This is a genomic window from Streptomyces sp. URMC 123 (assembly GCF_051386515.1).
Classification (GTDB): domain Bacteria; phylum Actinomycetota; class Actinomycetes; order Streptomycetales; family Streptomycetaceae; genus Streptomyces.
The window spans coordinates 1-54,081 of sequence record NZ_JBPQTV010000008.1 but is presented as its reverse complement, the minus strand read 5'-3'; the positions used below and the strand labels follow the sequence as shown (position 1 = coordinate 54,081).

52 protein-coding genes, 2 tRNA genes and 2 pseudogenes are annotated in these 54,081 nt (G+C 73.5%); 43 read left to right on the top strand and 13 right to left on the bottom strand.

What is annotated here, in order from left to right; translation table 11 throughout:
* The 4 genes from ACSNOD_RS02590 to ACSNOD_RS02575 form a co-directional block, all read left to right on the top strand.
* On the top strand, positions 1–2,230 hold a 2,230-nt coding region (locus tag ACSNOD_RS02590; RefSeq protein WP_436765047.1), incomplete at its 5' end, for an ATP-binding cassette domain-containing protein.
* A gap of 134 nt (positions 2,231–2,364) precedes the next feature.
* Entirely contained in the window at positions 2,365–3,165 is an 801-nt protein-coding gene (locus ACSNOD_RS02585) for an ABC transporter permease (protein WP_436765050.1), read from the top strand.
* A 495-nt stretch (positions 3,166–3,660) separates the two neighbouring features.
* The gene (locus ACSNOD_RS02580) at positions 3,661–4,152 is read left to right on the top strand and encodes an ATP-binding protein (RefSeq protein ID WP_436765046.1); all 492 of its coding nucleotides are present in this window, start codon (positions 3,661–3,663) and stop codon (positions 4,150–4,152) included.
* 162 nt (positions 4,153–4,314) lie between these two features.
* A complete protein-coding gene (locus ACSNOD_RS02575) occupies positions 4,315–4,854 on the top strand; it encodes a nuclear transport factor 2 family protein (RefSeq protein WP_436765045.1) in 540 nt (179 codons plus the stop codon).
* 75 nt (positions 4,855–4,929) lie between these two features.
* Here ACSNOD_RS02575 and ACSNOD_RS02570 read toward each other — a convergent pair whose 3' ends face one another.
* The 4 genes from ACSNOD_RS02570 to ACSNOD_RS02555 form a co-directional block, all read right to left on the bottom strand.
* The gene (locus ACSNOD_RS02570; RefSeq protein ID WP_436765044.1) at positions 4,930–5,079 is read right to left on the bottom strand and encodes a hypothetical protein; all 150 of its coding nucleotides are present in this window, start codon (positions 5,077–5,079) and stop codon (positions 4,930–4,932) included.
* 27 nt (positions 5,080–5,106) lie between these two features.
* Complete coding sequence (locus tag ACSNOD_RS02565; protein WP_436765043.1) at positions 5,107–6,060, bottom strand: MBL fold metallo-hydrolase; 954 nt, start codon at positions 6,058–6,060, stop codon at positions 5,107–5,109.
* A gap of 63 nt (positions 6,061–6,123) precedes the next feature.
* Positions 6,124–6,642 (bottom strand): flavin reductase family protein, encoded by a 519-nt coding sequence (locus ACSNOD_RS02560; RefSeq protein ID WP_436765042.1) that lies wholly within the window; start codon positions 6,640–6,642, stop codon positions 6,124–6,126.
* A gap of 20 nt (positions 6,643–6,662) precedes the next feature.
* Complete coding sequence (locus tag ACSNOD_RS02555) at positions 6,663–7,448, bottom strand: SDR family NAD(P)-dependent oxidoreductase (protein ID WP_436765041.1); 786 nt, start codon at positions 7,446–7,448, stop codon at positions 6,663–6,665.
* A 203-nt stretch (positions 7,449–7,651) separates the two neighbouring features.
* Here ACSNOD_RS02555 and ACSNOD_RS02550 point away from each other — a divergent pair, with 203 nt between their 5' ends.
* Positions 7,652–8,119 carry an SRPBCC family protein gene (locus ACSNOD_RS02550; protein ID WP_436765040.1) on the top strand — a complete coding sequence of 156 codons (468 nt, stop codon included), beginning with the start codon at positions 7,652–7,654 and terminating at the stop codon, positions 8,117–8,119.
* Positions 8,119–9,276 (top strand): hydrolase, encoded by a 1,158-nt coding sequence (locus tag ACSNOD_RS02545; protein WP_436765039.1) that lies wholly within the window; start codon positions 8,119–8,121, stop codon positions 9,274–9,276. Before ACSNOD_RS02550 ends, ACSNOD_RS02545 begins: the two co-directional genes overlap by 1 nt.
* Before the next feature lie 58 nt (positions 9,277–9,334).
* On the opposite strand, the gene ACSNOD_RS02540 is transcribed toward ACSNOD_RS02545, so the two are convergent.
* Positions 9,335–10,810: an alpha/beta fold hydrolase gene (locus ACSNOD_RS02540; RefSeq protein WP_436765038.1), complete on the bottom strand. Its 1,476-nt coding sequence runs from the start codon at positions 10,808–10,810 to the stop codon at positions 9,335–9,337.
* Positions 10,811–11,045: 235 nt separating this feature from the next.
* Here ACSNOD_RS02540 and ACSNOD_RS02535 point away from each other — a divergent pair, with 235 nt between their 5' ends.
* From ACSNOD_RS02535 to ACSNOD_RS02500, 8 genes and pseudogenes are all read left to right on the top strand, one after another.
* Complete coding sequence (locus ACSNOD_RS02535; RefSeq protein ID WP_436765037.1) at positions 11,046–12,077, top strand: ketoacyl-ACP synthase III family protein; 1,032 nt, start codon at positions 11,046–11,048, stop codon at positions 12,075–12,077.
* A gap of 85 nt (positions 12,078–12,162) precedes the next feature.
* Positions 12,163–13,191 (top strand): aromatase/cyclase, encoded by a 1,029-nt coding sequence (locus ACSNOD_RS02530; protein ID WP_436765036.1) that lies wholly within the window; start codon positions 12,163–12,165, stop codon positions 13,189–13,191.
* 47 nt (positions 13,192–13,238) lie between these two features.
* A complete protein-coding gene (locus tag ACSNOD_RS02525) occupies positions 13,239–13,892 on the top strand; it encodes an antibiotic biosynthesis monooxygenase family protein (RefSeq protein ID WP_436765035.1) in 654 nt (217 codons plus the stop codon).
* A gap of 111 nt (positions 13,893–14,003) precedes the next feature.
* Positions 14,004–14,198, top strand: coding sequence for an acyl-CoA carboxylase subunit epsilon (locus ACSNOD_RS02520; protein WP_436765034.1), 195 nt, complete (start codon positions 14,004–14,006; stop codon positions 14,196–14,198).
* A gap of 37 nt (positions 14,199–14,235) precedes the next feature.
* Complete coding sequence (locus ACSNOD_RS02515) at positions 14,236–15,984, top strand: fatty acyl-AMP ligase (protein WP_436765033.1); 1,749 nt, start codon at positions 14,236–14,238, stop codon at positions 15,982–15,984.
* Complete coding sequence (locus ACSNOD_RS02510) at positions 15,984–17,702, top strand: acyl-CoA dehydrogenase (RefSeq protein ID WP_436765032.1); 1,719 nt, start codon at positions 15,984–15,986, stop codon at positions 17,700–17,702. The genes ACSNOD_RS02515 and ACSNOD_RS02510 overlap by 1 nt, the downstream gene beginning before the upstream one ends.
* 49 nt (positions 17,703–17,751) lie before the next feature.
* Complete coding sequence (locus tag ACSNOD_RS02505; protein WP_436765031.1) at positions 17,752–18,993, top strand: acyltransferase domain-containing protein; 1,242 nt, start codon at positions 17,752–17,754, stop codon at positions 18,991–18,993.
* A 1-nt stretch (position 18,994) separates the two neighbouring features.
* Positions 18,995–19,702, top strand: a pseudogene (locus ACSNOD_RS02500) (4'-phosphopantetheinyl transferase family protein); the annotation flags it as partial.
* 108 nt (positions 19,703–19,810) lie between these two features.
* On the opposite strand, the gene ACSNOD_RS02495 reads toward ACSNOD_RS02500, so the two are convergent.
* The 4 genes from ACSNOD_RS02495 to ACSNOD_RS02480 all read right to left on the bottom strand — a co-directional run bounded on the left by ACSNOD_RS02495 (position 19,811) and on the right by ACSNOD_RS02480 (position 24,807).
* On the bottom strand, positions 19,811–20,425 hold the full coding sequence (locus ACSNOD_RS02495) for a response regulator transcription factor (RefSeq protein WP_436765030.1): 615 nt from the start codon (positions 20,423–20,425) through the stop codon (positions 19,811–19,813).
* 51 nt (positions 20,426–20,476) lie between these two features.
* On the bottom strand, positions 20,477–21,766 hold the full coding sequence (locus ACSNOD_RS02490; RefSeq protein ID WP_436765029.1) for a sensor histidine kinase: 1,290 nt from the start codon (positions 21,764–21,766) through the stop codon (positions 20,477–20,479).
* A 102-nt stretch (positions 21,767–21,868) separates the two neighbouring features.
* Positions 21,869–24,436: a TOMM precursor leader peptide-binding protein gene (locus tag ACSNOD_RS02485; RefSeq protein ID WP_436765028.1), complete on the bottom strand. Its 2,568-nt coding sequence runs from the start codon at positions 24,434–24,436 to the stop codon at positions 21,869–21,871.
* On the bottom strand, positions 24,433–24,807 hold the full coding sequence (locus ACSNOD_RS02480) for a hypothetical protein (RefSeq protein ID WP_436765027.1): 375 nt from the start codon (positions 24,805–24,807) through the stop codon (positions 24,433–24,435). The genes ACSNOD_RS02485 and ACSNOD_RS02480 overlap by 4 nt, the downstream gene beginning before the upstream one ends.
* Before the next feature lie 250 nt (positions 24,808–25,057).
* Between ACSNOD_RS02480 and ACSNOD_RS02475 the strand changes: the two genes are divergently transcribed.
* The 7 genes from ACSNOD_RS02475 (at position 25,058) to ACSNOD_RS02445 (ending at position 33,823) form a co-directional block, all read left to right on the top strand.
* A complete protein-coding gene (locus tag ACSNOD_RS02475; protein ID WP_436765026.1) occupies positions 25,058–25,852 on the top strand; it encodes an AfsR/SARP family transcriptional regulator in 795 nt (264 codons plus the stop codon).
* 142 nt (positions 25,853–25,994) lie between these two features.
* A complete protein-coding gene (locus ACSNOD_RS02470; protein WP_436765025.1) occupies positions 25,995–27,584 on the top strand; it encodes an acyl-CoA carboxylase subunit beta in 1,590 nt (529 codons plus the stop codon).
* 196 nt (positions 27,585–27,780) lie between these two features.
* Positions 27,781–29,061 (top strand): beta-ketoacyl-[acyl-carrier-protein] synthase family protein, encoded by a 1,281-nt coding sequence (locus ACSNOD_RS02465; RefSeq protein WP_436765024.1) that lies wholly within the window; start codon positions 27,781–27,783, stop codon positions 29,059–29,061.
* The gene (locus ACSNOD_RS02460) at positions 29,058–30,458 is read left to right on the top strand and encodes a ketosynthase chain-length factor (protein WP_436765023.1); all 1,401 of its coding nucleotides are present in this window, start codon (positions 29,058–29,060) and stop codon (positions 30,456–30,458) included. Before ACSNOD_RS02465 ends, ACSNOD_RS02460 begins: the two co-directional genes overlap by 4 nt.
* Before the next feature lie 193 nt (positions 30,459–30,651).
* Entirely contained in the window at positions 30,652–30,924 is a 273-nt protein-coding gene (locus ACSNOD_RS02455) for an acyl carrier protein (RefSeq protein ID WP_436765022.1), read from the top strand.
* A 139-nt stretch (positions 30,925–31,063) separates the two neighbouring features.
* Positions 31,064–32,221: an acyltransferase domain-containing protein gene (locus ACSNOD_RS02450; protein WP_436765021.1), complete on the top strand. Its 1,158-nt coding sequence runs from the start codon at positions 31,064–31,066 to the stop codon at positions 32,219–32,221.
* 270 nt (positions 32,222–32,491) lie between these two features.
* On the top strand, positions 32,492–33,823 hold the full coding sequence (locus ACSNOD_RS02445; RefSeq protein WP_436765020.1) for an NAD(P)/FAD-dependent oxidoreductase: 1,332 nt from the start codon (positions 32,492–32,494) through the stop codon (positions 33,821–33,823).
* Between the two features lie 11 nt (positions 33,824–33,834).
* Here the strand turns inward: ACSNOD_RS02445 and ACSNOD_RS02440 are convergent.
* Positions 33,835–33,918 (bottom strand) — tRNA-Arg (locus tag ACSNOD_RS02440).
* Between the two features lie 209 nt (positions 33,919–34,127).
* On the opposite strand from ACSNOD_RS02440, the gene ACSNOD_RS02435 reads away from it, so the two are divergent.
* Positions 34,128–34,574, top strand: coding sequence for a GntR family transcriptional regulator (locus tag ACSNOD_RS02435; protein WP_436765019.1), 447 nt, complete (start codon positions 34,128–34,130; stop codon positions 34,572–34,574).
* 11 nt (positions 34,575–34,585) lie between these two features.
* Positions 34,586–35,155: an HD domain-containing protein gene (locus ACSNOD_RS02430; protein WP_436765018.1), complete on the top strand. Its 570-nt coding sequence runs from the start codon at positions 34,586–34,588 to the stop codon at positions 35,153–35,155.
* Here ACSNOD_RS02430 and ACSNOD_RS02425 read toward each other — a convergent pair.
* Both ACSNOD_RS02425 and ACSNOD_RS02420 read right to left on the bottom strand, forming a co-directional pair.
* Complete coding sequence (locus ACSNOD_RS02425; protein ID WP_436765017.1) at positions 35,143–35,616, bottom strand: NUDIX domain-containing protein; 474 nt, start codon at positions 35,614–35,616, stop codon at positions 35,143–35,145. The genes ACSNOD_RS02430 and ACSNOD_RS02425 overlap by 13 nt on opposite strands.
* A complete protein-coding gene (locus ACSNOD_RS02420) occupies positions 35,613–36,383 on the bottom strand; it encodes a helix-turn-helix domain-containing protein (protein ID WP_436765016.1) in 771 nt (256 codons plus the stop codon). Before ACSNOD_RS02420 ends, ACSNOD_RS02425 begins: the two co-directional genes overlap by 4 nt.
* A 619-nt stretch (positions 36,384–37,002) precedes the next feature.
* On the opposite strand from ACSNOD_RS02420, the gene ACSNOD_RS02415 reads away from it, so the two are divergent.
* The 18 genes from ACSNOD_RS02415 (at position 37,003) to ACSNOD_RS02330 (ending at position 51,142) form a co-directional block, all read left to right on the top strand.
* Complete coding sequence (locus ACSNOD_RS02415; protein ID WP_436765049.1) at positions 37,003–37,308, top strand: hypothetical protein; 306 nt, start codon at positions 37,003–37,005, stop codon at positions 37,306–37,308.
* Entirely contained in the window at positions 37,305–37,955 is a 651-nt protein-coding gene (locus tag ACSNOD_RS02410; RefSeq protein ID WP_436765015.1) for a GGDEF domain-containing protein, read from the top strand. Before ACSNOD_RS02415 ends, ACSNOD_RS02410 begins: the two co-directional genes overlap by 4 nt.
* Entirely contained in the window at positions 37,952–38,152 is a 201-nt protein-coding gene (locus ACSNOD_RS02405; protein ID WP_436765014.1) for a hypothetical protein, read from the top strand. Before ACSNOD_RS02410 ends, ACSNOD_RS02405 begins: the two co-directional genes overlap by 4 nt.
* Positions 38,149–39,060, top strand: a complete 912-nt coding sequence (locus ACSNOD_RS02400) for a hypothetical protein (protein ID WP_436765013.1) — start codon at positions 38,149–38,151, stop codon at positions 39,058–39,060. The genes ACSNOD_RS02405 and ACSNOD_RS02400 overlap by 4 nt, the downstream gene beginning before the upstream one ends.
* Complete coding sequence (locus ACSNOD_RS02395; RefSeq protein ID WP_436765012.1) at positions 39,057–39,479, top strand: RRQRL motif-containing zinc-binding protein; 423 nt, start codon at positions 39,057–39,059, stop codon at positions 39,477–39,479. Before ACSNOD_RS02400 ends, ACSNOD_RS02395 begins: the two co-directional genes overlap by 4 nt.
* On the top strand, positions 39,476–39,799 hold the full coding sequence (locus tag ACSNOD_RS02390) for a hypothetical protein (protein WP_436765011.1): 324 nt from the start codon (positions 39,476–39,478) through the stop codon (positions 39,797–39,799). Before ACSNOD_RS02395 ends, ACSNOD_RS02390 begins: the two co-directional genes overlap by 4 nt.
* Positions 39,800–39,862: 63 nt before the next feature.
* Entirely contained in the window at positions 39,863–40,114 is a 252-nt protein-coding gene (locus tag ACSNOD_RS02385; protein WP_436765010.1) for a hypothetical protein, read from the top strand.
* Between the two features lie 903 nt (positions 40,115–41,017).
* Positions 41,018–41,839, top strand: coding sequence for a hypothetical protein (locus ACSNOD_RS02380; RefSeq protein WP_436765009.1), 822 nt, complete (start codon positions 41,018–41,020; stop codon positions 41,837–41,839).
* Positions 41,839–43,989: a hypothetical protein gene (locus ACSNOD_RS02375; protein WP_436765008.1), complete on the top strand. Its 2,151-nt coding sequence runs from the start codon at positions 41,839–41,841 to the stop codon at positions 43,987–43,989. Before ACSNOD_RS02380 ends, ACSNOD_RS02375 begins: the two co-directional genes overlap by 1 nt.
* Before the next feature lie 244 nt (positions 43,990–44,233).
* Complete coding sequence (locus tag ACSNOD_RS02370; RefSeq protein ID WP_436765007.1) at positions 44,234–44,425, top strand: hypothetical protein; 192 nt, start codon at positions 44,234–44,236, stop codon at positions 44,423–44,425.
* A 14-nt stretch (positions 44,426–44,439) separates the two neighbouring features.
* Complete coding sequence (locus tag ACSNOD_RS02365) at positions 44,440–44,766, top strand: hypothetical protein (RefSeq protein WP_436765006.1); 327 nt, start codon at positions 44,440–44,442, stop codon at positions 44,764–44,766.
* A gap of 14 nt (positions 44,767–44,780) precedes the next feature.
* A complete protein-coding gene (gene ssb, locus ACSNOD_RS02360; protein ID WP_436765005.1) occupies positions 44,781–45,224 on the top strand; it encodes a single-stranded DNA-binding protein in 444 nt (147 codons plus the stop codon).
* A 111-nt stretch (positions 45,225–45,335) separates the two neighbouring features.
* Positions 45,336–46,751, top strand: a complete 1,416-nt coding sequence (locus ACSNOD_RS02355; RefSeq protein WP_436765004.1) for a DNA cytosine methyltransferase — start codon at positions 45,336–45,338, stop codon at positions 46,749–46,751.
* An 85-nt stretch (positions 46,752–46,836) separates the two neighbouring features.
* Positions 46,837–47,754 carry a bifunctional DNA primase/polymerase gene (locus tag ACSNOD_RS02350; RefSeq protein ID WP_436765003.1) on the top strand — a complete coding sequence of 306 codons (918 nt, stop codon included), beginning with the start codon at positions 46,837–46,839 and terminating at the stop codon, positions 47,752–47,754.
* On the top strand, positions 47,751–48,176 hold the full coding sequence (locus tag ACSNOD_RS02345; RefSeq protein WP_436765002.1) for a hypothetical protein: 426 nt from the start codon (positions 47,751–47,753) through the stop codon (positions 48,174–48,176). Before ACSNOD_RS02350 ends, ACSNOD_RS02345 begins: the two co-directional genes overlap by 4 nt.
* The gene (locus tag ACSNOD_RS02340; RefSeq protein ID WP_436765001.1) at positions 48,173–49,327 is read left to right on the top strand and encodes a DUF3631 domain-containing protein; all 1,155 of its coding nucleotides are present in this window, start codon (positions 48,173–48,175) and stop codon (positions 49,325–49,327) included. Before ACSNOD_RS02345 ends, ACSNOD_RS02340 begins: the two co-directional genes overlap by 4 nt.
* 250 nt (positions 49,328–49,577) lie before the next feature.
* Positions 49,578–49,781 carry a helix-turn-helix transcriptional regulator gene (locus ACSNOD_RS02335; protein ID WP_436765000.1) on the top strand — a complete coding sequence of 68 codons (204 nt, stop codon included), beginning with the start codon at positions 49,578–49,580 and terminating at the stop codon, positions 49,779–49,781.
* The gene (locus tag ACSNOD_RS02330) at positions 49,781–51,142 is read left to right on the top strand and encodes a tyrosine-type recombinase/integrase (protein ID WP_436764999.1); all 1,362 of its coding nucleotides are present in this window, start codon (positions 49,781–49,783) and stop codon (positions 51,140–51,142) included. Before ACSNOD_RS02335 ends, ACSNOD_RS02330 begins: the two co-directional genes overlap by 1 nt.
* A gap of 176 nt (positions 51,143–51,318) precedes the next feature.
* Here the strand turns inward: ACSNOD_RS02330 and ACSNOD_RS02325 are convergent.
* Positions 51,319–51,391, bottom strand: a tRNA-Arg gene (locus ACSNOD_RS02325).
* Between the two features lie 312 nt (positions 51,392–51,703).
* Here ACSNOD_RS02325 and ACSNOD_RS02320 point away from each other — a divergent pair.
* Complete coding sequence (locus ACSNOD_RS02320) at positions 51,704–53,635, top strand: dynamin family protein (RefSeq protein ID WP_436765048.1); 1,932 nt, start codon at positions 51,704–51,706, stop codon at positions 53,633–53,635.
* Between the two features lie 5 nt (positions 53,636–53,640).
* A pseudogene (locus ACSNOD_RS02315) lies at positions 53,641–54,081 on the top strand (hypothetical protein); the annotation flags it as partial.

The following is a 54,081-nucleotide window of genomic DNA, read 5'->3' as shown; positions in this document are numbered from 1 at the left end:
CGCCCGTCCGGACGCCCCGGGCGCCGGCGCCCCGCCCAACGCCGACACGCCGCCCGCGGACACCCCGTCCACCGACACCCCGTCCACCGACGCCCCGGCCGCCGGTCCACAGAACGCACAGAGTCCCCCCAACGCACAGACCCCGCGGAACCGTTGCGGCCGCTTCGAACCCGCCCTCTGCGAGATGTACGAGCGCGTCGCCGTCGCGGGCAAGCCCGACGCCGAGGCCCGCCGGCTGCTGGAGGCCCGCAGCCCCTCCGCCGTGGCCGACCGCATCACCGTGCCGACCCTGATCCTCCAGGGCCAGACCGACTCCCTCTTCCCGCTCGGCCACGCCGACGCCATGGCGAAGGCGCTCGCCGCCAACCGGGCCCCGTACGCCGTGGACTGGATCGCCGGCGGCCACGACGGCGGCGACCAGGAGGGCGATCGCGTCGAGCGGCGCGTCGCCGCCTGGTTCGACCACTACCTCAAGGCCCCAGGCCCCCGGGCGAACGCGGGCACCGACACCGGCGCGGGCACCGGCGCTGGCACCGGCGCAGCCACAGGCACCGACACCACCGGCCCCGCGTTCCGCGTCAGCCGCACCGGCGGCATCGACACCACCGACGGCCGCGCCCCGCTGCGCGGCGCCACCGCCGACCGCTACCCCGGCCTCGGCGGCACCGACACCCGTACCGTGCCGCTGACCGGCCGGCCCCAGCGGATCGCCAACCCGCCGGGCGGCGCTCCGCCCGCGATCTCCACCGTCCCGGGCGCCGGGAACGTCTCCCAGCTCGCCACCTTCGGCGTCGGCGTCTCCCTCGACTTCCCCGGCCAGCACGCGCGTTTCGAGTCGGCCCCGCTCGCCTCGGCGCTCCGGGTGACCGGCACCCCGACCGCGCGGATCACCGTGAAGGCCCCGGGCGACGCCGTGCTCTTCGCCAAGCTCTACGACGTCGGCCCGGACGGCAACCGCGTGCTGCCCAGCCAGCTCGTGGCCCCCGTGCGGGTCACCGGCGCGGCGGAGGGCAAGGAGGTCGAGCTCGCCCTGCCCGCCGTCGACCACAATCTGCGCGCCGGCCACCGGCTGCGGCTGGTGATCGCCACCACCGACCTCGGCTACGCCTCCCCGGCCGAGCCCGCCGACTACGAGATCTCCCTCGCCGGCGGCGGCGTGACCGTCCCCGTCGCCCCGGACGTGCGCACGGCCGACCCCGCGCTGCCCGCCTGGACCTGGGGCCTGCCGCTCGCCGGCGCCGTACTGGCCGCCGCGCTGCTGCTGACCGGCCGCCGCCGGACGAGCACCCCGCCGCCCGACCCGGCCCTCGCCGACGTACCGCTCACGATCACCGGGCTGAGCAAGCGGTACGCCGGTGCCACCGACCGCTACGCCGTGCGGGACCTGGGCTTCCGGGTGGAGCGCGGCCAGGTGCTGGGCCTGCTCGGCCCCAACGGCGCCGGCAAGACCACCACCCTGCGGATGCTGATGGGCCTGATCCGCCCGGACGCCGGGGAGATCCGGGTGTTCGGCCACGCCGTCCGCCCCGGCGCGCCCGTGCTGTCGCGGGTGGGCGCCTTCGTGGAGGGCGCCGGCTTCCTGCCGCACCTCTCCGGCCGCGCCAACCTGGAGCTGTACTGGCGGGCCACCGGCCGCCCGGCCGAGGACGCGCACCTCGACGAGGCGCTGGAGATCGCCGGCCTGGGGGCCGCGCTGGAGCGGGCCGTGCGCACCTACAGCCAGGGCATGCGGCAGCGGCTCGCCATCGCCCAGGCCATGCTCGGCCTGCCGGACCTGCTGATCCTGGACGAGCCGACCAACGGCCTGGACCCGCCGCAGATCCGCGAGATGCGGGAGGTGATGATCCGGTACGCGGCCACCGGGCGGACCGTCATCGTCTCCAGCCATCTGCTCGCCGAGGTCGAGCAGAGCTGTACGCATCTGGTGGTGATGGACCGCGGCCGGCTGGTGGCCGCGGGCCCGGTCGGCGAGATCACCGGATCGGGGGACACCCTGCTGGTGGGCATCGCCGGCGAGCCGCCCACCGAGGCGCTGGCGGAGAAGGTCGCCGCGCTGCCGGGCGTCGGCTCCGCCGAGGTCACCGAGGAGGGCCTGCTGGTGTGGCTGGCCGGCATCACCGCGGCCGAACTGCTGGTGGAGCTGGTGCGGCTGGGCCTGCCGGTGGAGCGCGTGGGCGCCCACCGCCGGCTGGAGGACGCGTTTCTCACGCTGATCGGAGGTGCCGCGTGAGCGCGGTGACACAGGGCCCGGCGCCGGGCGGCGAACACAGGCCGGGCGGCGAACACGGCCCCGGTGGCGAACACGGGCCGGACGGCGCCCCCGCCGCGGCGGCGCCGGGCTACCGCCCCGGCCGCACCCTCCCGCTGTGGGTCGAGGCGCAGCGCCAGGCGCGCCGCCGCCGCACGCTGGTGATCGGCGCGATCCTGGCGGCGCTGCCGCTGGTGCTGGTCGCCGCCTTCGCGCTCGGCGGCGACCCGGGCCGGGAGGGCGGCCGGGTGACGCTCATGGACACCGCCACGGCCTCGGCCGTGAACTACGCGGCCACCTGCCTGTTCGTCTCGGCCGGCTTCGTGCTGGTGGTGCCGGTCGCGCTGTTCTGCGGCGACACGGTCGCCTCCGAGGCGAGCTGGTCGTCCCTGCGCTATCTGCTGGCCTCGCCCGTGCCCCGGGCGCGGCTGCTGGCGAGCAAGCTGGCGGTGGCGCTGGCCTTCAGCGCGGCGGCGATGGTGCTGCTGCCGGTGGTCGCGCTGGCGGTGGGCGCGGCGGCCTACGGCTGGGGCGATCTGGAGATCCCCACGGGCGGCTCGCTGCCCGCCGGCACCGCGTTGGTACGGCTCGCGATCGTGGTGGCGTACGTGTTCGTGGGCCAACTGGTCACGGCGGCCCTGGCCTTCTGGCTCTCCACGGTCACGGACGCGCCGCTGGGCGCGGTGGGCGGCGCGGTGGGGCTCACCATCGTCGGCAATGTGCTGGACGCGGTCACGGCGCTCGGCTCCTGGCGGGACTTCCTGCCCGCCCACTGGCAGTACGCGTGGGCCGACGCGCTCCAGCCGCAGCCGGAGTGGACCGGCATGGTCAAGGGCTCCGCGGTCTCGGTCGCGTACGCCCTGGTCCTCTTCGCGCTGGCGTTCCGGCACTTCCGGAGCAAGGACGTGGTCTCCTGAGGCCGGGGCCCGGCGGGGCCGGGCACACGTGATCGGTATGTCAGATACTCGAACATGCCGGTCCGCTTTCGTGCCTTGCCGATCATGAAGGGGCCGAGAAGCGGTACGGCGGCGACGGGCGGCACCGGCCCGTCGCCGCCGCGTTCATGACGCGGTGTCAGTGAATGTCCACGGACGACTGTTTCGGCGCCGGCTTCTGTCGAGCCAATCCGAACAGGCTCGCTCGTCGATCACCGTTCCGGGCAGCGATGGACACACCCGATCGACATCCGGCCGGTGCGGTCACAGTCCGCATCTGTTCGCACAATTGCAGTGACGCGTGGTTCCCCGTCATGACACCGCGTAACGTCATCCGCGCATCGCGATTCCTTTCTTGCGCGGCTCAGGCACCAAGGGGGTGGCGGCACATGCCCGCTGTGACGGTTGCGATCGCCCACACCATCCCCGGGAAACGGATGCGCTCGGGCGACGGGCCGAGGTGGAGGTGGCGGAGCCATGAGTGCTGACCGGGACCGGCGGCCCGACCGCCCGCCGCGGAGCGGGCCGGGCGGAGCGCGCGTGCGGCCGTGCGAGCGGCGCCGGGGGGAGGGCGCGGAGCGGGAACGGCTGCTGGAGCTGCTCTTCGCCGCGGACGACGTGCCCAAGCTGAGGCTGCGGATCGCCGAGTGCGCGGCGCTCGCGGGGCTGCGGGAGCCGCGCCGCAGCGACTTCGTACTCGCCGTGCACGAGGTGGCGTGCAACGCCATCGAGCACGGCGGGGGAGAGGGGCGGCTGGTCCTCTACTGCCACGCGGGGACGCTGCACTGCCGGGTCACGGACAACGGGCCCGGCTTCACGGAGGACGTCATTCCGCCGGACCCGCCGGGGATGCTGTCCGGCGAGGGCGGCCGGGGGCTGTGGCTGACCCGGCAGCTCACGGACCGGCTGGAGATCGCGGCGGGGGCGGCGGTCGGGGCGGTGGTCACCCTCGCGGTGGGCCTGCGCTGAGCTCGCGCCGTCCGGCGCCGGAGCCGCGCGGGGCCGGAGCCGTGCGGGCGGCGCGGGCGCGGGTACGAGAGCCGCTCCAGCGGTGATGGAGGCCGTTGGCGCAGCCTGGGACGCGCCCCGCGCGCCACCCCCGGCGGCGGGCCGTCGTCGGAGGGAGTCGCCGTGTCCCACGCGGTCCAGGAGCCCGGCCCGGCCGAGCAGGCCGGCGGACAGGCCGGGAGCCAGTCCGGCAAGCAGGCCGGCAGTCAGGCCGGCAGTCAGGTCACCGGAGACCTCCACGCGGAGGTGAGCACCTTCTACGCGCGGCAGATGCGCCGCGTGGACGCGCTGGACATCGAGGGGTTCGCGGACACCTTCACCGAGGACGGCGAGGTCGTGCACTCCACCGGGGAGACCCAGCGGGGCCGCGCGGCCATGGTGGCGGGCATGCGGGCCAATCTGCCGCGCTACCGCGATGTGGCCGTGCGGCACTGGTTCGGGCATCTGCTGATCGAGCCGGACGCGGCGGACCCGGACACCGTACGGGTCTCGTACTACACCCTGGTCACGCTGACGGACCGGGCGGGCGCGGTCTCCTTCCAGCCCACGTTCACCGTGGACGACGTGCTCGTCCGCCGCGACGGCCGGCTGCTGACCGCCTCGCGGGTGATCCACCGCGACACCCCGGCCCCGGCCCCGGCCCCGGCCCCGGACCCTGCCTGAAACCGCCGTACGGGTGACACGGCGGGCGAACGTGGCGGGGGCCCCGGGGAGGGGCCCCTGCCACGTGAAAGGGGATCAGTCGATGCCGCGGCAGATGTGCGACTCGCTGCCGTCGTCGTCCTCGTCCCCCGCGAGCCGGAGCGCCGGCCGGATCACCGGTCGGCCCACCGGTCCGACCGGCGGCTCCTCCTCGGTCAACTCGCCGTCCATCACAGCAGTGGCCATTGTCAAACTCCTCACCTCGATGCCGGATCACGCGTGGCAGTCCGGCGGACCTCCGTGGAACTCGACCATCTCCCTGAAGGAGCCGAGCACGTCCAGTCGTGCGCCGAGCGGGAGTTCGCCCCGCAGCTCGGCGTAGGCCCGGTGCAGATTGCCGACCAGGCGCTCGGAGTCGAGCAGTTCGCCGAATGCGCCGAGGTCGGCCTGGTGGGCCGCTTCGAGCGGGGAGAGCCCGGCGCGGGTGCCCTCCTCGGCCAGTCGCTGGATGCAGCGAAGATAGGACTCAGTGTGATCGAACAGCTCTGGCCCCGCCACCGGGCCGTGCCCGGGAACCACCGTACGGGCTCCGAGCGCGCGCAGGCGGTCCAACGCCGCGAGTGAGCCGGTGATCGAGCCCATCAGCACGAACGGGGTGACCCCGGACCACACCACGTCCCCGGTGAACAGCACCCGGCGCTCCGGCACCCAGGCCACCACGTCGTGGGCGGTGTGGGCCGGGCCGACGTGCAGGAGTTCGACGCGCGGGCCGCCGGTGTACAGGGTGAGCTCGTCCCGGAAGGTCAGCGTCGGGAGCGTCACGGGCGTCTCACCCCAGTTCACGTCCGGCCAGAGGCCGCGCAGCCCGAGGCCGGCCTCGGCCGCCTCACTGCGGGTACCCTCATGCGCCACGATGATGCCTCGGGGCACGAATTGTCCATTGCCGAAGACGTGATCCCCGTGGAAGTGGGTGTTGACCACGAAGTCGGGGCCACCGGGTGAGACGCGCTCCAGCGCCGCCCGCAGCCGCCGGGTGCGCTCCTCGGTCGCCGCCGTGTCGATCAGTACGGTGGAGTCCGCCCCGACCACGGCGCCGGCGTTGTTCAGGCACCACCCGCCGGGCGGCTGCACATAGGCGTGCACATCCGCCGCGACCTCCTCCAGCACGCCGTACGCGGCGGCTTCGCGAACGGGCGTGGGTTCGGGGGCGCTCGGGGGCGTGGTCATGCCGTCTCCATCACGTCGAGGCGGGTCCGCCGCAGTGTCGAACGGCGGACCGGGCGCCGGGGTTCAGGCGAGGGTCGCGTACCGGCCGCGGTGGACGAGCAGCGGCCGCCGCTCCGGGCCGGCGTGGCGCAGGGCCAGCACCCGGCCCACGAACATCACGTGGTCGCCGCCCTCGTACCGGGCGTGCAGCCGGCACTCGAAGCAGGCGACGGCGGAGGGGACCACCGCGTTCCCCGTGATCCCCTCCACCGCGCCCAACTGCCGCATGGCCGCTCGTCCCACCGGCCGGTCGGACCGGGCGAACAGCATGGACAGGTCCTGCTGCGTCTCGTCGAGGACGTTGACCGCGAAGCTCCCGGCACGGGTGACCAGGGGCGCCATCCGGCCGTCGGCCTTGACGCAGACGAGGAGCAGCAGGGGGTCGAGCGACACCGACGTCAGGCTGTTCACGGTGATCACGGCCGTCGTGCGGTCGCTGCCCCGGGTGAGGAGGGCGACCCCGGTCGGAAAGCACCCCATGGCCGTGCGGAAGTCCGCGGCGCGGTCCGCGGCGGCCGGGGTGGCGCTGTCGCTCGTCGTCATGGGTCCGTCGCTCCCCCGGGTCAGTGGCTGCCGAGGCCGCCGCAGACGTTGAGCGCCTGCGCGGTGACGGGGGCCGCCTCGTCCGAGACGAGATAGCCGACGAGCCCGGCGACCTCCTCGGGCGTCACATAGCGGCCCAGCGGGATCTTGGCCTCGAAGCGTTCGAGGACCTCCGACTCGCCGATGCCCCAGTGGTCGGCGTAGCCCTGGCGCACCCGCTGGGCCATCGGCGTCTCCACATAGCCGGGGCAGACGGCGTTGACGGTGATGCCGGTCTTCGCCAGCTCCTTGCCCACGGCCTTGGTGAAGCCGATGACCCCGCTCTTGGCGGCCGAGTACGGGGCGGCGAGCTCGACGCCCTGTTTGCCGCCCGTGGAGGCGATGTTGACGATCCGCCCCCAGCCGGCCTCGCGCATCCCGCCGGCGGCGAGCACCTCGCGGGTGACCCGGAAGGTGCCGTTGAGATTGGTGTCGATCACGGCCAGCCAGAGCGCGTCGTCGATGCGATGGGTCTCCCCGCCGCCGCCCCGGCCCGCGTTGTTGACCAGGATGTCGATCCGCCCGTACGCCTCGACGGCCGCGGCGACCGCGGCCCGCACCTGCTCCGGGTCCGAGACGTCGCAGGTGGTGCCGCGGACCTCCAGGCCCTCGCCGCGCAGCCGCTTGACGGTGGCCGCCACGTTCTCGGCGCTCCGCGCGCAGCCGAACACCGCGATGCCCCGCCGCGCCAGGAGCTCCGTCACGGCCAGGCCGATGCCGCTGGTCGCCCCGGTGACGAAGGCCACCCGCCGTCCCGCGTCTGTCATGGTGCTCTCCCGAAAGGTCGAGGGCGTGGACCGCACGACGGTGGCAACGGCACCTCGCACGGGTCTCGACCCCGCCTCGAACCCGGCCGCGCAGGGGGCGGGGCGCGCTGTTCGAGCGGGTCTCGACACCAGGCCGAGCGTTCCGCGCCAGCGTGGGCCCACCCCCGTACCCCGGGAACAGCCGGCGACCCTGGAGGAGACCCGTGCCCGATCAGACGATCCCGGACGTCCGGAAGTCGGTGACCGTGGCGGCGACGCCCGAGCACTGCTTCGCGGTCTTCACCGAGCGGCCCATGGACTGGTGGCCGCCCTCCCATGTGCTGCTGACCGAGGAGCGCGCCGGGCTCGCCTTCGAACCGGGCGTCGGCGGCCGCTGCTACGAGTGGGACGTGTCGGGCCACGAGATCGCCTGGGGGCGCGTCCTGGAGTGGGAGCCGCCGCGCCGGCTCGCCATGACCTGGCGGATCGACGGCAACTGGCGGCCGATCGACGACGACGAGCGGGCCAGCGTCATCGAGGTGACGTTCACCCCCGCCGGCCCGTACTCCACCCGCGTCGAGCTCGCCCATGTGCAGCTGCACCGGCACGGCGCCGATGCCGAGCGGATCTTCCGGGCGCTGGACGGGCCCAGCCCCGGCGAGACCCTCGCGCTCTTCGCGAAGGCCGTCTGATGGGCGCGACCGACCTCGCGGGCGCCACCGGCCCCGTGGACGCCACCGGCCCCGTGGCCGCCACCGGTCTCGCCGAGAGCGCGGAGAAGCTCAGGGCGCTGGCCGCCGAGCACGCGGCGGAGGCCGACCGCCGCCGCGCGCTGGCGCCCCAGGTCGTCGCCGCCGTGCGCGAGGCCGGGTTCCCCCGGCACTTCGCGGCCGCCGCCCGGGGCGGCGCCGAGGGCACGTTCACCGAGCTCACCCGGGCCGTGATCACCGTGGCCGAGGGCTGCCCGGCGACCGCCTGGTACGCCTCGCTCAGCGCCTGCTCCACCCGCTTCGCCGCGCACCTGCCCGAGGAGGGGCGGCGCGCGCTCTGGGAGAGCGGGCCCGACACCGTCGTCGCCACCGCGCTGGCCCCCTCCGGCCGGGCCGTGCCCGACGCCACCGGCGGCTGGCACCTGACGGGCACCTGGCGCTACGTCAGCGGTGTCGAGCACGCCGACTGGGTGCTGGTCTGCGCCCCCGCGGGCGCCGAGGGCGCGCCGCCCGAGCTGCGCTTCTTCGCGCTGCCCCGGGCCGCCTGCGCCGTGCGCGCGTCCTGGGACGCCATCGGCATGCGGGCGACCGGCAGCCACACCCTGGTCGTGTCCGGGGCCACGGTTCCCGGCGCGCGCTCCTTCCCCCGGGCCGACCTGCTGACCGGCCACAACGCTGGCTCGGCCGTGCCCGCCCACCGGGTGCCGCTGCAGGCCGTCGGCGCGCTCGCCTTCGTCGCGCCCGTGGTGGGCGCGGGGGCGGGCGCGCTGCGCGCCTGCGCGGCCGGCACGGTCGGCGGCCGGCGCACCCCGGCGGCCGAGACGGCCCTGGTGCGGGCCTCGGGCCGGCTCGACGCGGCCCGCCACCTCGTCGAGGAGAGCGCCGCCACCGCCGACGGCCGGCACTTCACCCCCGAGCCGCTCGCCCGCAACGAGCGCAACGCCACCGTCGCGGCCGAACTCGTCGCCGACGCGGTGGACATCCTCGTACGGGCGGCGGGCACGGGCGGGCTGAGCGAGTCCCACCCGTTGCAGCGCTACTGGCGCGACGTCACCACGGCCACCAGCCATGTCGCGCTCCAGTACGACACCTCGGCCCGCCGCTCCTGGGCCGCGGTCCTCCTCGGCCCGGCCGCCTGACGGTCCTCGGCCCGGCGGACCCGGTCGCCTGACCGCCCCCGGCCCGGGCGGCCTCCCGTCACGAGAGCCGGTCGGCCGGCGCCGGGTCGCCGCGGCGGACGTCCGCCGGGATCGCCGGGCGCGGCTCGCCCGCGCACTCCACGGGCCCCTCCGGCAGCAGCCCCTCCAGCAGATAGCGGTTGACGTGCTCGTCGACCGCCCGGTTGCCCGCGAACCCGTAGAGCGCGTGGCCGCCGCAGTCCACCACGGTGATCAGCCGGTGCCCCAGCAGGTCCGCCATGGCCGCCGCGCCCTCGTGGTGGTCCAGGGGGTCGCCGTCGGCCTGCACGACCAGCCCCACCGGATAGCCCTCCCGCCGGATGCGGGTGGGGCCCTCGGGCGGCGCGAAGCCACGGAACGTCCCCACCCAGGGCATCGCGCGCAGCACCCCGTAGCCGTACGGGAAGCGCTCCCGGAAGCGCCGCATGTCCCGGTAGTAGACCTCCAGGTCGTCCGGCCAGGGCGTCTCGCAGGTCACCGCCTCCAGCACGGCGGTGCGCAGGCCCGCCCCCGACTCGGCCGGCAGCCAGGCGACGCGCTCGGCGAGCAGCGCCCCGGCCCGCGCGGTGTCCTTCTCCTCGGCGGCCGCGCGCAGCCGCGCCACCAGCCGGGCCAGCGCCTCCCACCGCGGCCGCTCCGGGGCCAGCTGCCCCACGACCCCGTCGAAGGAGGTGCGCAGTTCGGCGTCGGCGCTCTGCTCCGCCAGCAGCGCGGCGGTCCGCTCCACGGTGGCCAGCACCTGTGCGGCGCCGACGCCGAGCCCGAAGTGGCCGTCGCGCCGCCCGGCCCACTCGGCCCAGTGGTCGACGCTCTCCCGGACGGCGACGGCCTGCGCCATGAACTGCTGCCGCCAGGTCCAGCCCGGGTGCACCGAGGAGTCCAGCACGCTGCGGTCGAGCCGGCCGGGGAAGAGGGTGCCGTAGACGGCGCCGACCAGGGTTCCGTAGGCGTAGCCGAGGAAGGACAGCCGCTCCTCGCCGAGCACCGCGCGGACGATGTCCAGGTCGCGGGCCGTGTTGCGGGTGCTGATGTGCTGCCGCAGCCGGCCGCCGGCCTGCCGGCAGCCCTCCTCCCGGGCCCGCATGTCGGCGGTGAGCGCGGCGAAGGCGGAGTCGGGCGGCCGGGAGTCGAAGACGGCCCGCGCCGGGGTGGGGGCGGCCGGCAGCCGGGTGGAGTCGCCGGTGCCGCGCGGGTCGAGGCCGATGAGGTCGTAGGCCCGGCGCAGCGGGGTGCGCCGGGCGAGCTCCGCCGGCAGCGCGCGGCCGAGGCCGGCCTCGCCGCCGGGGCCGCCGTGCACGCACAGCAGGATGCCGCGCCGGCGCGCCGGATCGGCCGCGCGCCGGCGGCTGATCGCGAGGGAGATGCGTTCGCCGTCCGGGTGGGCGTGGTCCAGCGGCACCTCGATCGTGGCGAGCTCCAGGCCCTCCTCGGTGTCGCTCGCCGTCCATCGGGGCCGCTGGTCGTGGAAGGGGTACGACGCCTGGGGGACGGCCATGGGACCTCCTGCTCGGATTCGTTGCCGGCCGAGTCTTCCGCGCGGGGGCTCGAGCCGTACTCGACCGGTGCGGGTCCGTGACCGGCGCGGATACGTGTGCGGGCCGGCGCGGGCTCGTGCGGCGCGTCCCCGGGCCGTGCCCGCCGTGCGGAACCAGCACCGCTCCGGGCGCCCTCGAGCCACCGCCCCCACCGTGGCCGGACGGAACGCCGGACCGACCCCGAGGGAGCCGCTCGTGCGCGTGGAGGACGTCTACATCCGGGCGACCGGCGTCCGGTTCCCCTCGTCGCTGGCGATCGCCGACGCCGTCGCCGACGGCTCCTGCCCGCCGCGGGTCGCGGCCGCCACCGGCATGGTGTCGGTCGCCCACTCCCCGGCCGAGTCCGCCGCCGAGATGGCCGTCCACGCGGCCCGCGGCGCCCTGGGCCGGGCCGGCAGCGGGCCGGCGGACATCGAGCTGATCCTGCACGCCGGCACCTACCACCAGGGCCACGACATGTGGCCGGTCGCCTCGTACATCCAGCGCGAGACCGTGGCGAACAGCTGCCCGGCCGTGGAGATCCGGCAGATGTCCAACGGCGGGATGGCGGCCCTGGAGCTCGCCGCCGCCCACCTCGCGGCCGGCTCCGGCCGCGGCGACGCGCTGCTGACCACCGCCGACCGGTTCTGCCCGCCCGGCATCGACCGCTGGCTCACCGACCCGGGCACCCCGTACGCCGACGGCGGCACCGCCCTCGTGCTCTCCCGCCGGGGCGGCTTCGCCCGGCTGCGCTCGCTGGCGCTCCTCGCCGACCCCGCCCTGGAGCCGCTGCACCGCGGCGACGAGCCGTTCACCCCGGCCCCGTTCGCCGGCGGCGGCCCGGTGGACTTCGAGCGGGCCAAGAAGGCGTTCGTCGGCCGGGTCGGCATGTCCTTCGCGATCGGCCGCGCCAACGCCGGCCAGCGCACCGTCCTCAAACGGGCGCTGCCCGAGGCCGGGATGGAGCTCGCGGACGCCTCCTGGATCGTCCTGCCGCACTTCGGGCAGCGCCGGCTCCAGTCGATCTACTACCAGCAGTACGGCATCGAACCCGAGCGCACCACCTGGGAGTTCGCCCGCACGATCGGCCACCTGGGCGCGGGCGACCAGTTCGCGAGCCTGGACCACCTCGTCGCCTCCGGCCGGGCCGCGCCGGGCGACCGCGGGCTGCTGATCGGCGTCGGCGCGGGCTACAGCTGGGGCTGCGCGGTGGTGGAGATTCTCGACCGGCCCGCGTGGGCCCGCTGACCGTTGCTCGAGCGGGCCTCAAGTATCTGCTGCCAAGGTGGTCCCGCCGCCGTGCGAACGGCGCGACTCGAAGGGAAGGTTCGCCGTGGCGCCGAACGCTACGACCGATGCACCCGGATCGACAGCGCCGCCCGACGCGGCCGGCACCGCCGACGGCTCCACCGCCCCCGCGCGCACCACCGAGCACAGCGTGACGGTGGCCGCGCCTCCGGAGGCCGTCTTCCGACTGGTCGCGGACGTCGCCGACTGGCCCCAGGTGTTCGGCCCCACGGTGCACGTGGAGGTCCTGGAGGACAGCGGCACCGATCAACTGCTGCGGATCTGGGCGCTCGCCGGCGGCGACACCGTGCGCTGCTGGACCTCCCGCCGGACCCTGGACCCGGCCGCCTCGCGCATCGCCTTCCGCCAGGTCGTCCCCGCCGATCCGGTCGCCGCCATGGGCGGCGAGTGGCGGATCGAGCCGGCCCGGGGCGGCGGCAGCCGCGTCGTCCTGCTGCACGACTACCGCGCCGTCGGCGACGACCCGTCCGCCGTCGAGCTCATCGAGCGGGCCGTGGACCGCAACAGCACCGCCGAACTGGAAGCCCTGCGCGCCACCGCCGAACTCGGCGAGCGGCGCGACGAGCTCCGCTTCACCTTCCACGACTCGCTGTTCATCGCCGGCGCGGCCGAGGACGTCCACGCGTTCCTGGACCGCGCCGACCTGTGGCCGGAGCGGCTGCCGCACGTCGCCCGGCTGGACTTCGTACGGGGCGACGACGGCGTCCAGTACATGGACATGGACACCCGGAGCCCGGACGGCTCCACGCACACCACCACCTCGGTCCGGGTCGCCTTCCCCGACCGCAAGGCGATCGTCTACAAGCAGCTCCGGACGCCGGTCGCGATGAGCGGGCACACCGGCCGCTGGGAAGTCGAACCCGTGACCTCGCCCGAAGGCATCGGCGTACGGGCCACTTCCTGGCACACTGTGACCCTGAGCCCCGAGGGAGTACGGCAGGCCCTCGGGCCCCGCGCCACCCTTGCCGAGGCCCGCGCCGCGGTCCGTACGGCACTGGGCACGAACAGCTCGACCACCTTGCGGTACGCCAAGGAGTACGCGGAATCCCGCTGAGGCATCAGGCCGGGTGCACCACCGCGACTCCCCCAACGGAGGCTCCCATGCTGGCCCCCCAACAGGAACGCAGCCGAAACCTCGCCCGTCCCCTCACCGTGGTCAACCGCTTCACGGTCAAGGGCGACGTCCCCACCTTCGAGCGCGAGTTCAGGGCGCACTCCCAGCACCTGCGTCACCAGGCGGGGTTCGACTTCCTGGTGACCGTGCAGCTGGTGGAGCGCCCCGACGTCTATGTGCACCTCGGGCACTGGCGCAGCCTCGCCGGCTTCCTCAAGGTGGTGCACGACGAGACGTTCCTCGCCCATGTGCAGCGGCTGGGGGCCATGGTGGAGACGGAGGCCGATCAGGCCGTCAGCGTCCGGCGGGTGACCGTCGGCGGCGGCGCGGGCGTCGGCGTGCCCGCCATCGTGCTCACCCACGGCCAGGTCACGGTCGACTGCCGCGCCTTCGAGGAGCGCTTCGCCGATCTGACGCACCACTGCGCCGGCCTCGGCGGCTTCGGCGGCAGCGATCTGCTGCGCTCCACCCTGCGCCCGCTGTCGTACCTGGGGGTCTCCTGGTGGGAGAGCGCCGAGGCGTGCGACCGGGCGCTGCGCGACGAGGGCTACCTCGCCCAGCGGGAGCGGCTGGCCCAGGCCGGCCGGATCGCCACCGAACGCACCCGCCACATCGCCTACGAACGGGTCATCGCCGGCTGACCTGCGGCGCGGCACCGCTCCACCGACGGCGGAGCCGGGGACAACACGTCCTCGGCTCCGCCGCGTTGTGCGCGCAAGCCCCCTTCGAGCACCCGGGTGCATCCTGCAGCCATGGCGACCGAGATGCGTGTCGACGTGGTACGGGGGCGGCCCGACGCGGTGGAGCTCGCCGCCGTCATGGCCGTGCTCCTCGCTCTGCTGCGCGCGGGAGCCGGGCGGCCGGTGGACGCGACCGAGCCCGTACGGGCCCCCTGGCGTCCGGCCGGGGCGCGCTACCGCCCGCCCGTCACCTGGTCCGGTCGCTGACCGGCGCCGCCGCATCGACCGCACGCAAGGGGGAGCGTTGACCAGCCACCGGAACTTCACCGAACACCTACTGGCCACGGCCGAGCGCACGCCCGACCGGGAGGCCCTCGTCGTGGTGGGCGAGCGGGGCGGCCACCAGGACCCGGAGACGGTCAGCTACGCCCGGCTCGACGCCGCCGCCCGCGATCTGGCCGGCTGGCTGCAGAGCCAGGGCGCGCGCGGGGAGCGGGTCCTGATCCAGCAGTCCTCCCGGCGGCTGTTCGCCGTCAGCTTCCTCGCCTGCCTGTACGCGGGCGCCATCGCCGTGCCCGCCCCGCCGCCCGGCGGCCGCGGCCACCACGAGGACCGGGTCGCCTCCATCGTCAAGGACGCGGCCGTGACCATCGCGCTCACCGACACCGCCGATGTCACCGCCGTCTCCCAGCTGCTCGCCAGGACCGGCTACGGCGCCATCTCCTGCCTGCCGGTGGACGCGGTGCCGGCCGGCGCGCTCCCGCGCTGGAGCCCGCCCGAGCTCGACGGCGACTCCATCGCGTTCCTCCAGTACACCTCCGGCTCCACCCGGGAGCCGCGCGGTGTGGTGGTCACCCACCGCAACATCCTCGCCAACCAGGAGGCGATCAGCGCCGCCCTCGCCACCCGGCCGGGCAGCAGGATCGGCGGCTGGCTCCCCTTCCACCACGACCTGGGCCTGGTCGGCCAGCTGCTGCACCCGCTGTGGCTGGGCGGCACCGCCGTACTGCTCAGCCCCACCGCCTTCGTCACCCGGCCGGTCCGCTGGCTGCAGGCCATCGACCGCCACGACATCAGCGTCAGCGGCGCCCCCGACTTCGCCTACGACCTGTGCGTGCGCCGGATCACCGACGAGCAGCTCGCCGGCCTCGACCTGTCCCGCTGGGAGACCGCCGTCAGCGGCGGCGAGCCGATCCGCGCCGAGACCCGGCGCGCCTTCACCGAGCGGTTCGCCGCCGCCGGGCTGCGGCCCGAGGCCTTCACGCCCGCCTACGGGCTCGCCGAGTCGACCCTGATGGTGTCCGGCGCCGTCACCGCCGAGCGCACCGAGCCGCGCCCGGTGGACGCCGCGGCCCTGGAGCGCCACCAGCTGCGCCCGCCCCGCCCCGGCCGCCCCCGGCGGACGCTGGTCGCCTGCGGCCCGCCGGCCGCCGGCACCGAACTGCTCGTCGTCGACCCCGACAGCCACGAGGTGCTGCCCGAGGGCCGCGTCGGCGAGATCTGGCTGCGCGGCGACAGCGTCGCCCCCGGCTACTGGGGCAGGCCCGCGGAGAGCGCCGAGACCTTCCACAACACCACGGCCGACGGCCGCGCCGGCTGTCTGCGCACCGGCGACATGGGCACCGTCGAGGACGGGCAGCTCTATGTGACCGGCCGCCTCAAGGACGTGATCGTGGTGGCCGGACGGAACCTGTACCCCCAGGACCTGGAGCGGACCGTGCAGTCGGTGAGCGCGCTGTTCGGCGCCGGCACGGCCTTCGCCGTGCCCGGCGAGCGGGAGCGCGTGGTCGTGGTCCAGGAGCTGCGCGCCAGGAGCCGCTACGACGTGGATCTGGCCGAGCTGACCGCCGCCGTGGAGCGGTGCCTCGTCGAGGAGTTCGAGGTGCAGGCGGGCGGGGTACTGCTCGTACGGCCTGGCACGGTCCGCAGGACCACCAGCGGCAAGGTGGAACGCGCCGCCATGCGCGGATTGTTCCTACGCGGGGAACTGAAACCGCTGCACCAGGAGGTCGAACCCGAGATCCAGCGATTGCTGATAACAGGGAGCCGGTGATGGCGGCAGAGGACCGCATTGATGCTCTGGAGCGTGCGTTCGGGGCCCTGGAGGACCCACGCAACCCACTCGGCCGGGACGCCCTGCTGGCGGCCGACGCCAGGGGGGAGGTCCTCGCCGAGGCCGAGCGGGTGCTGGACGACCACGGGCTGAACGAGGAGTTCGTGCCGCGGCCGCTGGGCGGCAGGCTGACCAGGATGGACGAGCTGGGCCGCGTGCTGCGCCCGGTCTTCCGCCGGGACGCCTCGCTCGGCTTCGGCTACGGCCTCAACTGCTTCTTCGCCGCGGCCCCGGTGTGGACCGGCGGCGACCACGACCAGCGCACGCGCGCCGCGCGCCTGCTGCTGGACGGCGACCGGATCGCGGTGGTCCGGCACGAGGTGGCGCACGGCAACGACTTCGTCCGCGAGGAGTTCTCCGCCGAGCCGAGCGGCGGCGGCTTCCGCCTCAACGGCAGCAAGGCGGTGATCGCCAACGCCTCGCGCGCCGCCGGGCTCGTCGTCTTCGCCCGGACCGGCGAGGCGGCCGGCGGGCGCAGCCACTCGGTGCTCTTCGTGGACCGCAGGGAGCTGCCCGCGGACCGGATCGAGGACCTGGCCCGGCGGACCACCAACGGCATGCGCAGCGCCGAGTTCGGCGGGCTGCGGGTCACCGACTGCCCCGTGCCGGCGGAGGCGCTGGTGGGCAAGCTCGGCGACGGCTACGAGCTCAGCCTGCGCTCGTCCCTGGTCATCCGCGGGCTGATCCCCTCCATCGTGCTCGCCGGGGCGGACACCGCGCTGCGCACGGTGGCCCGGTTCGCGGTGCGCCGCCGCCCCGACGGCCACTCCTCCCTCGACGTCCAGCACGTCCGCGACGTGCTCACCGGCGCCTTCCTCGACCTGCTGCTCAGCGACTGCCTCGCCCTGGTCGCCACCCGCGGGCTGCATCTGCTGCCGAACCAGATGAGCGCGTACGCCGCCGCGGCCGCCTATCTGGCGCCCCGGCTGATCTCCGAGTCCATGGACGAGATGTCGGCGGTGCTGGGCGAGGAGTCCTTCGCCGAGGACGGCACCTACGGCATGTTCCAGAAGCAGCTGCGGGACCTGCCCGTCACCTCCCTCGGGCACGCGGGCAGCGCCGGCCGCCAGGTCAGCATCCTGCCGCAGCTGCCGTTCTTCGCCCGGCACTCCTGGTTCTCCGACCCCGAGCCGCCGCCGGCCCTGTTCGACCTGCGCGGCCCGCTGCCGGAGCTGGACCTCGGCGCGCCCGCGCTGCTGGGGGACAGCGACCCGCTCGCCGCCGCCCTGATCACCGTGACGGACCTGCTGGAGTCGGGCGCCTCCCCGGGGGCCGGCGCCGACGGCGAGGCCCAGCTGCGGTTCCTCGCCCGCGGTCTGACCTCGGAGCTCGACGAGCTGCGCAAGGTCTTCGCCGAGATCGCCCCGGGCGACCGCAAGGCGCTCATCAGCCCGCACAGCTTCGGGCTCGCCGACCGCTACGCCCTGGTGCTCGCGGCCGCGGCGTGCCTGGGCGTGTGGCGGGCCCAGCGGGACGGCGCGGACGCCTTCCTCGCCGACCCGGCCTGGCCGACCGCCGCCCTCTACCGCCTCTGCCGCCGGCTCGGGCTGCCGCTGCCCGACCGCCCGGCGGCCAGCGAGCAGCGCGTCCTCGCGGAGGTGCTGGGCCGGCTGCACGGCCGCCGCAGCTACGACCTCTACGGCACCGCGCTGGCCTGACGGCCCGCCGGCCCGGCGAGCCGAGCCACGACGTAAGAAGGAGCGAGTCATGTCAGCACACAAGCGCGGCCCGCACGAACTGGCGTACGCCGACTGGCTGGTGGAGCGGCTGGGCAGCTATCTGGGCCGCAGGGTCGCCGAGGACGTGCCGTTCGCCGAGTACGGGCTGGACTCGGTCGCCGCCCTCAGCCTGTACGGGGACATCGAGGAGGACTTCGGGCCGCTGATCGAGCCCACCGACATATGGGCGTACCCCACGGTGCGCCGGCTCGCCGCCCACCTGGCGCAGCGCGACACCCGGCCCGGCTGCGGCAACACCGTGCGGGCGGCGTTCGTCTTCACCGGGCAGGGCTGCCAGCACCCGGGGATGACCTCGGGCCTGTATCTGCACTCCACCGGCTACCGCACCTTCCTGGACGAGGCCGCGGACGCCCTGCTGCCGTACACCGGGCTGTCGATCGTCGACCTGATCCTCAGCAACGACGTCCGGGTGCACCAGACCGCCTTCGCCCAGCCCGCGCTGTTCGCGGTGGAGTACGCGCTCGCCCGCACCCTGGAGGAGGCCGGCATCCAGCCGGTGGCCGTGCTGGGCCACGGCATCGGCGAGTTCGCGGCCGCCACCGTCGCCGGCGCGCTCTCCCTGGCGGACGCCGCCAAGCTGGTCGCGGTGCGCGGCGCCTTCATGCAGTACCTGCCCTCCGGCGGCGGCATGATGGCCACCTGCGCCGCGCCCTACGAGGCGGCCGAGCTGGCCGCGGCCGAGCCGGGCGTGGACATCGGCGCCATCAACGCGGCCAAGGCCACCGTCCTCTCCGGGGACCTCAAGGGCCTGGAGCGCATCCAGGAGCGGCTGGAGGCCCGCGGCATCGCCTGTCTGCCGCTGAAGGTCACCCACGCCTTCCACTCGCCGCTGATGGAGCCGATGCTCTCCAAGTTCCAGGTGGTGGCCCGGCGGCTGCCCGGGGGAGCGGCCCGGCTGCCGTTCTACTCCACCGTGCACGGCAGGATGACCACCGAGCCGCTGTACGCCCCGTACTGGACGGAGCACATCACCGCGCCCGTACGGTTCGCCGACGCGGCGCGCGCCCTGCTGGACCAGCAGACGCCCACCCATGTGGTGGAGGTCGGGCCGCGGGCCGTGCTGACGCCGTTCCTGCGCCGCATGGGCGGCACCTTCGGCCCCTCGTGCCTGGCCGTGTGCCGGGGCCCGGAGACCAACGCCGTCGATCTGGCGGGCGTGCTCTCCACCCTGGACGCCTGGCCGCTCGCCGACTCCTTCGCGAGGACCTGACATGACGGCCGCGGCGGTACGGATCGGCCGGCCGAGGCTGCTCCACGGGCCGCACGGGCCCTGGGAGCCGGTCCTGCGCGACCTGGCCGAGACGGGCACGGTGCTGGTGTACGGCAGGTCCCCGGCCTGGCTGTCCCACGCCCCGGACTCGGACCGGCTGCGGCGGCTGCTGGGCCGGGACTGGCCCCGGTACGAGAGCCTGACCATGCCCCGGATGCGCGAGCGCTTCGTCGCCTCCCGGCTGCTGCTGCGCCATGTCGCGGCGGTGGTCATGGAGACCTCGCCGGACCTGGTGGACCTGGCCTACCGGCCCGGCGGCCGGCCCTATCTGCGCGGCTGCGACCAGATCGACGTGAGCCTCAGCCACACCGAGGAGGTCATCGTCGTCGGGGTGACCCGGGTCGGCCGGATCGGGGTGGACGTCGAGCGCGCCGACCGCAGGCTGGCCGGCACCGGCTCGGAGTCGCAGACCTGCACCGACTACGAGGCCCGGATGCTGGGTCCGCTGCGCGGCAGGGAGCGCAACGACACCCTGCTGCGGCTGTGGACGCTCAAGGAGGCGTACAGCAAGGCGCTCGGCCAGGGGCTGCGGTTCCGGTTCACCGAGTTCGGCTTCGCCCTGGAGGACGGGCCGGGCGCGCGGCTGATCCGGCCGGACGGCACGCCGGTCGGCGGCGACTGGGCGTTCACCACGGTGGACGTGGCCGGGCGGTACGTGGTGAGCGCGGCGGTCTGCGACACCGGTTTCGGCCGGACCGTCGATCTGTCGGTGCGCACGGCGCTGGACGAGGGCCTGCTGGACGCGCTGCTCGGCGGGTCAGGGAATCCAGCCGGCTTCCTCGGCGATCCGGATGGCATCGATCCGGTTCCGCGCGTTGAGCTTGGTGACGATGGCCGTCAGATAGTTCCGGACCGTGCCCTTGGAGAGGTAGAGGCAGCCGGCGATCTCCGCGGCGTCCGCCCCCTGGGCGGCGAGCCGGAGCACCTCCAGCTCCCGGCGGGAGAGCGGGTTCTCCGGCGAGTCCCAGGCGGAGAGGGCGAGTTGCGGGTCGATGACGCGCTGTCCCGCGGCGACTGAGCGCACCGCCTGGGCGAGTTGGTCGGGGGGCGCGTCCTTCAGTAAGAAGCCCGTGACATGGGCGGCCAGCGCACGGCGCAGGGTGCCCGGCCGGCCGAGGCTGGTGAGGATCAGCGTGCGGCAGGTGGGCAGTTGCTCATGGAGCTCGGAGGCCGCGGTGAGCCCGTCGATGCCGGGCAGGTCGATGTCGATGATGGCGACATCGGGCCGGGCCTCCAGGGCGGTCTTGACGATGGCGTCACCGCGGTCGACGGAGGCGACCACCCGAAGGTCCGGTTCGAGCTGGAGGAGCGCTATCAGCGCCCCCCGGATCATGTGGACGTCTTCGGCGAGCAGTATCTTCACGGACAGCATCGGTTCCCCCGACCACAGTGGTGCCCTGTGTCTCGCTCGGAGCGTGGACGATCACGCCGCGGGTCGCGCGACGGGCTCGTCCGAGGGCGACGGTACGACAACGGGCTTGGCAGGTGCCTCGGCGACCAGATGGAACAGGCCGTCCTCCTTCACTCCTGCGTGCACCCGGCCCCCTATGGCGGTGAGCCGGGTGTGGAGATTGCCGATGCCGCTGCCACTGTGGGGGGATGGTGGTGAGCCGTGTTCCACCCCGTCGTTGACGAGGGTGAGACGCACGGTTTCTCCTTCAAGAGCCGCGGCAATAGTACAGACTTGCACCTTGCTGTGGCGGAGGATGTTGGTGATTCCCTCGCGCAGAACGGTGGCGAGTACGGTGTCCACCACCGGGTGGAGCCGGCCGCAGGAGACGTCCACGGTCGCGCGGACGTCGGCGGTGCTCAGGATGGACGCGGCCGACCGGGCCTCGGCCTCCAGCGACATGTCGCGATAGCCGCTGGCCACCAGCCGGACGTCCGACAGCGCCTGGCGGGACACCTGGAGCACCGAGGCGATCTCCTCGCGCGCCCGGTCGGGGCGCGCCGGCACCAGCCGGTAGATCAGCTCGCTCTTGAGAGTGATCGTGGAGAGGCTGTAGCCGAGGAGGTCGTGCAGATCGCGGGAGAAGCGCAGCCGCTCCTGGGCCACCGCCATCCGGGCCAGCTCCGCCCGGGAGGCGTGGACCTCGGCGACCAGCTCGGCCAGCCGGGTCACCCCGAAGATGAGCAGGCCGGTCAGCGCGGAGGAGGCCGGCACGTAGAGCACGCTGATCAGCGGCCGCCCGAGCGCCACGGTCGCGAGCATGATGCTGATGATGGCCGTGCCGTAGAGCACCCAGGCCCAGGGCCTCGGCACCAGGAGCAGGAAGGCGCCGGCGAGGATGCCGCACATGCTGCCCCAGAAGACGTCGAACCAGAGGAGGGGCAGGAAGGTGAGCACCGCCTGGATGCTGAGCGAGACCGCCTTGCGGCGCGGCGGCCAGGTGCGGGCCTTGGGCGAGGTGTGCAGGAGCTGCACGCTGAAGGTGACCAGAACGCACAGGACGAACAGGACGAGCTTGCCCGGGGTGGGGTTCTCCCAGAGCACGTTGAGGATGAGGATGCCGGTGTACCCGCACAGCACCGTGATGACGGTGGCCCGGGCGTAGCGCGGCGCCGGGATCTCCCGGTCCTGGAGCCGGGGGGCGGTCTCCGCCCCGGCGAAGAGCGCGCCGAACCGCGACCGGGCCCCACGCCAGACGGAACCGTCCCGGACCGCCGGTAAGGGCGGGAAGTTGACTTCCGACTTCCGGATACGTCCTACCATCGCACGTCTCCTCACCGGGGCCACAGGCCGAAGCTCAGCTGAATATATGCGCAATCGGCCTGTGGAGGAGCCGGTTTGTCCGCCGGGCGGGGCGACTCCGGCCTACGCGAACATGGGGATCGGATTGAGGTCATCGTACGGGATCGGGCTCGATCGATGGCCGAGCCGGACGGGCACGTCGAACAGCCGTCCGGGGCCGAAACGGGCCCAGAAGTGCCGCAGACCCGGCACGATCACCTTGACCACGGGCAATCCCACATCGGGTCGGGTCTGGTCCAGTACGAGGAGCTCCATCCCGTGCGCGCGCACCAGGGCGCCGGCCGCTTCGACGTCCCGGTGCAGATCCGCACGGGGCTCATGGGCGTAGTGGGCCGGGCCTCTGGCGGATTCGGCCGAATCGGGCAGGAGGTATGGCTGATTGGCGACCGTGGCCGTGGTCCACCAGGACAGCAGCTCGGGGTCCTGAGTGGAGTATCCGGTTCCGTCGGCGGCCGCGCGGGCGACCGGCGACAGCAGCTGGCCCATCTCCGTCACCGCGCGGCGCAGCGCCAGCCGGGGATCGAAGTGCGCGCCGAAGCCGAAGGCGATGTCCTCGGCCGGCTTGTCGGTCCGCCGGGAGAGCGCGGCCATCACCGGCACCCCGAGGTCCGACGTGAGGTCGAGCACCCACAACTCCCGCTCCAGCCCGCCGTAGACGTCCCGCAGCCGGGCGAGCCAGGGCTCGTCGAACGCGTCCAGGTCCACCAGCGGCAGGCGCAGCCGGTTGTACCACCACAGCGCCACCGCGTCCCGCTCCACCAGTTCGAAGAACCCCTGGAGCAGGGCGTCCTCCGGGCTGCTGCCGGCGGCGTTGCCGTTGGAGTCGGCCCAGGGCAGGCCCGCCGGCGGCTGATCGCTGTAGTAGAGCATCGAGGTGGGCAGCAGCCGGTGCCGCTGCCGGGTCAGCGACCACACCGGGGTCCAGTCGACCGGCCGGCGCGGGTCGAAGGGGTCGCACACCCGGTGCAGCGCGGTGTGCGAGGCGTTCCACCGCGCCCGGTCGGCGAACTGCCGCTCGTGGAAGAGCTGGACGGCGTTGGGGTGCAGGGCCTGCTCGCCCAGCCCCACCAGGGTGTCGCGCACCGTGGCCTCGTCGCCCTGGCGCGTCCCGGAGTACCGTTCCAGCGCCTCGCAGAGCGCCCCCACCTCCGCCTCCAGCGGGGTGGTGCCCTTGCCCCCGCTCAACTGCCGCAGCCCGCTGCGCACCTCCGCCAGGGTGTTGCCGCCCATGGCCAGATTGCGCCCGGACACATAGCTGTTGATGCCCTCCACCGCGTTCGGGTCGCGCTGGAGGTCGGTGACCGCCCCGGTCACCCCGCTCACCAGATGGCGGTAGCGCGCGAGCGTCTCGGCGGCCGGCAGCGCCCGGTCGTTGGCGCTGTCGTTGGGCGCCTTGGCGCGCGGCACGACCCGGAACGGGCGCCAGGCCCGCTCGGCGACCAGCCCGGGGTCCCCGCAGGCGGCGCACTGCGGGCGGCGCACCACCGGGTGGAGCTCGGTGCCCAGGGTGAGCGTGTCCAGGACGCACACGGCGCCCTGGGTGTCGTTGCGCACCCCCGCCAGCCACTTGACGGCCTCCAGCACCGCGGCCTGGAGGCCGAAGGCGCGCCCCACGGCCAGCGAGGTCTCGGGGATCGGCAGCGGCCCCGGCGAGCCCAGCGCGCGGCGGACCGGCTCCTCGGCCACTCGGTGGCCGAGGAGCCGGTGTGCGAGACACGACCAGCAGGGCCCCTCCCCGGGGTCGAACACCGGCCCCACCCAGGTCTGCGGCCCATGGGGCTTGGCCAGCAGCCAGGGGCGCCCGGCCGCGCGCTGCCGGGCGTCGATCTCCCGCAGCTCCGGGTCCAGGTAGTCGTCGCAGACCACCAGCAGCAGGCCCGGCTCGTCGGCCGCCGCGGCACCGGGGGCGCCGGTGCCGGCCGCCGCCGCGCCGAGGGCGCCCAGCGGGGTGGCCCCGGCCGTGGTGCCCGGGCCCGGCGCGGGCCCGGCGAGGGAACCCGCCCCTCGCGCGGCACCACCGGCGCGGCCGAGGGCCACGCCGGTGGTGCCGGTGCCGAGGGCGCCGGGTCGGCCGCCGCCCGGGCCCGGTGGCCCCGGTGTGCCGACGCCGGCCGGAGGCCCGCCCCTGGTCGGGGAGGCGGGCGGTCCGTCGTCGTCGGCCTTGGCGGCCGGGTCCTCGCCGACCACGGTGAGCCCGGCGGCCAGACAGGCCGCCACGGCCGCGTCCCGGTCCGCGCGGCCGACCGCCCGCACCTCCACCGAGGTGCGGGCGAGCCGCCGGGTCGCGGCGGCGCTGTCGAGGCCGGCGAAGTCCCAGTACGCCTGCTCCTCGGCGGCCGCGGGGCGCCCCGGGGCCGGGTCCCGGTAGCTGATCAGATTGGCCTGGGCGAGCCGGCCGACGACCCGGCCCGCCGCCGCCGGCGGCACCGAGGACGCGGCCTCGCTCAGCACCCTGGACAGGGTGCGGGTGCCGTCGAGCAGCGGCGCGAGCGCCTCGATGTGCGGGCCGTGCAGCGCCGTCACGCCCCCGACGGACAGCAGGTAGACGGCCTCCCCCGGGACGGCCTCGGCCCGCAGATGACGCTTGAAGCCGACCACCGCCTCACCGGCCAGCGGCTCCGTCCCCGTCATCGGGCGGCCGTCTCCGCGGGCATCTCGTACTCGGCCGACGACGTGTGCCGGGTGCCCATGCAGGGGCAGGCCCGCTCGGCGGCCAGCCGGTCGTCGAGCTCCTCGATGACGACCCCGGCGCCCATGAACAGCGGCTCGGCGGCGGACAGGCCGAACTCGGCCAGGATCGCGACGTGGTCCTCCATGGCGGAGCCGCCGTGATAGGCCGATTCGGCCGCCGGCAGGCCGAATTCGGCCAGCACCCCGACGGGATCATCGGCGTAGCGCTGGGCCAGCTCGGGTTCGAGACCCGTGCGGGCCGCCAGCTCCGCGAAGCGGTGCTCCTCCTGGGCGGTGCCGTCCACGCCGGTGGTCGCCGTTCTGGTCGCCATGGTGCCCATGTGATTCCCCCAGTTGTCTGCCGGACGAGTGTGCGTTCGACGTCCCGATACCGGGATTCTCCGTTGGGGCGAGCCCGGGGGGACAGTGCCGCACTCACTATCGCGACATGACATTTTCATGATTACGCTCATGAGCCGCTCACTGTGCGCTCCACCGGGACAGTGCCAAGCTCCATGAATGCTCCGAGAAGAACCGCCGGTTCGATGACCGGGGGGTACGGCTCGAAAGGGGAGAGCAATCATGGAGATCAAGGTTCTGGGTCCGCTGACAGCCCATGAGCGTGGTGTGTCAGTGGTGCCGAGCGCCGCCAAGCCACGGCAGATCCTCGCCCTGCTCGCCCTGCAGGCCGACCATGTCGTGACCGTCCCGACGCTGATGGAGGAGATCTGGGGAGAGGACGTGCCGCGCAGCGCCGCGACCACCCTCCAGACGTACATTCTCCAGCTCCGCCGCAAGATAGCCGCGGCCCTGGACGGAGATCCCGTCCGCCAGGCCAAGGACGTGCTGGTCACCCAGCACGGCGGGTACCTCCTGCAGGTGCAGCCGGGCCAGATCGACGTACAGGAGTTCGAGCAGCTCGCCGCGTCCGGCCGGGCCGCGTACGACGCGGGCGACGACCGCGCCGCGTCCGAACTGCTGGGCAAGGCCCTCGGCATGTGGCAGGGGCCGGCGCTCGTGGACGTGAAGGTCGGCAGCGTGGTGGAGCTCGAAGTGCTGCGGCTGGACGAGGACCGGATGGCCTGCCTGGAGCGGCGGATCGACGCCGACCTGCGGCTGGGCCGGCACACCGAGATCGTGCCCGAGCTGCGGGTGCTGGTCGCCCGCCACCCGATGCACGAGAACTTCTGCGCCCAGCTGATGACGGCGCTGCACCGCTCCGGCAACGCCTGGCGGGCCCTCCAGGCCTACCAGCGGCTGCGCAGCACGCTCATCGAGGAGCTCGGCCTGGAACCCTCGCCCAAGCTCCAGCGGCTCCACCAGGCCGTGCTCAACGGCGACCCGGCGCTCGACGTCACTGCCCCGGTGGTCCGCTGACCGGAGCACCGGGAGCACCCGGGGCGGCCGAAGCACCCGGGGCACTCGGAGCACCCGGGGCGGCCGGGACCGTTCCGGATCGCTCCACCGGCGTTCCGGACCGCTCCACCGGAGTTCGAGGGGCCGTTCCTACGTTCGGCCGATGACGATTCTCGACGACCGCGCCACGACATCGGCGGAGCCGGATCTGCGGCGGGCGACCGCGGAGCTCCGCCGGCTCAAGGAGGAGGTCGGCCGAGGCCCCGACCCCGACGCCACCCGGCGCCAGCACGCCAGGGGCAAGCTGACCGCCCGTGAACGCATGGACGTCCTCTTCGACGAGGGGACCTTCACCGAGATCGAGCCGCTGCGTCGCCATCGGGCCAGCGGCTTCGGGCTCGAGGACCGCAAGCCGCACGGCGACGGCGTCGTGACCGGCTGGGGAACGGTCCACGGCCGCACGGTCTTCGCCTACGCCCACGACTTCCGGGTCTTCGCCGGCGCCCTGGGCGAGGCCCACGCCGCGAAGGTGCACAAGGTGATGGACATGGCCGCGTCCGCGGGGGCGCCGCTGGTCTCCCTCAACGACGGTGCCGGCGCCCGCATCCAGGAAGGCGTCACCGCCCTCGCCGGATACGGCGGGATCTTCCGCCGCAACGCCGCCTTCTCCGGAGTGATCCCGCAGATCAGCGTGATGCTGGGGCCCTGCGCCGGCGGGGCCGCGTACTCCCCGGCCCTCACCGACTTCGTGTTCATGGTCCGCGGCACCGCCCAGATGTTCATCACCGGCCCCGACGTGGTCCAGGCGGTGACCGGCGAGCGGGTCACCCACGACGGCCTCGGCGGCGCCGATGTGCACGCCGCCACCTCCGGGGTGGCGGGCTTCGCCTACGACGACGAGGCCGAGTGCCTGGAGGACGTCCGCTATCTGCTGTCCCTGCTGCCGCCCAACAACCGCGAGCTGCCCCCCGCGCAGCGCGGCGGCGACCGGCCGGACCGGCGCACCGACCGCCTCACCGACCTCGTCCCCGCCGATCCCGGGCGCGGTTACGACATCCGCGCCGTGATCGAGGAGCTCGTCGACGACGGCGAGTACCTGGAGGTGCACGAGGCCTGGGCGCGCAACGTGGTGTGCGCGCTGGCCCGGCTCGACGGGCAGGTGGTGGGCCTGGTGGCCAACCAGCCGGCGGTGCTCGCCGGGGTGCTGGACATCCACGCCTCCGAGAAGGCCGCCCGCTTCGTCTCCACCTGCGACAGCTTCAACATCCCCCTGGTCACCCTGGTGGACGTGCCCGGCTTCCTGCCCGGCGTCGACCAGGAGCACGGCGGCATCATCCGGCACGGCGCCAAGCTGCTGTACGCCTACTGCAACGCCACCGTGCCCCGCGTCCAGGTGATCCTCCGCAAGGCCTACGGCGGCGCCTACATCGTCATGGACTCCCGCTCCATCGGCGCCGACCTCTCCTACGCCTGGCCCACCAACGAGATCGCGGTGATGGGCGCCGAGGGCGCGGCCAATGTCGTCTTCCGGCGGGAGATCGCCGCCTCCGACGACCCCGAGGCCACCCGGGCCCGGCTGGTCGGCCAGTACCGGGACGAGCTGATGCACCCGTACTACGCGGCCGAGCGCGGGCTCGTCGACGACGTCATCGACCCCGGTGAAACACGTCAGGTCCTCATCCGCTCGCTGGCCGTGCTGCGCGGCAAGCACGCCGACATCCCGGCCCGTAAGCACGGCAACGTCCCGCTGTGACGGCCGGCGCGGGCCCCCGGTCCGGCCGGGTGGGCGCCGGTCCACGACCGCGCGAGCCGCTGTCGAGGAGGCGGCCGAACCATGACAGATCAAGGAGCGGCCCACAGAGAGGGACGACAGTGACCCGCACAGTTCCGTCCGCAGGGGAAGCGGGCCGGCACCGGCTCCCGGCCCCGTCGAAGGCGAGGTAGCGGCGATGCGTAGAGTTGCCATCACCGGTCTGGGTGTCGTCGCCCCGGGCGGCATCGGCGTCAAGGAGTACTGGGCACTGCTCACCGCCGGGCGCACCGCCACCCGCACCATCTCCCTGTTCGACGCGTCCCCGTTCCGCTCCCGGGTGGCCGCCGAGTGCGACTTCGACCCTCGTGCGGCCGGATTGAGCCCCCAGGAGATCCGCCGGCTGGACCGGGCCGCCCAGTTCGCCGTCGTCGCCACCCGCGAGGCGCTCGCCGACAGCGGCCTGGACCCCGCCGCCGCGGACTCCGCCGCCCCGGACCCCGGCCGGATCGGCACCAGCCTGGGCACCGCCGTGGGCTGCACCACCAGCCTGGAGCGCGAGTACGTGGTCGTCAGCGACGGCGGGCGCGCCTGGCAGGTCGACCACGAGTACGCCGTCCCCGAGCTCTACCGGCACTTCGTCCCCAGCTCCATGGCGGCCGAGGTGGGCTGGGCGGCCGGCGCGGAGGGCCCGGCGGCCGTGGTCTCCACCGGCTGCACCTCCGGCCTGGACGCCCTCGGGCACGCCGTCGAACTGATCCGCGAGGGCACCGCGGACATCATGGTCGCCGGTGCCACCGAGGCCCCGATCTCGCCCATCACCGCGGCCTGCTTCGACGCCATCCTCGCCACCACCCCGCGCAACGACTCCCCCGAGTCGGCCTGCCGCCCCTTCGACCGGACCCGCAGCGGCCTGGTCCTCGGCGAGGGCGCCGCGATCCTGATCCTGGAGGAGCTGGGCGCCGCCCGCGCGCGGGGGGCGCACATCTACGCGGAGATCGCCGGGTTCGCCTCCCGCTGCAACGCCCACCACATGACCGGGCTCAAGCCGGACGGCCGGGAGATGGCGGAGGCCATCGACACCGCGCTGGCCGAGGCCCGCCTGGCGCCCGAGGCCCTCGACTACATCAACGCCCACGGCTCGGGAACCAAGATGAACGACCGCCACGAGACGGGCGCGTTCAAGCGCAGCCTGGGCGCCCACGCGTACGCGACCCCGGTCAGCTCCATCAAGTCCATGATCGGGCACTCCCTGGGGGCCATCGGGGCCCTGGAGATCGCGGCCTGCGCGCTCGCCATGGAGCACGGGGTGCTGCCGCCCACCGCCAACCTCCACGAGCCCGACCCCGAACTGGATCTCGACTACATCCCGCTGACCGCGCGGGAGCGGCGCGCCGACGCCGTGCTCAGCGTCGGCAGCGGCTTCGGCGGCTTCCAGAGCGCGATGGTGCTGGCCCGGCCGGAGAGGAGCGGCACATGAGCACGGCACTCGCACCGTCCGGAGCGCGGTCCTCGTCCGCGCCCGAGCCCGCGCCCGGCCGCACCCGGATCGCGGTCACCGGCATCGGCGTGGTCGCGCCCAACGGCCTGGGCACCGAGGAGTACTGGCGGGCCACCCTCGCCGGCCGGTCGGGCCTGGGCCGGATCACCCGCTTCGACCCCGCCCAGTACCCCGCCACGATCGCCGGCGAGATCTCCGGCTACCGCGCCGAGGAGCACATCCCCAGCCGGCTGATGCCGCAGACCGACCACATGACCCGGCTGGCCATCACCGCCTCCGACTGGGCCCTGCGGGACGCCGGGGTGGACCCGGACGCCCTGCCGGAGTACGGCATGGGCGTGGTGACGGCGGCCTCCGGCGGGGCGGTCGAGTTCGGTCAGCGCGAGCTGGAGAACCTGTGGGGCAGGGGCAAGGAGTACGTCAGCGCCTACCAGTCCTTCGCCTGGTTCTACGCCGTCAACACCGGCCAGATCTCCATCCGGAACCGGATGCGGGGGCCCAGCGGGGTGCTGCTGACCGAACAGGCCGGCGGGATCGACGCGCTCGGCCAGGCCCGCCGGCACATCCGCCGCGGGGTGCCGCTGGTGGTCTCCGGCGGGGTCGACGCGGCGCTGTGCCCCTGGGGCTGGGTGCCGCAGATCGCGTCCGGGCTGCTGAGCACCGCGACCGACCCCGAGCGGGCGTATCTGCCGTTCTCGGCCGACGCGTGCGGTCATGTGCCGGGCGAGGGCGGGGCGATGTTCGTCCTGGAGGACGCGGACGGGGCGGCCCGGCGCGGGGCGCGGCGGGCCTACGGGGAGATCGTCGGCTACGGGGCGACGCTGGACCCGCCGCCGCCGTACGCGAGGCGCGGTACGGGGGGCTTCGGGGCCGCCGGTGCGGAGGGTTCCGGTCCGGGGGGTTCCGGTGTGGAGGGTTCCGGTTCGGCCGGGGACGGTGGGTCCGGCGGGGGCGGTCGTACGGGGCGGCCGTGCCGGTTGCGCCGGGCCGCCGAGAACGCCCTCGCCGACGCCGGGCTGGCCCCCGGGGACATCGACGTCGTCTTCGCCGACGCGGCCGGCGTCCCCGAGGCGGACCGGGCGGAATCCGCTGCCCTCGCCGGCCTGTTCGGCCCGTACGCCGTGCCCGTCACCGCGCCCAAGACCATGACCGGGCGGCTGCTGGCCGGGGGCGCCGCGCTCGATGTGGCGACCGCGCTGCTGGCGCTGCGGGACGGGGTGATCCCGCCCACCGTCCATGTGGCGCGGGCCGCGCCCGACCATCCCGTCGACCTGGTCACCGGGGCCCCGAGGGAGGCGGAGCTGCGCACCGCGCTGGTCCTCGCCCGCGGCCACGGCGGGTTCAACGCCGCGCTCGTCGTCCGCCGGGCCGGCTGATCACATGCTCCGCGGGGCCACGACCGACCCGCACGACGCACACGTACAGCGGTCGGGACCGCGTACGGCCGTCGGACCACGTACCGCGGTCGGACCACGTACGGCGGTCGGAACCACGCACACCGGTCCGACCGGAACGGCCGGCAGAGCCGGTCGCGCCGGTTCCCATGGATTCACAGAGAGGACTCCACCCATGTCCACCACCGCGAGCACCACGGTGACCCTGGCCGATCTCACCCGGATGCTCCGGGAGAGCGCCGGCGAGGAGGAGGGCGTCGACCTGAACGGCGACGTCCTCGACACCCCCTTCATCGAGCTCGGCTACGACTCGCTCGCCCTGCTGCAGGTCATCGGGCAGGTGCAGCGCGAGTACGGCGTCCGGATTCCCGACGACGCCGTCGTCGACGCGGAGACCCCGCGGGCGCTGCTGGAGCTCATCAACGCCGGGCAGGCCACCCCCGCCTGACCCGGTCCCCGCGGCCGCCCCTCCGGCTCGGCGACGCGCCGGAGGGGGGGCCGCGACGTACCGCGTTCTCTTGTGCGTGTGCCATGCGTGCCACGTGTGTCGCGCGTGCCGCATAGCCGTCCGTGCCGCACAGCCGCCCGTGCGCGGCGAGCACCGTGCACGGGCGCGGAAGGAGGGTTTCCATGTCACGCTCCGCCCCCGGCCCCGCCCGGTCGCGCTGCTCTTCCCCGGCCAGGGCTCCCAGCACGCGCGCATGGCCGCGGGCCTCCACGGCCGCGACGCCGCCTTCACCGCCGCGCTCGACGCGGTGCTGGACCTCATGGGGGAGGACGGCCCGGAACTGCGTGCCGACTGGCTCGCCGCGGAGCCCCGTATCGGCGTGGACGACGTACGGCGCGGGCAGCCGATGCTGTTCGCCGTCGACTACGCCCTGGCCCGCATGGTGCTCGGCTGGGGCGTGCGGCCCACCGCGCTCCTCGGGCACAGCGCGGGGGAGCTCGTCGGCGCCGTCCTGGCCGGGGTGATGAGCCTCTCCGACGCCGTGGCGATGCTGCGCGCGCGGGTGCGCGAGGTGGCACGGCTGCCGGCCGGCGGCATGCTCGCCGTGGCGGCGGGCGAGGAGCGGCTGCGCGCGTACCTCACCGGGGACGTGGCGATCGCGGCCGTCAACTCCCGGCAGCAGACCATGCTGGCCGGCTCGGTGGAGCCGCTCGCGCGGGTCGCGGCGCGGCTGGCCGAGGACCGGGTCACCGCCGTGCCCGTGCCGGCCACGAGTCCCTTCCACAGCCCGGCGATGGACCCGGCCGCCGCGGCCCTGGAGCCGTTCTGCGCGGGGCTGCGGCTGCGGCCGCCGACCGTGCCGCTGTACTCCGGCTACACCGGCCGGCTGATGACCCCGGACGACGCCCTGAGCCCCCGGTTCTGGGCGCGCCAGCTGACCGACACGGTGTACTTCGGCCCGGCGCTGGAGGAGTTGCTGGCCGTCGACGACATGCTGCTGGTGGAGGCGGGCCCGCGGCAGACGCTGACCACGTTCGCGCGGCGCCACCGGGCCGTACGGCTCGGGGCGAGCGCGGCCGTACCGCTGCTGCCGGCCAAACCGGCGGGCCCCGGGGCGGACCGCGACGCGGCGCTCGCGGCGGCGGCGCGGCTGTGGACGGAGGGGTACGACCTGGACACGGAGGCGCTGGCGGGGCTGTGGCGGGAGCGGGAGCGGGGGGCCGCGGGGCGGTCCACCGGGTCTCCGGCGCCGCACCAGCGGGGATTGTCACGGTGCGAGGGCGCCGGGTGCCGCTGAGGAGATGCCCGTGGCACACCGGCGCCCAAGCGCGAAGCCTTTCCCGGACCACCGGTGCCCCGGACCGCCGTTTCCGACCGCCGTCCCGGTCCGGTGACCGTACCCCTGCCCCCGAGCCCCGGGGCCGCACGTGGTGAGCCGAAGACGCTGAAGACGCCGAAGACGCCGAAGATGCCGAAGCCGCGAAGTCGCCGAAGAAGGAGGCCCCTTGTGTCCCTGGCTGCCGTACTTCCCCTCCGGCCCTCGCCCGCGGCGCCCACCGTGCCCACCGTGCCCACCGCGTCCAGTGCCGCCCGCCCGGAGCTGAGGCTGGTCCGGGGCGTCGAGGAACAGGTGGTCGTCGTCGGCGGCGGCCAGGCCGGCTTCCAGGCCGTCACGTCGCTCCGGGAGAGCGGCTGGACGGGCCGCGTCGCGCTCGTCGCCGGCGAGGGGGTGCTGCCGTATCTGCGCCCGCCGCTGTCGAAGAGCTTCCTCATCGGGCCGGGGGAGTTCCGGGACGTCGCCCTGCGCCCGGAGTCGTACTTCGGCGACCACGGCATCGATGTCCACGTGGGGGACCGGGCGGTGGCGATCGACCGCGCGGAGGGGCGGGTCGTGCTGGCGTCGGGCCGCAGGCTGCCGTACGACCGACTGGTGCTGGCGCTGGGCGCCCGCCCGCGCCCGCTGCCGGTGCCGGGCGCGGCCCTCGACGGCGTCCAGCCGCTGCGCAGCTTCGCGGACGCGGCGGCCCTGCGGCACCGGCTGGCGCCGGGCCGCCGGCTGGTGGTGATCGGCGGCGGCCTCCTCGGGATGGAGACCGCGGCGGCGGCCCGCGTCCAGGGCGTGGCGGTGACGGTGGTCGAGGCGAGGGAGCGGGTGATGGCCCGGTCGGTGTCGCGGGAGGTGTCCGCGTATCTGACCGCGGAGCACGCGCGGAACGGGGTGACGGTGCTGGTCGGCCGGCGGGTGACGGCGCTGGCGGGGGACGCGCGCGGCCGGGTTCGGGCCGTCGAACTGGCCGACGGCACACGGCTTCCGGCCGATCTCGTACTGATCGGCACGGGGGTGCTGCCGGACACGTCCCTGGCGGCCTCGGCGGGCCTGGCGGTGGGGGACGGCATCCTGGTGGACGAGTATCTGCGGACGAGCGACCCGGCGATCCACGCGATCGGGGACTGCGCGCGCTTCCCCAGCCGCCAGGCGGGCGGCCACATCCGGCTGGAGTCGGTCCAGAACGCGATGGACCAGGCCCGCTACGTGGCGGCGGGCATCTGCGGCCGCCCGGAGCCGTATGTGACGGTGCCGTGGTTCTGGACGGACCAGTACGCGGTGAAGGTGCAGATCGTCGGCATGTCCGCGGGCCACGACCGCGCGGCGGTCACGGGCGACCCGGCCACGGGCCGCTTCTCGGTGCTCTGCTTCCGGGGCCACCGGCTGGTGGCGGTCGAGTCCGTCAACCGCCCCGCGGACCACATCCGCGCCCGCCGCCTCCTCTCCCGCCCGGCGGAGACCGCGCCCGCGACAGCGGCCCGCGCGCCCGGGCGCCTTTTCGGAGAGGCGCTTGGCGCATCCCGCGTGTGCGTGGCCGAAACGAAGCGAGCCCCCACCCGTTCTCGCAGGTGAGGGCCGGTTTGCGCCCCCGGCAGGACTCGAACCTGCGGCCAAGCGCTTAGAAGGCGCCTGGCGTATGTAGTGGCGGTACCTGTTTGACCTGCGGCTTCTCGGTCGGAGAGGTTCGCGGACGGCGAGCTTCTCCGCCAGTTCCCCGGGAGCCGCTGCGGCCCGCGCCCTCCGATGCGGCAACTGTCCACTGCTGCCCGCGCCCGCGGGGCGACCCCACCCAGTAACATTCCTAGGTGGTCCTGGTGTTTGGTCAGCACGCCGTTGAGATGGCGCGGACGCCAGGAGGATGAAAACGGGAGGTCGCGTGCCGCAGGTCAGTCCGCGGGGTACGTACTTGCAGATCTCGGAGTCCCTGCGTCGGAAGATCGAGAAGGGCAAGATCAGCGAAGCGTTGCCCTCCGAGGCGGAGCTGATGCACACGTACGGCGTGGGGCGATCCACGGTCGGCCGGGCTCTCAAGGTCCTCAAGACTGAGGGTGTCATCGAGTCGGTGCAGGGGGCCGGCTGGTACGTGGCAGGGACCGGGGACCGGCGTCCGCTTGTCGACAAGGTGACGGACCTCCTCCGGTCCGATGGCGTCGCCGTGGGTGACACCTTCCCCTCCGAGAACGAGCTCTGCCAGCGGTTCGACGTCTCCCGCACCGCCGTGCGCTCGGCGATCGCCCAGTTGGAGGGCCGCGGGCTCATCGTGATGGGACCGAACCGCCGGCGCCAGGTTCGCGCCCTGCCTGACGACAGCAGCACCTCGTAGCCTTGGTGGCCATGAGCCCCACTGAGCGCGCCTACGATCTCGCCGAATCGCTGCTGTCCGAGCCGCTCCCGCGGCGCTGGTCGCACTCCCTCGGAGTGGCTGAGCGGGCTCGTTCCCTTGAGCCGATCCTGGGCAGGGACGCCGCGGTGATGGAGGCGGCCGCCGTTCTCCACGACATCGGGTACTCGCCTCGGATCGCCACCACAGGCTTCCACCCGCTCGACGGCGCACGCTTCCTCCGTGACCAGGAAGGCGTGGACGATCGTGTCGTACGCCTCGTGGCCCATCACTCCTGCGCCCTCTTGGAGGCCGAGGAGAGGGGGCTCCGCCGGGACCTCGAGACCGAGTTCGAGTTGGAGCGCCCGGAGCTGGTGGACGCGATGCTCTTCTGCGACATGACCACGACCCCCGACGGTGGCCGCACATCCTCCGAAGCCCGGGTGTCGGAGATCCTCGGGCGGTACGGGCCCGACACGATCGTGGGGCGCTTCATCCAGCGCGCCGCGCCCGAAATCCACGCGGCCGTGCGGCGGGTCGAGGAACGGCTCGACGCGAATCGGGAAGTCTCTCAACCGATGTAGGGCGCAGTACGTGACTCGTCCAGGCCGTGAGCGATGCGGAGCCGCATCGACGGGTGGATGTCGAGTTTTTCGAGGTCCGCTGGGGGGACCCAGCGGACCTCCTTCGATTCGGAGCTGGTGCGCAAAGTGCCAGCGACCGGCCGGGCGTGGAAGCAGATGGAGAACTGTTGGCGAACTTCGCCATCGTCGTACGCCATAACGTGTTGTGGGTCTGTATACAGACCCACAACGTCTTCGACCACCACTGAGATGCCGGTCTCCTCCTCGACCTCGCGCACGACTGTCTCTGCAATGCTCTCGCCGACGTCGTGCCCACCGCCCGGCAGGGCCCACAGATCGTTATCAGTCTTGTGGATAAGCAGGAGATGCCCCTGTTCATTCCGGACGATGGCCGTGACGGACGGCACGACTGAATTGGCCGCCGGGGCGTTCGGATCACGGAAGTAGTCAGTACGGCTCATGATGTGCTGCCTTCATAGTCGGTGGGCGAAGTGATGGTGCGGGCGCTTTCCCATACGCGCTCCACGCTCTCTGCGTAGGTGTCGAACAGCTCGCCTCCTGGAACGCGTTGAAGATGGAGCACTGGCGCCAGGTAGGCGCCGACGCCATAGACGTGCCCGTTGGCCAGTAGCTCTTCATCCGCCCGGTAGATGGAGTTGTAGAGCGTGGTTCTGTGAAGGCGGAACTCAACCTTGGGTAAGCGAAATAGCGGCGCGTAATTCAGTAAGGCATTGCGGATCTTTGCCGCCATGGCTGTCCCGATGCCTTCGTCGTCCCCGCGGACGGCGACGGCAGCACTGCTCGGGTCGCCCATCATGAAGCGGACAGGTACGCCGGCCGCTGACTTCTCCCGTACGAGTCGATGGAACCGCGGGTCCTCCGTGAGCCAGAAGCCCGAGTACACGAGCACGTCGAAGTGTTCGGTAGCCCTGGAGTAGAGCTGCGTCCAAGCCTCTTGTGGCACGACCGAGCGGTGGGGATAGACCTTCAGCACCTCGGAGTCGCTGGAGGCGGTGACCTCTTCGGCGGTGCGCTCTTCCGGCCAGAGGTAGGAGACCTCGTGCCGTAACAGCGATGCTGCGGCGTACTGAAACCTCCGATACGGCTTGCGCTTCGGCTCGGAGATCCAGCGCTCAACGGTCTTGGGAGAAACCCCGAGGCGCTCCGCGACCTGGTCGAGCGTGAGCCCACTCTCCACAATCGCCCCGCGTAACCGCTCGTTCGCCATACGACCTTCCCTGTCCGGGACGTCCTGGGACGACTTCGACTGTAGCGAGCCGGACGCAAGTCGTACATGCGCGGAGTCCAACGTCCCGGCCTTCGACGCCAAGCTGGTCATGTCGCTGGCCGATGGCGGCAGGGCCTAGATCCAAAAACCCGAGGGTTGACGAGACGGGCTGGACCTGCCACGGTGAGAGGCATGTAATACATGCATCGCTTTGGCGGTGCGCGCACGACAAAGGCGGCCCTGAGAGGGGCTGAGGGCACCGGACACCCTTGGCAACCGGATGGCTTAGACCGAAAGGTCACGTCTCCATGCGCCTGAAAACGGGAGCGCGCTCCCGGAAGGAGACACAGCTCAGCGTTCAGCACTTCCGCCGCGGCGACCGCGCTGCGGCCGGCTGCCTCCTCCGCCCGTCCGGCGCTTTCGCGCTGAACGGGCCGGGGTGAGGGGAGCCGCTGAAAACAGCTCCAACGCGCGACGGCCCCGCCGGGTTGCACCACCTGGCGGGGCCTGGACTTCCCACCTATCAGAGCTAGGAGGGTGATCCTCCATGGATCGTATCGATCTGCCCGCTGCTCGCGCCAAGCTGACCCAGAACGAGAGCGATGCGTTGCCCTTGCGCATGTACATCAGCGTCAGCCCCGTCATGGATGCCGCCGAGTTCGTCGAGCTGCACCTCGGTATCGACCGGGAGCTGTTTCGCGGCCCCCTGGGGCCCGAGCGGCGCCAGGAGCGGGCGGCGCGGCTGGACGTGGCCCGCGAGGTGATCGCCGATCTGGCCGCCGAGGGGGCGGCTGGTGACGAGATCGCTGCTTGGGACGCGCTGTACGCCGACGCGCTGATGCGCACCGTGCCCTTCCTGCATGCCACCCGCCGCACCGAGCCCACCGTGGCCGGCCGTGACGACACCGGGGTGGAGGCGGCATGAGCCAGATCTTGCACACGGTGGCCGCGGCTGCTCCGCTGGCGGCCGGCTGGTCGCTGCACGGCCTCTTCCTACGGCGCCGGCTGACGGCGGCCCGCACGGACCCGCTCTCGGGGTTGCTGCGCCGCCCGGACTTCCAGGCGCGGGCCGGTCGGGTGTTGCGCCGGGGCCCGGCCGCGGTGGTCCTGGTCGACCTTGACGGTTTCAAGCAGCTCAACGACACCGCGGGGCATGCGGCCGGGGACGCGGTGATCCGTGAGGTGGGCACGCGGCTAGCCGAATGGAGCGAGGACCAGGGGCCCGCCGCCCGGCTGGGCGGGGACGAGTTCGCCGCGGCCGCGCGCCTGGCGGACGTGCGGGACCTGCCCTGGCACCTGAACGACCTGCACGCCTGGCTGTGCGAGCCGATCCGCATCGAGGGCGGGCCGGTGTCGGTGGGCGCCTCCATCGGCGCCCAGTGGCACCACCCCCGCCACGGTACAGCCGACCTGTCCGTCATGCTCCGGCGGGCGGACGAGGCGATGTACGCCGTCAAGCGCGCCGGCGGCGGCTGGTCGATCGCCGATGGCCGGGAGCCGGTGATGGCCACGGTCAACGGCCGCCGCGCCGGACGGCCCGGCACCACCACAGTGTCGGGGGGTGCCCGGTGACAGCGCTGCGCCATCACCTCTACCGCGCCCTTCACCCGCGCCGCTACCGGCAAGGCCAGCTCGCCGAACAGCGCCACCAGATCCTCGACCACCCGCCCCTGGTGCCCCCGGACTACCCCGCGGCGCCCAGCCGTCGAAACGCCTCGGTTGGGCGCGAGCCGGGCGGGCCCGTCGGCGGTCTGGGGGCGGCGCTGTGAACCGCTCTCTGACGCCTGTTGAGCAGATCGCTGCTCTGCGGCGGCTCCAGTCGCGCCTGACGTGCGTGCTGGTTGTGGTGGCGTTGGTGGCGCTGGTCTTCACCGCGACGAACGTGACGCTCTTCGCGATCGATCACCACGTCTCGCCGTGGATCGCGTGGCTGTTGGACCCGATGGTGGCGCTCGCGCTCGGAGCGGGTCTCATCGCTGACGGACGGCTCTCCGAGCACGGGGTGCACCCCTCGGGCTGGGCGTCGGCCTTGCGCTGGTTCGCCGGCGTGGGCACGTGGCTGATGAACTGCTGGAGCGCCCTGTGGCCGGCCGGCGCGCCTTTCGGTGTGCCGCGTCAGGTGGACCCCGCCGCGCTGGTCCTCCACTCCGTTCCACCCGTGCTGCTGATCCTCCTGGCGGAGGCGATCAGCCACTACCGGCGGGCGATCCTCGCCCGCATCGGAGATCTTCAGCATGAGGTGGACGCCGCCGACGCCCGGGTGGACGCGCGGGTGGAACGGGTGGAAGACGCCGGTTTCCCCCCGGCTTCCGCCCGCGGCCTCACCGCCCCTGCTGCGCTGGCGCCCCGGGCTGCGGGGTCTGCGGGGGTGGGGCGTTTGTCGCTGGTCATCTGTGGTGGAAGCCGGGTGCATACCCCGCTCGTTCCACCGTCTTCCTCCTCGTCCGCTCCGCGGGGCGAGCGGGTGGTGAAACTCCCGGCCGAGGAGGCCGCGCGGATCATCCGCGCGTGCTGGGTGGAAGGGGCCACGATCCCGGACGCGGCCCGGCGTTCCACCCGTTCCACCTCCTACGTCCACAAGGTCTACAAGCAGCTCGAAGACGAAGGCGTGGCCCGCCGGCCGCGGCTGGTCGCCGTGCCCGACGGACAGCGGCAGGGGGCGGGGGTGATGTCGTGACCTCCCCTGCGTTCAGCCGGTGCTTCGACCCGTCCGGCGCCCGCTACGGCATCCCCACCTACCCGTGGAAGCTCGCCCCGGAAGGGATGGCCACCCGCCGGCAGCTGCGGGCCCGGGGTTTACGGCCCGGTGGCCAGCCGGTCGCCGCGCAGGTGATGTACCGCTCACGGCGGCGCAAGTCCGGCGCGGCGGTCGCCTACCTGTACCGCGTCGAGCTTGCCCAACCGGTGCGGCCGATGACCGCGCGCAAGTGGGGCGCGCTCGCGCTGGCGATGCTCGCCCGCCGCACCTGCCCCCAATGCCGCAGGGACGCCGGATACGTCATCCCCACCTCCCTCGGCACATGCGTGACCTGCGCCTATCCCGACACGCAGCACGCCCCCCAGTCAGCTGTCGACCCTCTTGGAGTGCCCGCATGAGCACATCTCCTGCCACGGTGCGCGAGCAGAGCAGTACCGCGTCCACGCTCGCGCGCATGCTCACCGAACTGCCGGGACTGCCGGCCGCGGACTACAGCGTCGGCACCCTCGTCACCCCCACACAGGTGGTGCGCGGGATCGGCATCGCCCTGCACGGGCCCGGCTCCTTCCAGGCGTTCGAGACCTGGCGCGAAGCGCTGAACATCGCCGTCGACCAAGTCGACCACCGCGAGAACGCCGGCGGGGGCTACCAGGTGCTCAGCGCCCTCGGGTCCTACGCCGACGTGCCCGTCCACCTGCACGCCTTCGCCAACCGGTAGCCCGGCCGTAGGTGCCGACACCGCACCGCTTTTCGACCCCCGTACCCGCCCCTGGAGGACATCGTGACCACCCAGACCGACCACAAGGAACAGACCACCACGGCCGCTTCCACGCCGCAGGGAAGCCACCACTGGGTCATGACCGTGGAGATCCCGGGCCGCGTGACATTCACCGAGTACGGCACATGGACGCCGCCGGCCGGCGCCACCCGCCACGACGCGTTCATGTCCATCAAGAAGCACATGGCGGTGGACCACCCGGAGCTGGCCAACGCGAACGTCATGTACTTCGCGCTGGAGCGCAACGAGCTCTGAGCCGCTCGACAACGCCGCCGCGGGGTCCGGCCGCCCACCTTCCACAGCCAGCGGCCGGGCCCCGCTCTTCCTTCGCGAAGGAGTGCTCTCAGCATGTCCGATGTCATTGCGGACCCGGTAGTCCCCGGGTCTGCCGCCGTCTCTCCGGCGGAGGGGGCCCCGTCGCCGCCCGCTCCTGCCTCGGCCGAGGAGGCATTGGTGCCGGGGCACACGCCCGGTGGGTTCCCCGTGGTGCCGCTGGCGGTGTCTGGGGCGAACACCACGGTCGGGTTGCTGTCGTCGGCTGCGCTGGCCGGTGGACCGGTGGCCCTGGTGGTGGCCGCAGCCGGTATGGCGGCGGTGGGGGCCGCCGCCGCTGCTGGCAGCCGTCGGCGCACCACCCGTAGGGAGGGGAAGGGGGGCTCGGGTAGTCGCCGATCGTCTGGTTCGCCTCGTTCGGTTCGCTCCGGCTGGGGCGGGTCGCGGGCCGCAGGCTCTCGTGCGGGTTCTCGTTTCGCCGGTACGGGCTCGGCTGGCGGCCGTGGCCGTGCTTTTGGCAGGGCAGGAAAGACCCCGTCGGGCCATCTCCGTGGCGGCCGGTCTTCTCGTACGCCTGCCGGCCGGCATGCGGCACGAGGGGTCGTGGGCGGCGGCGGGCTTAGCCGGTCCGGTGCCGGGCGCCGTAGTGCTTCGGCCTCGCGCCTGGGCGGGTGGAACGCGACACCCCGGCATGCGGGCGGCCGAGGCGGGTTGGGGAGGGTGCGGGCGGCCCGCGCGCACCCGGCGCCTTCCCGGTCGGCAGCGCGGGCTCGGATGTCTGCGGATCGTCGCCGGGTGGCGGACGCCCGTCGGGCGGCTCGGGCCACGGCCCGTGGGGCCAGGGCGTCGGCGCGGGGCCCGTTCGGCCGCGGTCTCGCCCGGGGGATGACGAAGGCTGCGGCGGCGCGCGACGCGGCGGTGGGCCGGTCGCGTGCAGCGCGGGACACGAGGAACGCGCGGTCGCTTGCGGCCAAACGGTCGGCGGTGCGTAAGGCCCCGGCCCGCCGCCGGGCCCGCCGGGCGCTGTGGCGCTCGGCGGCGCGCATGCAGGGACGCCGGCTGCTGGCGGCTGCGCTGGGTGGCGCGGTGGGGTTGGCCGGTCTGGTCTCGACCCCGCTGGGCCGTCGGCTGGGCCTGCCGGGCCTGATGCATCCCGGTCGGCGCCTGTACCGGCGCCTGATGGGCCAGGCCAGGACCGATCGCGATGCCCGCGACACCGCGATCCGCGAACGCCGCCGGGCGGAGGAAGCCGCCGCCGACAGCGCGGCCGCCGGCGACCGGCTGGAGGTGAGGGACCGGGTCGAGCGCCCCCGCGGCCTGGCTCCGTGCACATCCACCACCACATCCAAGGAGGTCATGCACGTGTCTGGATTCCGCTTCGAGGAAGCCGCCGCCGAGATGGAGAGCGCTGCCCGCACTTACGACCCGGACGACGGCATGGAGATCCTGGCCATGGTGGAGAACCTGCCCGAGGCCCTGACCTCGATAGCCAGCACCTTCCGCATCCTGGCAGAGCGATCGGACCGCGAGTTCCCCATGGAGAAGGCGGTGGCCGACGGCTTCGACGACATCCACCGCACCCTCTTGGCCGCGGTGGATGCCGCCGCCGACCTGGGCCCGCTCTTCCGCCGTGTCCACGAACCCGACATCGCCCGCCACGAGGACCCCCGCAACGGCCCCGAGGCCGAAAAGAAGTGGAACGTCTGATGCCCGGCTCGACCACGTCCTCGGGCCGCCGCGCCACACGGGGGCGGGAAGCGGGCGACAAAGGGCCGGTGTGGGACTGGGCCGCCGGCCACGGACCGGTCACCGGCGCTGTGTCCGCCGCCACCGGCGCCTTCGCCGTCGCCACCACCGGCGCGGCCACCTCCATGCCGCCGAGCTGGGCCCTGGCCGTCGGTGCCGCCGGCGCGATCGGTCACACCGCCGCAGGGCTGCGGCTGCGTAACGCGGGCCGTACCCTGGCTGCCCGAGCCGCCTCGTGGCTGGTGGGCGCCGGATGGACCACATGGGCCATCACCCACGGCCCGCTCACCTGGGCCGCTCTCGGCTCCCTCGCCGCCATCGCCGTAGGCATCGGCACCGCCGCCCACTCCACCGCCCTGTACGAAGAGGCCCGTGAGGACGAAGCGCTGTCCGCGGCCGAGCGCCAGGTGGCGCGAGAGCTCTCCGCGGAGCGGCGGGCGATCGCGGCCGAGTGGGTGGAGCGCATCCAGCGCGTGTGCGGAATCAGCGTGCGCGTGCTGGCGGTGGACATGTGGCCGGCTGGCACCGGCTTCACCCTGGATGCCGAACTCCCGGCCGGCGGCGCCACCTACCAGCAGATCCGCAAGGAATCGCCCCGGCTGTCGGCCGACGCCCGCCTGCCGCACGGCTGTGCCGCCATCGCCCACCCCGGAATCCACCAGGGTCGCGTCCTGGTCGACGTGACCACGGCCAACGTGCTGGAGGAGGAACGCGCTTACCCCACCGACTACGGGCCGCTGTCCCTCCACACCGGCGTCCCCTGGGGCTACCGCTCCAACGCCGAGGAGATCCGCACCTACCTGCGCGAACAGTGCGCCCTGGTGGTCGGCCCCACCGGCTCGGGCAAGACCAACATGGTCCACGTCATCCTCGCCGGCCTGGCCCGCACCACCGACGTGCTGACCTGGGTGATCGACCTGAACGCCGGATCGGCCGGGCTGCCCTGGGTGCTACCGGCGCTCAGCCACCCCAGCGGCAGCGTGCGACCGGGCATCGACTGGCTTGCCTCCACCCACAGTGAAGCCCTGCGCATGCTCGACACGGCGCTGCGCATCGCCCGCCACCGCAAAACGGCCTACCAGGACCTCCTCGCCCGCGAGAACACCGATCTCCTCCCCGTCAGCCCCTCGATCCCCCAAATCATGCTGGTGGTCGACGAGGGCGCGGAGATCCTTGCCAGCACCGACAAGAGCATGCGCCTCCTGGCGGACAGACTCCTGGAGGTCATCCGCATCGCCCGCGCCATGGGCGTGCGCACCATCCTCACCGCCCTCGGCGCCACCGGCTCCGTCCTGGGCAACCTCATGATCCGTCGGGAGGCGAAAGTCCGCGTCGCGCTCACCGGCGGTGAGACCGAGGGCATGGACCTGTCCAAGCTCTTCCCCGACTCCCGTGGCCTGCGCGTCGAACACGCCCCCTACAAGGGCTCCGGATTCCTCGCCACCCCCGAGTCGCCCGCCGCTCCGTTCAAGTGCTGGCGCATCCTGCCCAACCAGATCCGGAACATCGTCGCCGCCACCTCCGCCCGCCACCCGGTGCTCGACCCCATCTCCGCCCACGCCGCCGGGACGGCCTACGCCGAGCGCTGGAACGCCGAGCGCATCGCCTGGATGCACAGCTCCACGCCCCTCACCCCCACCAGCGCGCACAAGCCCCCAGCGGACGCTGGCCCGATTCGCGACGGGCTCAACCTGAGCGCGCTACGCGACCGCCCGGACAGTGAAGCGGACGACCTGGCCCGCAAGCTCATGCGCGAGATCGACGACCACTTCGGCACCACCGCCGAACCCACCCGGCCCTCGCGCGCGGACCGCCCTCCGCACGAAGGGCTGAACCTCTCCGCCCTACGCGACAGCCCCGCCCACACCCCCGCCCCGGAGGCGACCGACAGCGAGCAGAGCCGGGACAAGGGGCCGGACTGGCTCGCCGAGGCGCTCGACGCCATCGAATCCGCCGGCCCCATCGGCATGAAACCGTCCGCCATCGCAGAGCTGGTCGGCAAGGACCGTAAGACCGTCCGCACCGCCCTCCAGGCAGCCGTGGACCGCGGAGAGCTCACCTACCGGGAGAACGGACCGCACTCGGTCTACATCCACCCCGACCACACCTGAGCCCATCACGCTCAGCTACCGGGTAGTGGGGAACGGGGCGCTCCCCACTACCCACTGGACACGCCAACGCGCCCCCTAAGCGCCTGCCATCAGCGCTCCCTACTGGGGCCCCAGTACCCACTACCCAGTAGCCACGCCCCACTGCGAACACACACCGTAACCATCAGGTGCCCGCCGACCACGTCCGAAGCGGGCGCCCCTTTGCCCTGGAGCAAGGCTTCGCACCCTCTGACGGGAGACCGCGTTGGCCCTGACACTGTCCGCCGTTTTCGTCCTCGGCATCCTCACCATCGCCGCCATCCGCGCCCGCGCAGTCAGCGTCCCGACCGCGATCGCGGTGTTCCTCTTCGGCTTCTTCACCGCCGGCACCGGAGCCGCCGCCCCGATCACGCGACTGTGCACGGCCCTCATCAAAGCCCTCCAAAACGTCACCTGACAGGAGAGGAACGCATGCGCCAACGACCCTTGCCCGACGCGCGGTTAGGCGGCATAGCGCCGCACATCAGCGCCGACGCCTACCGCCGCGCCGAAACCACCGGCCAACCCATCGTCATCGTCGCCCCCACCGCAGACCCCACCCGCGCCCCCCGGCACTGGCACCGGCTGCTGATCCCCTTCGTCATCGCCGGAGCCGCCGTGGCCGGCGGCTGGGGCCTGGTCGCCGCCCTCTGCATGCTGCTCGACGCAGCCGCCCACACCGCCACCGTCATCGCCGCCGCGGCCGGCCCCATCGGCGTCGGGGGCATCGCCTTGACACTCGCCCGCTCCAAGCACTGAGGGGAGACACCGGCATGTCCTTCGGAGAGACCCCGATCACCCTGGTCGGCAACCTGACCGGCGACCCGGAGCTGAAGTTCACCGACTCCGGCGCCCCGCTCGCCAAGTTCACGATCGCCGTCACCCCGCGCGCCTTCGACCGCACGACGAACCAGTGGAAGGACGGCACCACCGCCTTCTACCGCTGCACCGCCTGGCGCACCCTGGCCGAACACGTCGCCGACAGCCTCACCAAGGGCTCCCGCGTCGTCGCGGCCGGCCGGATGCGCCAGCACGACTGGACCACCCCGGAGGGCGAGAACCGCTCCATGCTCGCCGTCGAGATCGACGACATCGGCGCCTCCGTCCGCTTCACCACCGTCCAGATCAGCGGCAAGCGCCCCACACAGAGCCCGACCGCCAACGCGTGGGACACGCCCGGCAGCAACGCGGCCGCGGACGCCCAACCACCGTTTTAGCTCCGCTATGGCCGCGCTTGGGCCACTGCTTACGCCCGGGACGGGCGCCTCTCACCACAAGACCGCGCCCGCCCCGGCTCCCCGTCCCTTCGCAGAAACAGGAGAGCCTTCGTGCTGACCTTGACCGACCTGTTCTGTGGCGCCGGTGGTTCCTCCACGGGTGCCATCGCGGTACCCGGCGTACGGGTGCGCATGGCCGCCAACCACGCCCGGCACGCCGTCGACACCCACCAGGCCAACCACCCTGATGCCGACCACGACTGCGCCGACCTCTCCCAGGTCGACCCGCGCCGTTACCCGACCACAGACCTGCTGTGGGCATCGCCGGAGTGCACCAACCACTCCATCGCCAAAGGCCGTCGACGCGGCCACGGCGGGCACACCGACGGACTGTTCGCCGAGGACGGGGCCGATGAGGTGGCGATCCGCTCGCGGGCGACCATGCACGACGTACCCCGTTTCGCCGAAGCCCACCGCTATCGGGCAATCATCGTGGAGAACGTCGTGGACGCCTACTGGTGGGGGCCCGAGCAAGCACCCGGGGCAGCGTTCCAGGCGTGGCTGGCGGCTCTGCACGCCTGGGGCTACGAACACCACATCGTGTGGCTGAACTCCATGCATGCCGCCCGCTTCGGCCCTGCCGCGCCACAGTCCCGCGACAGGATGTACGTGGTGCTGTGGCGCACGGGGGAGAAGCGACCGGACTTCGACAAGTGGACCCGCCCCCAAGCCACCTGTCCCACCCACGGGCGCATCAGGGCCATGCAGGCGTTCAAGCGGCCCGAGCGGCGCTGGGGCCGCTACGGCCGCCGCGCCCAGTACCTGTGGCGCTGCCCCCGCACCGCGTGCCGCAACACGGTCGTGGAGCCGGAGGTACGACCCGCGGTGGAGGCCATCGACTGGACCCTGCCCGCGGCGGCGATCGGGGAGCGCAAGCGCCCGCTGGCGGCCGACACCATGCGCCGCATCCGGGCCGGCTTCACCGCGTTCGCCGAACCCCTCGCGGTGCCCGTGGAGGGGCGGGACGGCAAGCGCGCCGCACCTGCCTCCGCGCCCCTGCGCACCGTGACCACCCGCAACGAGACCGGGCTGGCCCTGCCGCCGTACATGGTGGAGCTGCGCGGCGGCGGCTCCTCCCACCGCGCCATCAGCAGGCCGCTGGCCACCGTGACGGCCGGCGGCAATCACCACGGCCTCGTGACCGCCCCGGACCTGGTGGTGCCCTACTACAGCAACGGCACCGCCCGCCCGGCCGCACAGCCCCTGCCCACGGTGACCACCGTGGACCGGCACGGCGCCCTGTACGGCGGAACGGTCACCTCGCTGGAGGAATGCCGCTTCCGGATGCTCGAACCCCACGAGTACGCCGCGGCCATGGCCTTCCCCGACGACTACCGGCTCCTGGCCCGCGACAAGCGCACCCGCGTCCTGATGCTCGGCAACGCCGTCACCCCGCCGGCCGCCCGAGACCTGGTGGCCATGGTCACCGAAGCCATCACCGGCGAAGACCTCGAACCGGCCGCCTGAACACGCCCGGGGCGGGCGCCTCTCACCACAAGACCGCGCCCGCCCCGGCTCTCCGTCCCTTCGCAGAAACAGGAGAGCTCCCAGCATGACATCCGACCGCACCACCACGCGGCCTCCTGCCACGAATCCAGGAGAAGACCTCCTACGGACCGCCGTCGAGCTCGCGGAGGCCGGTGTGCCGGTGCTGCCGCTGCGGGAAGGGAAGTTGCCGGTGGGCAACTGCCCCTCCTGCTCGGGCAACACCTGCGGCGGCCGACCTCACATGAAGGGCGCCGGCGCCTGCCGTTGCCCGGCCCCCTGCCACGGCTGGGCCGCCGCCACGGCCGACACCGACGTCGTCACCTCCCCGGCGTGGGCTCCGGCTTGGCGGGAGGCCCGCACGGTCGCCTACCACCCCGCCGGCGCCGGGCTGACCGTCGTGGACCTCGACAACGCGGCGGCCGTCGCGTGGGCCCGCGAGACCCTGCCGGCCACCCGCACGGTGCCGACGACGCGCGGCGAGCACTGGATCTACCGGGGGACCATGCGGTCGCACAACGCGGTGCGGCCCGGCGTGGACATCAAGTCGTTGATGTCCTACGCCCGGTGGCTCGGGCCCGGCACCGGCACCATGAGGGACTTGCCGTCGGCCGTCCGCGCGCTCGCGGTGAGGGAAGAGACCACCCCCGCCCCGGAGCGGGGGAGGGGGGTGGCCTCTTCACCACCCGAGCCCGTCACCTGGAACCCGGCCGTGGCCACCGGCTGCCGGCACACCGAGCGGTACGTGCGCGCCGGCCTTGAACGCGGACTCGCCAAGGTGCGCTCCCGCACCGAAGCAGGCGCCGCATCACAGGCGTTCGGCGTGGCCCGGTTCCTCGCCGGCCAGCATGCCCAGTGCCCCGGCCCATGCGGGCTGAACGTCATCGGCGAGGAGATCGTGGCCGCCGCGGTCTCACTCGGGGTGCCCGAGCCCTACGCGCAGCGCGCCGTTACCAACGGCCTGAGCGGAACGGGGGCGGCATGACCACCAACCGCTCCGCTCCGGCTGACTGCCGCGCCCACGAGCCGGACGCCGCCGCCCCGGCCGCACCACCACCTCCAGCGGGCGCCGAAAAGGACGCCGCCCGTAAGGGCGTCCTTTCAGCTCGTCCGCGCGCGAAGCGGTTCCCGGCCGACGAGGCGAGCCACAGCTCCGAGGACCCCACGCCCGCCACGCCCGGCATCCGCATTTACGCCCCGCCGGCCTACCGCCACCACTGGGACGGCGCCCGCTGGTCCAAGCGCTACGGCGACACCCCCACCGCCGCCTACGCCTGCACCTGCGGCCACACCGCCACCGCCACCGGCGACCGCGCCGTGGCCGACCTGGTCAACGACTACGAGGCGCACAAGCACTTCTGCACCGGCCGGCCCGCCGCCCTCGCGGAAGGGAGGGCCGCCGCGTGATCGCCATCGACGGAGCGGCTGTGCTGGACGAGGTGGAGGCGTTCCACCGCCGGTTCAACGTCTTTCCCACCGACGACGCCTACATCGCGGTCGCGCTGTGGGACGCCCACGCCCACCTTCTCGACTGCTTCGACTCCACCCCGCGGCTCGCGTTCCTCTCCCCCGAGCCGGGCTCGGGCAAGTCCCGCGCCCTGGAGATCGTGGAAACCCTCGTGCCCCACCCCATGGTCGCCGTGAACGCCTCCCCGGCCGCCCTCTTCCGGGCGGTGTCCGGCAGCCAGGGACGGCCCACGATCCTCTTCGACGAGATCGACACCGTCTTCGGCCCCAAAGCCGGAGACAACGAAGAACTCCGCGGCTTCCTCAACGCCGGACACCGCCGCTCCGGAGTCACCTACCGGTGCATCGGTGACGGCGGCAACCAGACCGTGCAGGCGTTCCCCTCGTACTGCGCGGTCGCGGTGGCCGGGCTCGGCTCCCTGCCCGACACGATCCTCACCCGCTCCGTGATCATCCGCATGCGCCGCCGGGCACGCAACGAGAAGGTGGAAGCCTTCCGGGCCCGCATCCACGAGGCCGAGGGCCACGCACTCCGTGACCGGCTCGCCGCCTGGGCCGAACAAGCACGAGGCTTCGTGCTCGGTGCCTGGCCCGAGATGCCCGACGGAGTCACCGACCGGCCGGCGGACGTGTGGGAACCCCTGCTCGCCGTCGCCGACGCCGCCGGCGGCCCCTGGCCGGACCGCGCCCGACAGGCATGCACGAGGCTGGTCAAAGCGGCGCAGACCACCGACAAGCACAGCCTCGGTATCCGGCTGCTCACCGACCTGCGCGACCACGTGCTGATCGGCATCGACCGTCTCCCCACCGTCGCCATCCTGGACCGGCTCAACGCCCTGGACGACGCCCCGTGGGCCGACCTGGACGGCAAGCCGCTCGACAACCGGCGCCTGTCCCGGATGCTCGGTGAGTACATGACCGCCGACAACGAGCCCATCCGCTCCCGGAACATCCGCACCGTCGGCGGAGTCCTCAAAGGCTTCGTCGCCGCCGACCTGGAAGACGCGTGGGCACGCTACTGCCCCCCTCCTCAGGACTGCGCTACAGCCGCTACGCCGCTACAGCCCAGCTCAGACCCCGTAATCGTGTAGCGGCACCGAAGCGTGTAGCGGCTACGCCCGCCACCCGGCACCGCGGGCGTAGCCGCTACACGCCACCCCTCCGCTACAGAAAACCGACCGCTGACCTGCGCTGTAGCGCTGTAGCGGCTGTAGCGGACTTCCCAGAAGGGGGCGAACCGGGTCGGGCCCCGGCTCGCCCCGGCATTTGGCCCACGGCGGGCAGTGGCGCACCTGGTGAATGACGCCCCCGCCCCGGACCTATGGATGAGAGGAGCACGCGGTGACGACGGCCGCGTATCGCTCGCAAGACGACATGCTCACGCTCGCAGAGGTCTGCAGAGAGCTGAAGATCTCACGCTCCACCTTCTACGACTGGCGGCAGAAGAAGCGCGCCCCGCGGTGCATCAAACTGCCCAACGGTGACCTGCGGGTGCGGAGGAGCGACCTGAACCACTGGCTGGACAACCGCGAGGACGCTGCCTGATGGACGGCTCGACGTACAACGTCAAGATCTGGAAGACGTCGGTCTACAAGGGCAAGCGCAAGACCACGCACACGGTCCGCTGGCAGCTGGACGGCAAGGAGTGGCGAGCGCCGTTCGACACGAAGGCGCTCGCGGACTCCTTCCGCTCGGAGCTGGTCAGTGCCACGGGGCGCCCCCTCACGAACCAGTCCAAGGCAAGCACGGTGAGCTGGTACGACTTCGCCGTTCAGTTCGCGGATACCCAGTGGGAGGAGACCGCGGGGAACAGCAGGAAGAACACGGCAAAGGCGCTCATGGCGACCACCGTCGCGTTGCTGCGCAGGCAGCCGACCGCCTTCCGACCGGTTGACCTGCGTACCGCCCTGCGGGAGTACGCCTTCAACAGGCGCCGGCGGGAAGAGGCGCCTGCCGAGGTGGCCGTGATCCTTAAGTGGGTCGAGCGCAACACGCTGTCGATGGCCGCGTGGGAGGACTCGGACAAGGTGGACCAGGTCCTGCGTGCGGTCAGTACGAGGTTGGACGGTAAGCGGGCGGCAGCCTGGTCGGTGAAGCGGACTCGCAGGATTTTGAACGTGGCCATGGAGTACGCGGTCAAGCAACGGATCTTGCTCGCCAACCCGCTGCCGAAGGGTAGGGGCACGACGCCCTCCACTTCCCAGACGCTGGACCGACGCTCTCTCATCCATCCGTACCGGATGGCGCGCATCCTGGCGCGCATCCGCCGCCGTCCCCGTGGTGGCCGCCGGCTGCACGCGTACTTTGCCACGATCTACTACACCGGCCCGCGCCCGGAGGAAGCCGCAGCGCTGTACGTGGACGACTTCCTGCTGCCTCCCGAGGACGCGGAGGACCAGTGGTGTGACGTCGTGATCCACACCGCGATTCCGGAGGTCGGGAGGAACTGGACGGATGACGGAGAGATCCACGAAGAGCGCGGACTGAAGGGGCGAGCCGAAGACGAGACCCGCGTGGTGCCGGGGCCTCCAGCACTGACAAAGATCATTCGGGAGCACATCAAGGAGGAAGGTCTCAAGCCGGGGGACCGGATGTTTCAGGGCGAGAAGGGCGGCATCATCGCTGGTTCCGTCGTACGTCGGGCTTGGCGGTCCGCCCGGAAGGCTGAGCTGACCGAGCGCGAGTTCGAGTCCCCGATGGGCAGGCGGATTTACGACATTCGTCACACCCGGCTGACGAAGTGGCTCAACGACGGCAACCCGCCCGCGCAGGTGGCCTACTGGGCGGGGAACAGCGTGGCCGTCCTGCTGGCCTTTTACGCCGGGTGCATCGAGGGGCAGCTGCCGGAGCTGAAGCGCCGGATGGAGGCGCAAGGGGACCTTCCGGAGCTCCCTCTGGAGGCCTGAGGCGCCCCCGGGAAACTTCTCCGCGTATTCACCGCAGACACCCGCAGAAACCCGGCGACAGCCGGACGGCGCCGGACTCCTCCGCGATCACCGCGAGGCGGCCCGGCGCTCTTCGGCATTGGGTCAGACCCGCTCTGACCAGCAAAAAGGCCCTCCTTAGGGAGGGCTGTGAAGTGCGCCCCCGGCAGGACTCGAACCTGCGGCCAAGCGCTTAGAAGGCGCCTGCTCTATCCACTGAGCTACGGGGGCCGGATGGTGGCCGCGGCTACCGGAGCCCGGGGGTCCGTGACCTTGCCGGGGACAAGGATAGGGCTCCGGATGCCTCGTCCCGGTTGCTTCACCTCCGTGGCACGTTGTGGAGGTTCGGTGAAGCGGTCCCGATAATCGCAGGCAGGTGCGAATCTTGCAGCTTTTTTCACGCCCCAGGCGTCGGGTGTTGTGCACTCGTTATGCCTGAGCCGCTGGTGCCACGCCCGTTACCGCATTGCTCCGACCGGCGCGCAGGGCCGCCATACGCTTCAAAAAAGCGACAGAATTGGGCATTCTTCGCATGTGGCGACCTTGGACGTACGGCCTCAACTGCTCGACGCACTGTCCGCACTGCGCGACCGTGTCGCTGCCGCGCGCTTTCCGCTGTCGCTTCCCGGCGCCGCCCGCGCACGCGGCGACCAGCTCGAGCTCCTCGCACAGCTCGACGACTATTTGGTGCCCCGTCTGCGCGCCCCTGAAGCCCCCTTGCTGGCGGTCATCGGCGGGTCGACCGGCGCGGGGAAGTCCACGCTGGTCAATTCGCTGGTCGGCCGCCCGGTGAGCGAGGCCGGGGTGCTGCGGCCCACGACGCGTACGCCCGTCCTGGTCTGTCACCCCGACGATCACCACTGGTTCGCCGGCCCCCGCGTCCTGCCGCAGCTCACCCGGCTCTGGACCCCGCACCGCGAGCTCGCCCCCGACGACGAACTCGCCGACGACGAGTGCGAGGCCGAGGAGGAGACCGGCCCGGCGTTGCGGGTGGAAACGGCGGAGACCCTGCCCCACGGACTGGCCCTGGTGGACGCGCCGGACATCGACTCCCTCGTCGCCCGCAATCGCGATCTCGCCGCCGAGCTGATCTGCGCGGCCGACATCTGGGTGCTGGTCACGACCGCCACCCGCTACGCCGACGCCATGCCCTGGAACCTGCTGCGCGCGGCCAAGGAGTACGACGTCACCCTGGTCACCGTGCTCGACCGGGTGCCCCACCAGGTCGTCACGGACGTCTCGCGTCAGTACGGCGCGATGCTCGACAACGCGGGCCTCGGCGACGTCCCCCGCTTCACCATCCCGGAGCTGCCCGAGTCGGCCGGGAACGGCAGCGGGCTGCTGCCCGCCAGCGCGGTCGCCGGACTGCTGGAGTGGCTCGTCCAGCGCGCCCAGGACCCCATCGCCCGGGCCGTGGCCGTCGCCCGTACCGCCTACGGGGTCATCGATTCGCTGAACTGTCGACTGCCCGCCCTCGCCGCCGCCTCCGCCGCCCAGCACGCGACAGCACTGCGGCTGGCCCACTGCGTGGAGGAGGCCTACGGGGAGGCGCGCGAACGGGTGGAGGGCGAGGTCGCGGACGGCGGGGTGCTGGCCGGTGACGCGCTGGCCCGCTGGCGCGGCTTCCCGGAGGACTGCGGCCCGGCGGAGCTCCTCGACGCCCTGACCGACGGCCTCACCGCCCTCCTGTGCTGCGCCGTGGCCGGCGCCGACGAGCGCACCCTGCGGGCGTGGCGCGCCGACCGGGCCGTGAGCGCGACGGCGCCCGGCGCGGCCGCCACGGACGGCGGGGCGCACGCGTCGGACGCCACCGGCGGCCCAAGCGGCGGTACGAGCCGCTCCGGCGCCCCCGGGGCGCCCGGCGCGCGGGGCCTCCCCGGCGCCCAGGGCCGCTCCGCCGCCTCCGGGGCCCCCGGCGTCCCCGGGCCCCTCTTCGGCGCCGCCCTGGAGCCCGCCCCCGACGTCCTGGCCGAGGTGGCGAGCGCCGGAGCCGCCCCGGGCGCGCCGCACCGGGGCCGCGGGGGGCTGCCGGGGCTCCTGGGCGGCCCGGGGGCCCGGAGCGGCCCCGGCGCCCCGGGCGGGGCCGACGGCTCCCGGCTCTCGGACACGGAGGAGCGCATCGGCATGGCCGTACGGCGCTGGCGCCGCGCTCTGGAGGACCTCGCCGACGAGGAGGCGCGCGCGGCGGACCGCGGCACGGTGGCCGACCCGGACCGCGCGGCCGCCCTGCTGGCCACCGTTCTGTTGGGCGGCCGCCGGGGCCGCACGGCCGGCGAGTCGCTGGCGGACCTCCTGGGCGCGCCGGTGGCGGTGCGGCTACAGGAGCGCGGCGCCCGGCTCCTGACGAGCTGTGTGGAGCGCGTGCTGAACGGCGAACGCAATCTGCGGCTCACTCCCTTGGATGCCTTGGACGTCACCCCCGAACACCAGGTGCGCATGATCGCCGCGCTGTCCGTACTGCAGAAGGAGAGGTGACGGGCGTGACGTCTGGCGCCGACCGCCCCGGTGACTCCGGGTCCGCCTCCGGGGCTCCGGACGGCCGTGACGACCCCGGATCGAGGTGGCCGGCCGACGCGCCGGAAGCGGCCGGTCCACGGGCTCCGGGGGCCCAGGAGGACGACCCGGGCGCCGGCCCGGGCCCGGCCGCGTACGAACCCTCCGGTCCCGGCCCGGCCGCGTACGAGCCCTCCGGTCCCGGCCCGGCCGCGTACGAGCCCACCGCGCCGGGCTCGACGCCGTACGACTCCGCCACCTCCGGCCCGACGCCGTACGAGCCCCCTGACCCTGGCCCGATGCCGTACGAGTCCACCGCGCACGACCCCGGCCGGACGCCGTACGAGCCCACCGCGCCGGGCCCCACCGCGCACGACCCCGGCCCCGCCTCGCCCACCGGCTTCACCCCCGGCAGCGGCCCGCTCACC

Bases quoted from the DNA above. Each gene is read 5' to 3' on its own strand.
- ACSNOD_RS02580 (WP_436765046.1), top strand. From the start codon at position 3,661: ATGAGTGCTGACCGGGACCGGCGGCCCGACCGCCCGCCGCGGAGCGGG.
- ACSNOD_RS02570 (WP_436765044.1), bottom strand. From the start codon at position 5,079: ATGGCCACTGCTGTGATGGACGGCGAGTTGACCGAGGAGGAGCCGCCG.
- ACSNOD_RS02565 (WP_436765043.1), bottom strand. From the start codon at position 6,060: ATGACCACGCCCCCGAGCGCCCCCGAACCCACGCCCGTTCGCGAAGCC.
- ACSNOD_RS02560 (WP_436765042.1), bottom strand. From the start codon at position 6,642: ATGACGACGAGCGACAGCGCCACCCCGGCCGCCGCGGACCGCGCCGCG.
- ACSNOD_RS02555 (WP_436765041.1), bottom strand. From the start codon at position 7,448: ATGACAGACGCGGGACGGCGGGTGGCCTTCGTCACCGGGGCGACCAGC.
- ACSNOD_RS02545 (WP_436765039.1), top strand. From the start codon at position 8,119: ATGGGCGCGACCGACCTCGCGGGCGCCACCGGCCCCGTGGACGCCACC.
- ACSNOD_RS02540 (WP_436765038.1), bottom strand. From the start codon at position 10,810: ATGGCCGTCCCCCAGGCGTCGTACCCCTTCCACGACCAGCGGCCCCGA.
- ACSNOD_RS02525 (WP_436765035.1), top strand. From the start codon at position 13,239: ATGCTGGCCCCCCAACAGGAACGCAGCCGAAACCTCGCCCGTCCCCTC.
- ACSNOD_RS02520 (WP_436765034.1), top strand. From the start codon at position 14,004: ATGGCGACCGAGATGCGTGTCGACGTGGTACGGGGGCGGCCCGACGCG.
- ACSNOD_RS02510 (WP_436765032.1), top strand. From the start codon at position 15,984: ATGGCGGCAGAGGACCGCATTGATGCTCTGGAGCGTGCGTTCGGGGCC.
- ACSNOD_RS02505 (WP_436765031.1), top strand. From the start codon at position 17,752: ATGTCAGCACACAAGCGCGGCCCGCACGAACTGGCGTACGCCGACTGG.
- ACSNOD_RS02495 (WP_436765030.1), bottom strand. From the start codon at position 20,425: ATGCTGTCCGTGAAGATACTGCTCGCCGAAGACGTCCACATGATCCGG.
- ACSNOD_RS02490 (WP_436765029.1), bottom strand. From the start codon at position 21,766: ATGGTAGGACGTATCCGGAAGTCGGAAGTCAACTTCCCGCCCTTACCG.
- ACSNOD_RS02485 (WP_436765028.1), bottom strand. From the start codon at position 24,436: ATGACGGGGACGGAGCCGCTGGCCGGTGAGGCGGTGGTCGGCTTCAAG.
- ACSNOD_RS02480 (WP_436765027.1), bottom strand. From the start codon at position 24,807: ATGGCGACCAGAACGGCGACCACCGGCGTGGACGGCACCGCCCAGGAG.
- ACSNOD_RS02475 (WP_436765026.1), top strand. From the start codon at position 25,058: ATGGAGATCAAGGTTCTGGGTCCGCTGACAGCCCATGAGCGTGGTGTG.
- ACSNOD_RS02470 (WP_436765025.1), top strand. From the start codon at position 25,995: ATGACGATTCTCGACGACCGCGCCACGACATCGGCGGAGCCGGATCTG.
- ACSNOD_RS02465 (WP_436765024.1), top strand. From the start codon at position 27,781: ATGCGTAGAGTTGCCATCACCGGTCTGGGTGTCGTCGCCCCGGGCGGC.
- ACSNOD_RS02460 (WP_436765023.1), top strand. From the start codon at position 29,058: ATGAGCACGGCACTCGCACCGTCCGGAGCGCGGTCCTCGTCCGCGCCC.
- ACSNOD_RS02455 (WP_436765022.1), top strand. From the start codon at position 30,652: ATGTCCACCACCGCGAGCACCACGGTGACCCTGGCCGATCTCACCCGG.
- ACSNOD_RS02430 (WP_436765018.1), top strand. From the start codon at position 34,586: ATGAGCCCCACTGAGCGCGCCTACGATCTCGCCGAATCGCTGCTGTCC.
- ACSNOD_RS02425 (WP_436765017.1), bottom strand. From the start codon at position 35,616: ATGAGCCGTACTGACTACTTCCGTGATCCGAACGCCCCGGCGGCCAAT.
- ACSNOD_RS02420 (WP_436765016.1), bottom strand. From the start codon at position 36,383: ATGGCGAACGAGCGGTTACGCGGGGCGATTGTGGAGAGTGGGCTCACG.
- ACSNOD_RS02415 (WP_436765049.1), top strand. From the start codon at position 37,003: ATGTACATCAGCGTCAGCCCCGTCATGGATGCCGCCGAGTTCGTCGAG.
- ACSNOD_RS02410 (WP_436765015.1), top strand. From the start codon at position 37,305: ATGAGCCAGATCTTGCACACGGTGGCCGCGGCTGCTCCGCTGGCGGCC.
- ACSNOD_RS02390 (WP_436765011.1), top strand. From the start codon at position 39,476: ATGAGCACATCTCCTGCCACGGTGCGCGAGCAGAGCAGTACCGCGTCC.
- ACSNOD_RS02380 (WP_436765009.1), top strand. From the start codon at position 41,018: ATGACGAAGGCTGCGGCGGCGCGCGACGCGGCGGTGGGCCGGTCGCGT.
- ACSNOD_RS02375 (WP_436765008.1), top strand. From the start codon at position 41,839: ATGCCCGGCTCGACCACGTCCTCGGGCCGCCGCGCCACACGGGGGCGG.
- ACSNOD_RS02365 (WP_436765006.1), top strand. From the start codon at position 44,440: ATGCGCCAACGACCCTTGCCCGACGCGCGGTTAGGCGGCATAGCGCCG.
- ssb (WP_436765005.1), top strand. From the start codon at position 44,781: ATGTCCTTCGGAGAGACCCCGATCACCCTGGTCGGCAACCTGACCGGC.
- ACSNOD_RS02350 (WP_436765003.1), top strand. From the start codon at position 46,837: ATGACATCCGACCGCACCACCACGCGGCCTCCTGCCACGAATCCAGGA.
- ACSNOD_RS02345 (WP_436765002.1), top strand. From the start codon at position 47,751: ATGACCACCAACCGCTCCGCTCCGGCTGACTGCCGCGCCCACGAGCCG.
- ACSNOD_RS02330 (WP_436764999.1), top strand. From the start codon at position 49,781: ATGGACGGCTCGACGTACAACGTCAAGATCTGGAAGACGTCGGTCTAC.